At 60.6% G+C, this 57,671-nt stretch carries 48 protein-coding genes and 1 tRNA gene (2 of these 49 only partly in view); 28 read left to right on the top strand and 21 right to left on the bottom strand.

The genetic code is table 11. The features are described 5' to 3' along the window. Together H1B37_RS01135 and H1B37_RS01140 are read left to right on the top strand one after the other, a co-directional pair. Positions 1-1,444, top strand: the 3' portion of a protein-coding gene (locus H1B37_RS01135; protein ID WP_182864757.1) for a serine/threonine-protein kinase. 149 nt of this gene lie to the left of the window's left edge; 1,444 of the gene's 1,593 nt are visible here — the last part of the coding sequence; its start codon lies off the left edge, out of view; its stop codon occupies positions 1,442-1,444. A gap of 171 nt (positions 1,445-1,615) precedes the next feature. Next, positions 1,616-2,782 (top strand): OmpH/Skp family outer membrane protein, encoded by a 1,167-nt coding sequence (locus H1B37_RS01140; RefSeq protein WP_182864758.1) that lies wholly within the window; start codon positions 1,616-1,618, stop codon positions 2,780-2,782. Positions 2,783-2,888: 106 nt separating this feature from the next. Here the strand turns inward: H1B37_RS01140 and H1B37_RS01145 are convergent, their stop codons facing one another. The 6 genes from H1B37_RS01145 to H1B37_RS01170 form a co-directional block, all read right to left on the bottom strand. Continuing rightward, positions 2,889-3,704 (bottom strand): class I SAM-dependent methyltransferase, encoded by an 816-nt coding sequence (locus H1B37_RS01145; protein ID WP_182864759.1) that lies wholly within the window; start codon positions 3,702-3,704, stop codon positions 2,889-2,891. A 162-nt stretch (positions 3,705-3,866) separates the two neighbouring features. Beyond that, positions 3,867-4,967, bottom strand: coding sequence for a WavE lipopolysaccharide synthesis family protein (locus H1B37_RS01150; RefSeq protein ID WP_182864760.1), 1,101 nt, complete (start codon positions 4,965-4,967; stop codon positions 3,867-3,869). Positions 4,968-5,017: 50 nt separating this feature from the next. Next, positions 5,018-6,082 (bottom strand): WavE lipopolysaccharide synthesis family protein, encoded by a 1,065-nt coding sequence (locus tag H1B37_RS01155; RefSeq protein WP_182864761.1) that lies wholly within the window; start codon positions 6,080-6,082, stop codon positions 5,018-5,020. A 47-nt stretch (positions 6,083-6,129) separates the two neighbouring features. Then, a complete protein-coding gene (locus tag H1B37_RS01160) occupies positions 6,130-6,918 on the bottom strand; it encodes a glycosyltransferase family 2 protein (protein ID WP_182864762.1) in 789 nt (262 codons plus the stop codon). Then, positions 6,911-7,273, bottom strand: coding sequence for a hypothetical protein (locus H1B37_RS01165; RefSeq protein WP_220497975.1), 363 nt, complete (start codon positions 7,271-7,273; stop codon positions 6,911-6,913). The genes H1B37_RS01160 and H1B37_RS01165 overlap by 8 nt, the downstream gene beginning before the upstream one ends. Positions 7,274-7,428: 155 nt before the next feature. After that, the gene (locus H1B37_RS01170; RefSeq protein ID WP_182864763.1) at positions 7,429-9,384 is read right to left on the bottom strand and encodes an ABC transporter ATP-binding protein; all 1,956 of its coding nucleotides are present in this window, start codon (positions 9,382-9,384) and stop codon (positions 7,429-7,431) included. Positions 9,385-9,520: 136 nt separating this feature from the next. On the opposite strand from H1B37_RS01170, the gene H1B37_RS01175 reads away from it, so the two are divergent. Both H1B37_RS01175 and H1B37_RS01180 read left to right on the top strand, forming a co-directional pair. Beyond that, positions 9,521-10,177 (top strand): PI-PLC domain-containing protein, encoded by a 657-nt coding sequence (locus H1B37_RS01175; protein ID WP_182864764.1) that lies wholly within the window; start codon positions 9,521-9,523, stop codon positions 10,175-10,177. A 25-nt stretch (positions 10,178-10,202) separates the two neighbouring features. After that, positions 10,203-10,850 (top strand): HAD family hydrolase, encoded by a 648-nt coding sequence (locus H1B37_RS01180; protein ID WP_182864765.1) that lies wholly within the window; start codon positions 10,203-10,205, stop codon positions 10,848-10,850. On the opposite strand, the gene H1B37_RS01185 is transcribed toward H1B37_RS01180, so the two are convergent. The 3 genes from H1B37_RS01185 to H1B37_RS01195 all read right to left on the bottom strand — a co-directional run bounded on the left by H1B37_RS01185 (position 10,781) and on the right by H1B37_RS01195 (position 16,029). Next, the gene (locus H1B37_RS01185) at positions 10,781-11,764 is read right to left on the bottom strand and encodes a S1 family peptidase (RefSeq protein ID WP_182864766.1); all 984 of its coding nucleotides are present in this window, start codon (positions 11,762-11,764) and stop codon (positions 10,781-10,783) included. The two genes, H1B37_RS01180 and H1B37_RS01185, sit on opposite strands and share 70 nt — an antisense overlap. Positions 11,765-12,037: 273 nt before the next feature. After that, on the bottom strand, positions 12,038-12,688 hold the full coding sequence (locus tag H1B37_RS01190; protein ID WP_182864767.1) for an exosortase-associated EpsI family protein: 651 nt from the start codon (positions 12,686-12,688) through the stop codon (positions 12,038-12,040). An 11-nt stretch (positions 12,689-12,699) separates the two neighbouring features. Further along, positions 12,700-16,029: an archaeosortase/exosortase family protein gene (locus H1B37_RS01195; protein WP_182864768.1), complete on the bottom strand. Its 3,330-nt coding sequence runs from the start codon at positions 16,027-16,029 to the stop codon at positions 12,700-12,702. Positions 16,030-16,582: 553 nt separating this feature from the next. On the opposite strand from H1B37_RS01195, the gene H1B37_RS01200 reads away from it, so the two are divergent. The 18 genes from H1B37_RS01200 to H1B37_RS01285 all read left to right on the top strand — a co-directional run bounded on the left by H1B37_RS01200 (position 16,583) and on the right by H1B37_RS01285 (position 36,307). Next, positions 16,583-16,993, top strand: coding sequence for a hypothetical protein (locus H1B37_RS01200; protein ID WP_182864769.1), 411 nt, complete (start codon positions 16,583-16,585; stop codon positions 16,991-16,993). Between the two features lie 169 nt (positions 16,994-17,162). Next, positions 17,163-18,176 (top strand): polysaccharide biosynthesis/export family protein, encoded by a 1,014-nt coding sequence (locus H1B37_RS01205; RefSeq protein WP_182864770.1) that lies wholly within the window; start codon positions 17,163-17,165, stop codon positions 18,174-18,176. Positions 18,177-18,190: 14 nt separating this feature from the next. Next, on the top strand, positions 18,191-18,664 hold the full coding sequence (locus tag H1B37_RS01210; RefSeq protein ID WP_182864771.1) for a hypothetical protein: 474 nt from the start codon (positions 18,191-18,193) through the stop codon (positions 18,662-18,664). A 74-nt stretch (positions 18,665-18,738) separates the two neighbouring features. After that, the gene (locus tag H1B37_RS01215) at positions 18,739-20,274 is read left to right on the top strand and encodes an O-antigen ligase family protein (RefSeq protein WP_182864772.1); all 1,536 of its coding nucleotides are present in this window, start codon (positions 18,739-18,741) and stop codon (positions 20,272-20,274) included. A 52-nt stretch (positions 20,275-20,326) separates the two neighbouring features. Further along, the gene (locus tag H1B37_RS01220) at positions 20,327-21,886 is read left to right on the top strand and encodes a lipopolysaccharide biosynthesis protein (protein WP_182864773.1); all 1,560 of its coding nucleotides are present in this window, start codon (positions 20,327-20,329) and stop codon (positions 21,884-21,886) included. 55 nt (positions 21,887-21,941) lie between these two features. Next, entirely contained in the window at positions 21,942-22,988 is a 1,047-nt protein-coding gene (locus H1B37_RS01225) for a class I SAM-dependent methyltransferase (RefSeq protein WP_182864774.1), read from the top strand. After that, positions 22,981-24,018 (top strand): glycosyltransferase family 2 protein, encoded by a 1,038-nt coding sequence (locus H1B37_RS01230; RefSeq protein WP_182864775.1) that lies wholly within the window; start codon positions 22,981-22,983, stop codon positions 24,016-24,018. The genes H1B37_RS01225 and H1B37_RS01230 overlap by 8 nt, the downstream gene beginning before the upstream one ends. Continuing rightward, positions 24,015-25,142: an acyltransferase family protein gene (locus tag H1B37_RS01235; protein WP_182864776.1), complete on the top strand. Its 1,128-nt coding sequence runs from the start codon at positions 24,015-24,017 to the stop codon at positions 25,140-25,142. The genes H1B37_RS01230 and H1B37_RS01235 overlap by 4 nt, the downstream gene beginning before the upstream one ends. Further along, complete coding sequence (locus H1B37_RS01240) at positions 25,135-26,298, top strand: glycosyltransferase family 4 protein (RefSeq protein ID WP_182864777.1); 1,164 nt, start codon at positions 25,135-25,137, stop codon at positions 26,296-26,298. The genes H1B37_RS01235 and H1B37_RS01240 overlap by 8 nt, the downstream gene beginning before the upstream one ends. Next, positions 26,295-27,224 carry a glycosyltransferase family 2 protein gene (locus H1B37_RS01245; RefSeq protein WP_182864778.1) on the top strand — a complete coding sequence of 310 codons (930 nt, stop codon included), beginning with the start codon at positions 26,295-26,297 and terminating at the stop codon, positions 27,222-27,224. The genes H1B37_RS01240 and H1B37_RS01245 overlap by 4 nt, the downstream gene beginning before the upstream one ends. Continuing rightward, the gene (locus H1B37_RS01250) at positions 27,221-27,922 is read left to right on the top strand and encodes an acyltransferase (RefSeq protein ID WP_286177282.1); all 702 of its coding nucleotides are present in this window, start codon (positions 27,221-27,223) and stop codon (positions 27,920-27,922) included. The genes H1B37_RS01245 and H1B37_RS01250 overlap by 4 nt, the downstream gene beginning before the upstream one ends. Next, positions 27,919-28,992, top strand: coding sequence for a glycosyltransferase (locus H1B37_RS01255; protein ID WP_182864779.1), 1,074 nt, complete (start codon positions 27,919-27,921; stop codon positions 28,990-28,992). Before H1B37_RS01250 ends, H1B37_RS01255 begins: the two co-directional genes overlap by 4 nt. Next, positions 28,992-30,377, top strand: a complete 1,386-nt coding sequence (locus H1B37_RS01260; RefSeq protein ID WP_182864780.1) for a phenylacetate--CoA ligase family protein — start codon at positions 28,992-28,994, stop codon at positions 30,375-30,377. The genes H1B37_RS01255 and H1B37_RS01260 overlap by 1 nt, the downstream gene beginning before the upstream one ends. Next, on the top strand, positions 30,374-31,363 hold the full coding sequence (locus H1B37_RS01265; protein ID WP_182864781.1) for an endonuclease/exonuclease/phosphatase family protein: 990 nt from the start codon (positions 30,374-30,376) through the stop codon (positions 31,361-31,363). The genes H1B37_RS01260 and H1B37_RS01265 overlap by 4 nt, the downstream gene beginning before the upstream one ends. Next, positions 31,360-32,541, top strand: a complete 1,182-nt coding sequence (locus H1B37_RS01270) for a glycosyltransferase (RefSeq protein ID WP_182864782.1) — start codon at positions 31,360-31,362, stop codon at positions 32,539-32,541. The genes H1B37_RS01265 and H1B37_RS01270 overlap by 4 nt, the downstream gene beginning before the upstream one ends. After that, entirely contained in the window at positions 32,511-33,869 is a 1,359-nt protein-coding gene (locus H1B37_RS01275) for a glycosyltransferase (RefSeq protein WP_182864783.1), read from the top strand. The genes H1B37_RS01270 and H1B37_RS01275 overlap by 31 nt, the downstream gene beginning before the upstream one ends. Positions 33,870-33,967: 98 nt before the next feature. Beyond that, entirely contained in the window at positions 33,968-35,188 is a 1,221-nt protein-coding gene (locus H1B37_RS01280) for a glycosyltransferase family 2 protein (protein WP_182864784.1), read from the top strand. A 48-nt stretch (positions 35,189-35,236) separates the two neighbouring features. Continuing rightward, positions 35,237-36,307, top strand: a complete 1,071-nt coding sequence (locus H1B37_RS01285; protein WP_182864785.1) for a hypothetical protein — start codon at positions 35,237-35,239, stop codon at positions 36,305-36,307. Positions 36,308-36,386: 79 nt separating this feature from the next. Here H1B37_RS01285 and H1B37_RS01290 read toward each other — a convergent pair whose 3' ends face one another. From H1B37_RS01290 to H1B37_RS01315, 6 genes are all read right to left on the bottom strand, one after another. Continuing rightward, positions 36,387-37,244 carry a sugar transferase gene (locus tag H1B37_RS01290; protein WP_182864786.1) on the bottom strand — a complete coding sequence of 286 codons (858 nt, stop codon included), beginning with the start codon at positions 37,242-37,244 and terminating at the stop codon, positions 36,387-36,389. Further along, positions 37,241-39,595, bottom strand: a complete 2,355-nt coding sequence (locus tag H1B37_RS01295; RefSeq protein ID WP_182864787.1) for a GumC family protein — start codon at positions 39,593-39,595, stop codon at positions 37,241-37,243. Before H1B37_RS01295 ends, H1B37_RS01290 begins: the two co-directional genes overlap by 4 nt. 298 nt (positions 39,596-39,893) lie before the next feature. Then, the gene (locus H1B37_RS01300; RefSeq protein ID WP_182864788.1) at positions 39,894-40,316 is read right to left on the bottom strand and encodes a hypothetical protein; all 423 of its coding nucleotides are present in this window, start codon (positions 40,314-40,316) and stop codon (positions 39,894-39,896) included. A gap of 34 nt (positions 40,317-40,350) precedes the next feature. Further along, a complete protein-coding gene (locus H1B37_RS01305; protein ID WP_182864789.1) occupies positions 40,351-40,812 on the bottom strand; it encodes a hypothetical protein in 462 nt (153 codons plus the stop codon). After that, positions 40,809-41,903 (bottom strand): SGNH/GDSL hydrolase family protein, encoded by a 1,095-nt coding sequence (locus H1B37_RS01310; protein WP_182864790.1) that lies wholly within the window; start codon positions 41,901-41,903, stop codon positions 40,809-40,811. Before H1B37_RS01310 ends, H1B37_RS01305 begins: the two co-directional genes overlap by 4 nt. A 123-nt stretch (positions 41,904-42,026) precedes the next feature. Beyond that, entirely contained in the window at positions 42,027-44,369 is a 2,343-nt protein-coding gene (locus H1B37_RS01315; RefSeq protein WP_182864791.1) for a hypothetical protein, read from the bottom strand. Positions 44,370-44,751: 382 nt separating this feature from the next. Between H1B37_RS01315 and H1B37_RS01320 the strand changes: the two genes are divergently transcribed. From H1B37_RS01320 to H1B37_RS01330, 3 genes are all read left to right on the top strand, one after another. Beyond that, positions 44,752-45,438, top strand: coding sequence for a tetratricopeptide repeat protein (locus tag H1B37_RS01320; protein WP_182864792.1), 687 nt, complete (start codon positions 44,752-44,754; stop codon positions 45,436-45,438). 67 nt (positions 45,439-45,505) lie between these two features. Then, the gene (locus H1B37_RS01325; RefSeq protein WP_182864793.1) at positions 45,506-46,552 is read left to right on the top strand and encodes a hypothetical protein; all 1,047 of its coding nucleotides are present in this window, start codon (positions 45,506-45,508) and stop codon (positions 46,550-46,552) included. A 560-nt stretch (positions 46,553-47,112) separates the two neighbouring features. Then, the gene (locus tag H1B37_RS01330) at positions 47,113-48,567 is read left to right on the top strand and encodes a catalase (RefSeq protein WP_182864794.1); all 1,455 of its coding nucleotides are present in this window, start codon (positions 47,113-47,115) and stop codon (positions 48,565-48,567) included. 193 nt (positions 48,568-48,760) lie between these two features. On the opposite strand, the gene H1B37_RS01335 is transcribed toward H1B37_RS01330, so the two are convergent. The 3 genes from H1B37_RS01335 to rho form a co-directional block, all read right to left on the bottom strand. Continuing rightward, the gene (locus H1B37_RS01335; protein WP_182864795.1) at positions 48,761-49,390 is read right to left on the bottom strand and encodes a hypothetical protein; all 630 of its coding nucleotides are present in this window, start codon (positions 49,388-49,390) and stop codon (positions 48,761-48,763) included. A 605-nt stretch (positions 49,391-49,995) separates the two neighbouring features. Then, a tRNA-Ser gene (locus H1B37_RS01340) sits at positions 49,996-50,078 on the bottom strand. 86 nt (positions 50,079-50,164) lie between these two features. Further along, positions 50,165-51,478: a transcription termination factor Rho gene (gene rho, locus H1B37_RS01345; protein ID WP_182864796.1), complete on the bottom strand. Its 1,314-nt coding sequence runs from the start codon at positions 51,476-51,478 to the stop codon at positions 50,165-50,167. A 1,041-nt stretch (positions 51,479-52,519) separates the two neighbouring features. Here rho and H1B37_RS01350 point away from each other — a divergent pair. After that, positions 52,520-53,764, top strand: coding sequence for a thioredoxin fold domain-containing protein (locus H1B37_RS01350; protein ID WP_182864797.1), 1,245 nt, complete (start codon positions 52,520-52,522; stop codon positions 53,762-53,764). Between the two features lie 170 nt (positions 53,765-53,934). On the opposite strand, the gene H1B37_RS01355 is transcribed toward H1B37_RS01350, so the two are convergent. After that, positions 53,935-54,198, bottom strand: a complete 264-nt coding sequence (locus H1B37_RS01355) for a hypothetical protein (protein ID WP_182864798.1) — start codon at positions 54,196-54,198, stop codon at positions 53,935-53,937. A 69-nt stretch (positions 54,199-54,267) separates the two neighbouring features. Further along, positions 54,268-54,936, bottom strand: coding sequence for a HEAT repeat domain-containing protein (locus H1B37_RS01360; RefSeq protein ID WP_353620752.1), 669 nt, complete (start codon positions 54,934-54,936; stop codon positions 54,268-54,270). A 276-nt stretch (positions 54,937-55,212) separates the two neighbouring features. Here H1B37_RS01360 and H1B37_RS01365 point away from each other — a divergent pair, with 276 nt between their 5' ends. Next, a complete protein-coding gene (locus H1B37_RS01365; protein ID WP_182864799.1) occupies positions 55,213-56,397 on the top strand; it encodes a hypothetical protein in 1,185 nt (394 codons plus the stop codon). Positions 56,398-56,476: 79 nt separating this feature from the next. Next, a complete protein-coding gene (locus tag H1B37_RS01370) occupies positions 56,477-57,316 on the top strand; it encodes an MBL fold metallo-hydrolase (RefSeq protein ID WP_182864800.1) in 840 nt (279 codons plus the stop codon). A gap of 107 nt (positions 57,317-57,423) precedes the next feature. Here H1B37_RS01370 and H1B37_RS01375 read toward each other — a convergent pair whose 3' ends face one another. Then, positions 57,424-57,671, bottom strand: the 3' portion of a protein-coding gene (locus H1B37_RS01375) for a magnetosome magnetite crystal formation protein family (RefSeq protein ID WP_182864801.1). Its footprint extends 247 nt past the window's final position; the window shows 248 of its 495 coding nt (coding positions 248-495); its start codon lies off the right edge, out of view — the gene reads right to left on this strand; the stop codon is at positions 57,424-57,426.

Here is a 57,671-nt window from a genome sequence, read left to right on the forward strand (position 1 = left end):
TCGGCTGGAGACACTCGCCGCCGCCCCGGCGCTGTGGACGGAAACGCGGAGCATTTTTGAGGCGGACGAATCCACCCGACACGCGACGGCCACCCTGTACGCGGTGCGACCGGAACAGATTCCGTCGGACGACACGACCACTTCCTGGCTGCGAGCGATCGTACAACGATCGCCTGAAGACGATTCCAGATCGCTTGGCCACATCGATCGCTATCGAATCGATTCGGTGATCGGATCGGGCGGGATGGGCGTGGTCGCGGCCGGTTTTGATGAACAACTTGCCCGTCCGGTTGCGATCAAGTTTCTGGCACCTCATTTGGCCGGGTTGGCGCCGGCGCGTCGGCGGTTTGCCAGGGAAGCCCGCGCGGCGGCGGCGATCGTGCATCCGGCGATCATGCCGATCTATAGCGTCAGCGAGAATTCACATCCGCCCTATTTGGTCATGCCGCTAGTCGGATCAGTCACCGCCGGGCGCAGTCTGCAACAGCGGATCGACCGCGAAGGTCCGCTGGATCTGGAAGCGGCGCTCGGGATCGCGGCTCAAGTCGCCGAGGGACTTGCCGCGGCGCACGAGCGCGGCGTGGTCCACCGGGACATCAAACCCGGCAACATCCTGATGGAGGAGAACAGCCCGCGCGTTTTGATCGGCGACTTCGGCTTGGCCCGCGCGATCGACGACGCCACGGTCACCGTCAGCGGGATGGTGGCCGGGACGCCGCAGTACATGAGTCCCGAACAGGCGGCCGGCGAAGCGGTTAGGGCGGCCAGCGATCTGTTCAGCCTGGGCAGCGTGTTGTACGCCATGCTGACCGGTCGTCCGCCGTTCGTCGCCGATTCGCCCATCGCCGTGCTGCGGAAAGTCATCGACACACCGGTTCAACCCGTGGTCGATCGCGTCGAATCCTTGCCACCCTGGGTCGATCGTCTGGTTCGGTTGTTGATGGTCAAAGACCCAAACGCGCGTATCGTATCAGCCGCCGAAGCCGCACAACTGCTCCGCGAAACGGAAGCCCATGTCCGAAACCCTTCGCGCTATCCGCTGCCGGATCGGCTCGGCCCGCCCCACCGGCTCAAGACCAAGTCGACGATCACAGCGATGATCGCCGCGATCGCATTGTTGATGGTGGGCGGATCGCTGCCGTTGCTGCGGCAGCAAACACCGCAAGGCTCCGATGATAGAAGCACGCCGGGAGTCGATTCCCCCGAGACTCTATCGACGGGGCAGACCTCCTCGGGCTCGTCCGTCACAGCGATTGAGCGATCGGCGGCTCCGATCGAAACCGATGTGTCGTGGCATTGGGACGCGTTGCCTGTCGAACTGCAACAGATCCGCGACTCATTGCACGAACTGGAACGCGACCTGAATCTCGACACCGTTGGCTTCGAATCAATCGATGATCGTCGACATCGGGGCCAACCGGCTAGCGGGACAGCGGCACAGTGACGCCTTCGCGTTCGTCAGAGCGCGGAACTTGCCGGAGATCCACCTTCCGGCGAAGGTTGCAACGTTTGGACGGCGATTCGGCCAGGAGGATCGAAACTCTTGGCGAGTTCCGCTACCGGAGACTTCAGCACGACTTGTTTTCTGTTACTCGCATCACAAAGGACGCATCACATGTTGGAACCGAAACTCAGACGCTATTCCATTCTCGTCGCCGCGGGGACGACCTGCGCTTTGGCGATCGGCATCGTCTCGCTGACGCCGCCGATCACCGCACAAGACGCTTTGATGCTCGATGCGCCCGAGCAGATCATCATCCGGCCGCGAGTCGAAACCAGCTATCGCGAGGTGGTCGAGGATGGTGTGACGCGCCGAATCCCAGAAACTCATGTCCGTTACGAGAGATCGATTCGACGGTATGCGGACGTCAGCGGCATGCCCGCTGGCCAGATCCGACCGCTGCCGCACACACGCGAAATCGGTCCCTTGGTACAGCGGATCGCTGCTGCGAAACCGGACGACGAGACCGAAGAGCTGAAGGAAGAGCTTCGCGGCATGCTTGACGACCAATTCGAAGCGATGAGCGCCGAACAACATGAGCAGATCGAACAGCTCAGCAAACGACTTGAGCAGTTGAAATCGCAACACCAGGCCCGCGCCGATGCCCGCGAAGAGATCATCCAGCGACGGATGAACGAATTGTTGCGTCAACCCGATCCGCTGGCCTGGGACATGAACGCGAATCGCCGCCGTGGTGGTGACGTTCACACGGATGTCACCGTGAGAACGATGCCGTCTCCATCGCTGCCCGCGGCGCCGGTCCGTCCCCAACCGCCTGCCAATCACGACGATGATTGGCGACCGGACCCCAATCGGGATCATGGGGAGCGTCGGCAACTGAATCGCCCAGGCCGTCCTGCAGATCTGGGCCGCCCTGCAGATCTGGATCGCGCGACAACGTTCGGCATCGGCCCGGCGGGCCCCGCGTCGGATCGGCGGGCCGATCACTACCTGGACACCCGCCTCGCTGAGGTGGCGCGCAGCCTGTACTCGGCCATCGGGCGTCACGCGGTGGACCGTACGGAGGAGTCGGAGCGAAACTTGCGCGAGGCGATCAAAAACGCGGAGCGGATGATCGCGACGGTGGCACGCCGCGACGAATCAAACGTTCGAAACACTCCGTTGATCCGCGCGATCGAATCCGCGGCGTCTCAATTGACGGGCTCCGACGCCGATTTGGAGGAGGACGAGGAGATCGTGGTACGGCGAGATCGAGAACAAGATCGCTCGGGCGGGGACGCTGAGGAGCGGGATGAAAATCGGCGGCCGACCGATCGCTAAGAAATTGCCGCGTTTGGGCCCGTTGGGTCCCCGCACGCAGGTGCACGTCGACTGGTCGCTTTCCGATCGGATTGCGTTGGCCAGTCGACGGGATGCTGACGACGTACTATGTCGGGGCCTGCATGTTGTCTCTGAGCTCTGCACCCTTGCTGGCCATCACGAACAATTCGTTGTAACCGAGCTGATAGATCTCATCCGCTTTGTACTCGTATAGATCTTGCTTCAGGTCGAACTCTTGCACGCCAATGTCATCGAAGAAGAGTCGAAAATCTTCGACCAACTCTCCGAGGCTGTCGCGGGTGACCCAAACATCGGCAGCGCTATTGGTGTCACGTGCCGGTCGGTTTTCGGTCCAATGCGCGTGGTTCACCGGGATCCTGCTCGCAGTCGCCCCCGGAAAGACCCTCAGTTCGGCAAAGATCATTCCTCCCGGCTTGAGCGACTTGCAGAGCGCCTCCAGGATTGCGATCCGCGTTTGTCGCATCGGAATGTGATGCAAGCAGAGGAATGAATACGCGATGTCGTAATGATTCTCAGGTGCGGCTCCGGCGTCAAATCCGGACGAAAGAAAGAATTGCGACCCCTGCAGATAATCCGAGGCCTTGGCATGTTCAATCATCTCTCGGCTGATGTCACATCCGTCGACGTGTTTGACACCAATTTCGCGACACGCTTCCATCACCCGACCGACTCCACAACCGAAATCGAGCAGACGCAGGTTGCTGACAAACCGATCGTCACGCTGTGCGAATTGGCGTTTGCGAATTCGGTACTGCGAAATCATGTACTCCGCATAGTTGACCGCCTCGCGTCGAAGCGAATCATAACGCGGTCCCACAGCACCTTTGGCGTCATCGACGCTCTCAGTGATCCTTGAGTAAAGCGTTCGCTGGTTATCGGCGTACTGAAGGAGTTTTGACACGGTTTGTCCTTTTGAATCTAAGAAAATCGACCGACAGGGTCATCGTTGCGCGAGAGTACAGAAATGTCTTGTGCAAGGTCAACGTTGGCTTCGATCCGTTACGCTGACCGCGGATTGTTCACTCCCATTCGGCTCAGCTCTTCCGCAGGCGATAGCGGATGCCTAGGCTGCGTGTGGCTTGTCATTCTCGCCGAGCAGGGGGGCGTACAGCGATTGCGAGGCGAGGGTGGCCAAACCTGCCATCGGTTCTGCGCGTCCACAATGCATCTGCATCCATTGCGTGAAATGACACACCGCCATGTTGGAACGATCGCGAACTCGTTCCGGGGGCTCTTCGGAATTGGTGAATTCTTTCAGCCAGCGGTGGTCGATCATCGGTCGGTCAACGACGATAAAACGTTCCGCGAGGGTGTTCCACCAGTCCGCAATGGTGCCTTTGGGTTCGACGCCCTGGGACCGCAGGAACTTTTCGCACATCATCGTCTCCGGTAGCGGCTGGCCGGCTAAATGCCCGAAGTTGTCGTCATACGTGTACTGCCATTCGGGACCGAAAAGGTCAGGCGTCCAGTAGCGAAGCAGATCTTCCGTCCGTCCGAACATCATGATGTCCGACGGATGGTAGGGGATGTACAAGCGTGTCGCAAAATCAAGCGTCACGATGCGTGCGGTTTGTCGGTTGTCGCCCGCCCCGTGAGGGACCGTAAGCGGGAACCGATCGATCAGGTTTCGGCAGAATTGATCCGCATCACACTGATTGATCCAGGTGTCGGTGCGCGTCTTCAAGACATACCGGCACTCCATCGCGTGGGCTTCTTGGATTCCCCGCGACGTCGATGCAATCTGCAGATTGACGTTTTGCGGCCCGCGATGATTTGGGAGGACGCTTTCGACGACACGCACGCCCAATTGTTCGATACGTTTCCGGTTTTCCACCGGCAGGTCGTTCCAGGTCGACAGGATCAGCACCGCGTGCGGCATCGATTGGCGGTACAGTTGAAGCGTTTTGAAGGTCAGGTCATCACGGCTGATCACCGGTCCTTGCATGACCACGGCCGTGCGGTGTCGATCGTCAGTGCCTGGCAAATCTGCCGACACCGACACGGTGCTCAACCCTGGTCGCTGCGGGATCTTGCGATTCGACGCAATCTGATCCTCCGTCTCGCTCGCGATCAAATTTGACAGTTTGCGCAGTCGGCGAGCGCGATGCTCCGCGGACCGCGAAGTCCGCTCGATGGCCCACAGCAGCAGCTTTGTTTTATTCATCGTGCATTCCCTGTTGTTGCGTTGACGTGAAACGAGTGTCGGCGTCCCCTTCACGCGGCCGGGTTTCGAACATGCCTTTGGGTTTGGTCGGCGGAGACCGATGGCGCCAGAGATCGCGAACGTAGTTGCAACCACTGGGCGAAATGGCACAGGGCGTTGCGGTTGTTCTCACCGCACATTTCGAGCCTTTGATTCACGTTGTAGTTGTACTTCGGCCAGAACAGGTCGATCATGGCACGATCGACCACGAGAAAGCGTTCGGCCAACAATTCCCACCAGTGGTCGAGCTGTTCGGTCACTTCGATTCCCGACCGCTGCAAATAGCTGCGGCATAAGATGATTTCGGGGATCCGGTGCAGCGGCACCCCGTTGAGTTGTTTGGTCTGGTCGGTGGCAAGGCCGGGGCACCGGCCGTCGGCGGACCAATACACAAGCAGGTCCTCGGTTCGGCCGAACATCATGATGTCCGACAGATGATGAGGGACATGGAGATGCGTGGCGAAATCCAAGACGATCATGCGTTGCGTCTGATCGCCGGTCCCTTGGAAGGGAAATTCTCTCAGCAAATCATGGCACAATGTATCGGCGTCGGCCATGTGGATACGGGTGTCGGCGCGGGTTTTCATCGCGTGTCGACACCCCAGTTTTTCGGCCTCCTGCAATCCTCGTCGCGTGGTCGTGATTTGCAGGTTCAGGTTGTGTGGTCCACAGTCGCTCGGCATCTCACTGGTGACCACGCTCACCCCTAGCGATTCGATCCGATCGATCACCTCGGTCGGCGTGCCTTCCCAAGTCGAAAGGATCAGCCGCGAGTGAGGCATCGTCTTGCGATACAGTGCCAGAGTTTCGATCGTCAAATCATCACGCTCGATCACCGGTCCTTGGACGACAATCGCGGTCGATCCGTCTGGGTGGTCACTGCTGTTGGGGTGTGACAGCGAGGCCGTGCTGGGGACCGCCTTCTTGGGATAGTCGTGAAACACACGCCACCACCCGCCATCCAAATCCGCCTCCCGTGAGAGGCGTTCGATCAAGCGACGATAGCGGCGGACCCGCTCCTCCGGATCGCGGGAGACCAAGTTGACGAACCAACAGATCCATTCCCATTTCCACATGATGATACTCGTGACCGGTGAAGGGGGAAGCGAGTCGGCGGCGACGGCTAGGCCGCTTCGCGACGACTGCCGATATCCTGATCCGCGGCAGCACGGATCCGCGATTCAAACCCGCGACGGACAAACCTTTCAAGATCCTCGGGTGTTCCCAAACCGTGCATGACTCGGCCGGCATCGCCGATCGACGCGGTTTCGATCCGCTTGCCGGCACGGATCAGTCGGCTGTACACCGGGGCGACGTAGAATTCGTTCTTCGAACGGTCGTTCTGGCGAATCATGTCTTTCGCCGCGTCGACGAAATCCGCACCGTGGGCAAAGTTGTAAATCCCCACGGTGGCTTCGTCCGACACCACTTCCTTTTCGATCACGCCGACGATCTCGCCCTGGTCATCCCGCTGGACGTAGGACCACTTCGGTGAGTCATCCTTCATCGTCATCAAGAATCCGTCGACGCCGCTGCGCATTCCCGCTTTTAAGTAATCGTCGATTGAGGCATCGATCCATTGGTCACAGTTGGCGATCATCAGCGGCGATTGATTGTCAATCCCATCGCTGGCCAACAGCACGGTGCAGGCGGCACCCGCGGTGACACGATCAAGCGTCCGGATCTCACACCCCGGGGCCGCCTCTCGCAAGATCGACTCCAACGGATAATCCTCGATGTGCGACGACTGGCACAGGAAGAAGAATTTGTGGTCACAGGACGGCCGCAGATTGTCGATCACGGTACGAATCATTGGCACACCGTGGACGGGGATCAACGGCTTGGGGTCTTGATAGCCGGCCTGCTGGAATCGGGAGCCATGGCCCGCCATCGGGATCACAATGTTAAGCATCGGGAGACCTCCTTGAATCGTCCGCATCGATGAATTTGTCGTCAGGTACGCTGGGGGTTTTGATCACCACGGTCGTGGTCGCCTCGAGGGCTTCGAAATCGGTCGACTGCCCGGGATCGATTTGAATGATGTCGCCGGAAACGTATTCCCGGTCGTTCATTCGAACACGCCCCGAGGCGATCACGGTGAATTCCGTCGCGACGGCGTGGTAGTGACTCTTTTCGTGGTCTCCCGCCCGATAGAGCTTGACCGCGACTTCGACGTCGTTGTTCGCGATCAGTGCGGGTTGAAAGTGTCCGACCAACCAGCCGCCGACGAAATCGCGGAGCCGGTGCTTGGTCACATTCGTGGACATCTCGCAGCTTGCCGAGTCTGCCATGGTTGCCTCGTTGTTCGGGGGCTTCGGGCATGGAGTCAATCGCCCGATCCTGGTCTTCAAAAGGATCGAGGCACGGGGGGTCTGCGGTATATCCGATCCGGTCGACAGGCGACAAGGTTGATCACAGCGAGTTAGGCCGCCGCTTTCGCCGAATTCTCGTCCCCGCCGACCTTGGGGCCACGCTGCACCAGAATTTTCTGGTTCTCAAAACGCAGCACGATGTCGGCGATGTCCAGCATGCCCGGGCGGTGCGTGACGAAAAACACCGTGCGATGCTGGCATTGCTCGCGAATGGTGTCAAAAATCAACCGCTCGCTCTCGACATCAATTTGGCTGGTCGCTTCGTCAAGAATCAGAATGTCGGGATCGCGGATCAACGCCCGGGCCAGCGCAATGCGTTGCCGCTGGCCACCGCTCAATCGGTGCCCGTCCTGGCCGATCACCGTTTCATACCGCTCGGGAAGCTCGTTTTCGATGAACGACTCGGCATGGGCCGCCCGCGCCGCGGCGACAATTTCGTCCCGCGTCGCCCCTTCGGATCCGTACCCGATGTTGTAATACAGATCCTCGTTGAACAATTCGGTGTTCTGGGTCACCAACGCGATCCGGCCACGCAGGTCTTTGAGCTTCATCTGCCGAATGTCTGCATCATCAAGGCAGATCCGACCGCCCTGCGGATCGTAAAACCGGCACAGCAGGTTGATCATCGACGATTTGCCCGATCCATTGGCGCCGACCACCGCCACGGTGCTGCCGTGGGGAATCTCCAGCGACGCGTCACTCAGGATCGGATTGCCTTGCTCGTATGCAAAATGCACGCCTTCAAGCGTCAAACTGCGATGGGGACGGGCAGTCGTGACCGCGTCCTCCGCTTCGACAATTTGGCTGGTTTGGTCCAACATCGGGTACAGCAAGTTCGCCGCGACCGCCCCCGTGTTGATCCCGTCAATCACCGAGGCGAGTTTCCGCACCGGGTCACTGGCCCCGACCAACATCCCGAAAAACACGATCATCGATGCCGGCCCCAGCGGCTGGCTGGTGATCTGAATCCCGAAAATGTCTGTCGCCCGGTTCATCACCAAATACGACCCGGCGACGATCGCCGTGCTCATCATTCCCAATGCCAGCAATTCAGTGAGGGGACGATTCAACGCGTTGAAACTGACGATCCGCATCGTGAATCGTTGCATGTCCAAGGTCGCTTTGTCGAAGCGTTCCTGTTCGTGGTCTTCGCGACAGTAGGCCTGGACGGTCTTAATGTTATTGAGTGATTCCAGCATCACGTGATGGAGCCCCATCGCGCGTTCCAGCAGGCTTTGGCAAACGCGTTTCAGCGATCGGCTGACCAGGTATAGCAGGCCGAAGACGACCGGGACGACCAGCATGGTCAATAACAGCAATCGGGGGCAGATGATTGCCGCACCGATCAAACAGGATGCCAACTTCAGCGGCTCTCGCACGGCACCGCCGTAAACGCTGGTAATGCCATTTGAAAGCATATTGGTCGTGTAGGTGATGTGGGCGACGAAACCGCTGCTGGTGTGGCCGGCGAAGCTGGTTTGATCCAGCGTGAGCGCCTTGGAGAAGATCCTGGTTTGAATCCGCCGCGTGATCCGGGCGGCGATCAGCGCCACGATCGCGGTGTTGGCGAACTGGAAGATGTGTTTCAGTGCCGTGCAGAACAAGACGCCCAGCATCACATAAAGAACCGTTTGGAACGGATCTTGGGGCATGTAGCGGTCGATATAGGGTTGGATTTTCAGCGACGAATCCAGTCCGGCTTGCTCGGCATTCTTGCGCGACTGCAGCAATTCCAGTTCGATTTCCCGCTCGCTGCCCGGTTTGACGTTGGCGCGAAGATCGGCGATCTCGTGGTCGATTTCCGCGATCCGGGCGTGGCTGTCGGCGATTTCACCCTCGACCCAGTCCTGCAACGACTCACCGACCATGGTGACTTTGATGACCGGGAAAAGCGCGCCGATATTCAATCCCCAGATCGCACCGTTGCCGACGGCACACAGGGTCGCGACAAGCAGCAGCGGCCAAAAACCTAGCGCATCGGCAAGTGCTCGACCAAAATTCTTCATCAGTGCTTCTTCTTGTTGTGCAATTGCAGCGAAGGACGTGTCGACACAGAATGTCGTCCCCATCGAGGAGAATCTGCCGCACTTCTAGCGAAGATCACTACACGACTTCAATCGGAATGTCAGAACAATGATTGAAATGGAGCGTCTTGCTCATCGCGGACTCTGGACCGAACCGCGTGAAAAGAACCGTCGCGTCGCATTCGAGCGGGCTTTTGCCGCAGGATTCGGCGTGGAAACGGATCTTCGTGATCACAACGGGACGGTCGTGATCAGCCATGACCCGCCAGGTGGAGCGACGCAACCGGAACTGACGTTTGAAGAGTTCCTGGCTCTGTACCAAAACTGTCAGGCGACGGGAACGCTGGCGTTGAACGTCAAAGCCGATGGGTTATCCGCCATCGTCGACCAATTGCTAAAAAAATATAATTTGGACAGGTATTTCGTCTTTGACATGGCGATCCCAGACATGTTGGCCTATTCGAAACTCAAAATGCGCTGCTTTTCGCGGCAAAGTGAGTTCGAATCGCCGACGCTGTTGAAAAATACTTCCTCAACTTCGCCAATCAAGGGGATCTGGCTGGATTCGTTTTCGACGATTTGGTATTCCACCGCTCTCGTCCGCGAGCACTTGGCGTCGGGACTGGACGTTTGTCTGGTTTCGCCCGAGTTGCACGGTCGAGACCCACAGCCCTGGTGGGACGAACTACGTACGTTTTTGCAAACGACTCCACCGGATCATGACCCGCAACCAGGCAGGTTGATGTTGTGTACAGACTTTCCCCACGAATTTTGATCGGCTGCCAGGGAGGGCAACGTAAGTGATCAAGGCAATCATCTTTGACATGGACGGCGTCTTGGTCGATGCCAAGCAGTGGCACTTCGAAGCGCTCAATACCGCTTTGGGACTGTTTGGTTATCGAATCAGCCAATTCGAACACCACCAACGTTTCGATGGCTTACCGACTCGCGAAAAGCTGCGCATCCTGGCAAAAGAGAACGGCTTTCCACACACCTTGAGCGACTTCGTCAACGAGATGAAGCAGCACTGTTTGTTGGAAACCGCCGAAAGGCTTTGTCAACCCAATCCCGTCCACCTGCAAACGCTCCGGCAACTTCGCGACGAAGGCTATGACCTGGCGTTGGCCTCCAATTCGATCCGTCGCTCCGTCGATCGGTTGATGCAGTTGACCACGCTCGAGTCCTTGCTGTCCTTCACGCTCAGCAATGAAGACGTCTCGCAGCCCAAACCCAGCCCGGAGATTTACTCCTTGGCGATCCGACGGCTGGGGTGTTTACCGGGTGAGTGCCTGGTGGTCGAAGACGGTGAATATGGCTTGGCCGCCGCCAAAGCCGCCGGTGCCAACGTGCTGCGAGTCGAAACGGTTAGCGACGTCAATTACGAGAACGTTCGAGGCCGCATCGACGAACTCAAACGCGAATCGGGCCCGCAAGTTTCCGTCGCCTGATGCCTCCGCGCCGCCGACCGCGAGCCCATCAACAGCCCGACGCCCAGCACCATCCACATCATCCAGGATGACAATTCGGGCGCCACGGGATCGTTGCCGGCGGAAATGGTCGATGTGATCCAGGAGGCGTACGAGGAAACCTTGATCGAACCGGCCAGGTCTCCATAGTCGGCGTCGGTGTTGCCGTCCACGCTGGCGATGAAGGAGTGCACGCCGGCCAGGACGTCGCCGCTGCCGAAGTCCATGAAGACCGCGCCGCCGCTGTCGCCCCCGGCGATCAGGTACTCCAGGTCCAGCTGGGTCGCCGTCCCGAAAAAGTTGTCGCCCGCTGACCCGCTGTCAAAGTCTTCGAACAAAATGTCGTCGCTGTAGCCCCCGACGACGCTGCCGTCGACATCGACGACGTTTCGCCCGGCCCGCTTGGTGCCGGCCGGTGCGGTGATGCCTGTCACGCCGGTGCCGGTGACCCCATAGCCGACATGCGTCGCGGTTTGCCCGACTTCCGAGGTGTTGGTGTTGATCGTCGCCGGCGTCACGCTCAATTCACTCGTCGCCAGTCGCAGCAGCGCGATATCGGTCCCGGTGGTCAGGTCGCCGGTCCAGCCCGAATAGACAAATCGTTCGGCACCCACGTGGACTCCGCCCCCGCTGTCGGTCAAGTCGAACGTCCAGTCGCTGGCCGAAAAACCGTCGGCGTCCAAACAGTGCCCGGCGGTCAAGATCCAATCCTGGTCGATCAACGTGGCCGAGCAGATCATATTGCTCCACGTCAACGCACCCACCGCGGGATAGCTGGCGGCCAAGCTGGTGTAACTGGAATCGGCGCGGTCGTGTCGGATCGTACCGGCCGTCGCCGATGGCAACGACACCGCCCCCAGTATCAGCAGCAGCAGCACCCCGGGCCCCCGACGCATCCACCGAAGATTCAACCCTCCCCGGCAGGGGGCGTGCGGTTTTTGACAATTTACCCTCCCAGAGGGAGGGTGGCTTACATGATTGACGACTCCATCTTTTAACCTGGTGCGTATGGCCCACCGCGACCAGGCTGCCATTGGTAGACAGGCTGCCATTCGTAGACAGGCTGCCATTGGTAGACAGGCCAGCGCACGACAGCCCCCAGGCCACCGATCGTGGATTCGTCTTGTCATCGTCTTTGTCGAACGGTTCACCGTTGGCATCGATTCGGGCTATTTCAGGGTGGGAGGCGGGATCGCAACGCCGGCCAATTGGGGTTGCGACGGTGGATGTGGTTCATTGACGCTCCATTGCAGGACTTGTTGCAGCGTCTGGCGGGCTGCGGCCGTCAGCCCGCCCGGGTGGCGTGTCGTGACCAACATTCGCTGCAACGTCGGCCGGCCGGCAAATTGAAACCGGGGTGAGCGAGGCGAACTCCAGCGCGTCCCATCATGCCATCCATAGGCGATCGTCAGCGCGGGCTGGTCCACGTTGCGGGGATGAAGGGTTTGGAAACGAAAGTTGTCCGATGTTTCGGGAAGCTTCCAGACCACCGCATCGCTGAGCGAGCGATATTCCTGGCGGGCATAGCAGGTCTCCGGCGAGTGGCTTGCCAGCGGACCTGCCGCACCTGCGATCAAGGTCACCACCACCACTTGCCCGGTTTGCGGATGCCGATACGCCGCCCGCCAATGGTCGCTCGCCTGCAGAATCTCCAATTCTCTCGGCTCCAGCTCGTCGCGTTCAAGCAACTGCCACGGGCCAAGCGTTGCTGCGGGCTCAAACGCACAGCGCGGAGGCGGTGCGGTGCGCCAGCCGGAGGTCACCAGACAACTGGTCAACGACAGCAGGCAGCCCAGCACGGCGATTTTCGATCGGGTCAAAATCAACTCCATCAGCTTGCGCTCCGATCGCCGGGGGCCTGTGCCGTCATTTCCGTCGGCTGCATCAATGTATTTTGCAACTGCGTCCACGCCTGTCGTTCGCTGTGATTGAGCTGGTTCTGGCGGATCGCGCCCGATCGAGCGACGTTGAAGGAGTCGTTTGCCCGATCACGATTCCCGACGGCCAAGTAGGCGGTGGCCAAATGCAAGTGCGTGATGGGATCGGTCGGGTCGGACGCGTCGGCTGCTTGTTTCAACAGCGGCAACGCCTCGTCGGCACGATCCATCTGCACCAGGATCCAGCCTTTCGTGTCCAAGAAAGCCGGCTGGGGGCCGGTCTGTTCCAAAACATGATCGATCAGTTTCAGTGCCCGCGACCGAGGTTGCGTTCGCGGACCATCACCGGCTTGATCGGCCAACAGCATGGCGAGATTGTTTGCCGCGATCACGTTTTGTGGGTCCGCCGTGACGGCTCGGTCGAGCAACTCCATTGCGGCGGCAGGCCGTTGCCGCCGCGTGTACCAATCCACGATCGCCGTCAGCAGCGTCGTGTCGCCGATCGCCCGCGATTGTCCGCCGCGGATGATCGGTTCCAATCGTGCAGCAAGTGACGGGGAAAGCTCGACGGCGCTGACGCCGACGACGGCTGCCGTGTGGGCTCGCAGCGACGCGTCGACCGCCCAACCCGGGGCGGCAACCAGGGTGACCGCTTCCTCGGCTCGGCCGTGCCGCGCCAGTGCGATCGCCAACGCCGCGACATCTTGGACGTCTTGCTCGGCGGCACTGCGATAGTGACCGATCGCTTGATCCGATCGGCCCACCATCTCCCAGGCTTGGGCGAGCAATTGGTCGGCCGGCGGGGCAGTCTGGCCGTGGCGCTGCTGCCGCCAACGAATCTCCTCGATCGCCCCGCCGGGGCCGTATCGGTCGTGCAACAGACTGACAAATTCCAACCACAACTGTCCGTCGCGCCCAGCCGCGGCGACAGCGCTGCGGTAGCAATCCTCCGCCGCCGGCCGATTGCCGTCGCTGCGCCAGGCTCGCGCGGCTGCCGTCCATTGATCGGCCGCACGGTCGCTTTCGGCCATGTGGGCACTTTCCGCGGCGCGGGACTCGAACACTCGGGCCGCGTCACCATATCGGCCCAATCGAACCAGACATTGGAGCTGCAGTGATTGCAGGGTCTGCCTGCGGCGGGCTGACTTTGCAGACGAGGAAGCGTGCATCGCGACCAGCGTTTGGCATCGCTGGATCGTTGCCAATGCGTCATCGTGCCGACCGGCGTGCAGATCCAAGCGGGCCTGGACCAACATCAGCCGGATTCGCAGCGGACGGCTGGCGGCGTGAAACGCATGGTTGTCGTCCGCCACCAACTGCGCTACCAAATGAGCGGATTCCTGGTGTCGGTCGGACTGCAGCAGCGCCTCGGCCAGTTTCACGCCCAGGTCCAACGGGCGATTCCCAGCCAGTCGCCACGCCCGCAGGTAAGCCGCCGTGGCTTGCGGCCACTGTCTTTGGGAACGCTGCGCGCCGCTGGCATAAACATCCCCCAGGATCACGTAGGCCGCGTGATCCTCGGGCCTCTGCTCGATCGCTTTCCAAAGCAAACGTTTTACGTCGTCGCCTCGGTTTTCCAATCCCGCATCTCGCGCCGACGCCAAGTAGATTCGATAGGCCACGTGCGGGGGGCAATCACCGTCGATGCGCGACCGAGCCAGTTCAATCGACGGTGCGTCGGTTCCGAACAGATGCGCGAACCGCCAAGCCTGGAAATACGCCGGCGCCGTATCGATTTGACCGGCCGCTCGGGTGATGGCCGGTGCGAATTCACTCGCCCTGCGGCGGTCGATCGAATCCGGATGGTCACAACAGTACTGGGCGATTGCCATGGCCAACCGGTCACGCCAATCGGTCGCCGGTCCCAAATGCTCCATCGAGCGATTGAATCGTTGGAGGGACCATTCCGAATCGGCGACGGCGGAAAAACGCAATTCGGCTTCCATGCACAGACGTTGTGCAGCGACGTCGGTGGGGGCGGCCGCGGAAAGACGTGCCGCGCTGCGAAGCGCCGGATCGGCCAGATCAAAATCCAACGCCAATTCCAAATGGGATCGCAACGCCGGCAGATGGCCGGGGGACTGATTCAAAACCGCGGCCAACTGGTCAAAGGCCCGCATCCGCTCGTCCGCGGTTTCCGCATCCTGAAGCAATACCCACGCGTAGCGATAGCGCGGCTCGACCCGCCATGGTTGCAGCGTCAGCAGTCGGCCGTAGCAGGACGCCGCTTGATCCCAGTCGGCATTGGATTCATGATCCCGCGCTGCCGACAGGGTTTGATTGGCCAGCCGATCTCGCAGAGCCGCATGGTGCCCGATCGTCAAAAGAGCCATCCCGGCAAGCACCGCGGGGACGCCCGCCAATCGAAATCCAACCTTGCCCCATTGTCGCCAAGCGGTACTCGGCGACCCCAGGGTTCGCAACATTTCAGCGGCGCTCGCGATCCAGGCCCGCAGCGCGAAGAACAACATTGCGCAAAACGGCAAGACCAACCAATCGACGATCTCGTGGGTCCAGCCGGTCGTTGCGTCATCTTGATAGCGGTCCGCGACCCATGCGACGATGGCGATGCGAGCCGCGTTGGCAACGATTGCCACGGGAACCACCGCCAGCATCACGGTGCCGAATTCCACCGCGGCGTGTCCGACCGACTGCCATCGGCCTCGCGCTCGCCCCGGCGCCCGTTCTCGCCCCCGCACCCGTTGACTCAACACGGTGATGACGTAGCCCAAGGCCGCGACCGCCACCGTCATCCGCAACCCGCTGCAATCCTTCGTGATCCCCACGCCACCGCTGGCCGTCGTGACGGTGTAGCCGTCGGTGATCGCAAACGTCTGCGTCAGCCCCAGCAGGTAACAGCCGCCCCAGGCCGACGCCGATTGCAAGCATTGCGTTGCCAACATTTCCAGCTGAAACGGCAGTGGGATCATGAACGCCAAAAAGCAGACCCCCGGCAGGCTCCAGCGCAGCATCGGCCGACCGGCCAGCAACCCGATCATCGCACTCAAGGCCAGCGGAAGGCTCCAACGCTCCAGGGCGGGCAGATAGAAGTATCCGCCTAGCCACAGCAGGCAATGAGCGGCTACAAGCAACGCGAGTGCGCCGAGCCAGGGTTTCTGGACGCTGGGCATGGACGATCGTCGCATCCACAACAGCCAGATCGCGATCGGCAGGACGATCGGACCGTGGGAATAGCTTGCGTTCAATCGCCATTGCCCGACCAAATCACCCACCACATGACGGTAGCTGCACCATGCCAACGCCCCCCAGACCAGAACCAGCACCCAGCGGGCGTGATCGCCGGGCGATGTTGTTCGCCAGACGCGACGGAAGCGCGCTCCGATAGCCTGCAACTGCGAGTGCACGAGTGAATTCTGTGAGTCGATGGAATGGACGCAACGGTTCCTTGTCGATCGGTGCGACTGACCCCGCCGGACCATCCAATTGTCGCGCGCCCCGCCCAGGAGGAGATTTCATTAGGACTGGTTCGTTGGGACGAACCCGCAGAAACCCGCAGGTCCGAAGGGGGCGCTCAGGAGTGAGCGCTCGGAGCGGGGAGGGGGCGCTGTGGCTCGAAAGCACTCTAATACCACCAATCGCCCCTCCCCTCGCTACGCTCGACCCTCCCTGCCAGGGAGGGTTAATTCTTAGCTTGATGCCTACGGGCTCTGTGCTGCGACGGGACTCTGTGCCGTGCGTTTGGACAGGGTGTTTTACAGGGCCGGGCTTGAGGGGATCTCAGGACAATTCGGCGTTTTTTTCAGAACGGAGGAAAGATATGCCGGTTAAGCAGACGATACGGTGGGTAAGCCTGGAACAACCTGTGGACAATCCGCAATGATCAAACAACTTCGCAAGACTGCCGCCCGATCGATCACCCTGGCGTGGATCGGTTTGACCGTGCTGTTGCCGGCATCGCAGAGCCACGCTCAGGCGCCGGCCGGTCGGCTGGGCGGAGGTTCGACGCGTGCGGGCCATTCTCCCTACCAACAGCGACTGTCGCCCTACCTGGACTTGCTCCGCAGCGACAACAGCATCCTCAGTCCGTATCACTCGTTCGTGCAGCCGCGGCAGCAGCTACGCCAGAACCAGACGCGGCAGTTCCAACAGCTGCAAAAGCTCCAGCGTGCCTTCGATCGATCCGCGACCGGAACGTCCGCCTCATCCGAGCGGACACAGACGGGGCGTGGCGGGACCTTCAACAACTACCTGCACTACTATCAATTCAATTCCGCCTACCGTCGTTGAACGATCGCACGTTCCGGCAACGCCCGGCGTTAGTGCCGATCGGCAGGCTCCCCTCAATCTTCCCCTCTCCATAGCAATCAACAACGTGAATTCCGTCGTCCGACCTCTGCAACGCTTCGCCCTCGGGCTGCTATCGGTATGCGCGCTGGCAAGTACCGGGTGTCAGCTGATGCAAGTTGCTGACGCGCCGAACGGATTGACGTCGATGATGGAACCGGGGTGCGATTCGGAAGCCGCGGTCGCCTTTGTGCCGCGCGAGTTGGACAAGGTGACCGTGCCGATGTATCGCATCGAGCCGCCGGACATTCTGACGATCGATGTCCAGCAAAACGTGTCTCAAGAACAACATGCGCTGCAACCCGGTGATCTGGTCACGATCAGTGTCAGCGGGACATTTCCCGGCGAACCGATCGATGGTGACTACCAGGTCGACTTGGGTGGCGTGATCCAATTGGGATTCAGTTATGGAGCGGTGGAGGTCGCCGGGCTGGGGGTCGACCAGGCGACGCGTCAGATCGAAGCCCACTTGAAGACTCAGCTGCAACAACCCGGCGTTTCGATGTCGTTGATCGGCGTGGCGGGAATCCAACCGATCGCCGGCGAACATCTGGTCGGTCCCGACGGCACGGTGACACTCGGCCAATACGGTTCGGTCCGACTGGCCGGATTGACGTTGGACGAGGCCCGTCATGCGATCGCCGCTCAGATGGCCAGCGAGTTCAGCGATCCGAAAGTCTCGGTGTCCGTCTATGCCTACAACAGCAAGGCCGTCTATGTGGTCACGCAAGGCGGCGGCATGGGGGACGAATTGGTTCGTCTGCCGTACACCGGCAGTGAAACGGTGATCGACGCGCTCAGCCAGATCAACGGCACCAGCTATGTCTCGTCCAGTCGGATGTGGGTCGCCCGGCCCAATCGCGAACAAGGCACCAGCGTGATGTTGCCGATCGATTGGGAAGGGATCACACAAATGGCCGATGTCACCACAAATTACCAGCTGTTGCCCGGCGACCGCATCTTCATCGCGCACAACAAACTCGTCGCCATCGATTCGGCGATCGCCAAGTTCACGTCGCCATTGGAGCGGATCCTGGGATTCACGCTGCTGGGCACCGGGACCGCCTCGCGGTTGTCCGGCAAAGTGCTTGACAAGACCAGCGGAGGCGTTGGGTTCGGCCAATAGCCCGGCATAAACAGATGCAGCATCGTCTCACCTCAATCACACACAAACGATCGACACCGCTCGCGATCGGCCGACTGGCCCTGGCCGGCCTGGTGTTGACGCTGGCCGGTTGCCAGTCCTGGCAGCTTCGCGGCAAACCCGGCGTGGTCACGCCCGCGGCCTACGATTCGATCGTCAACAACGCCGGATACCGCGAAACCAACTGGACCGCCCTGGATCCCTGTGACCCGTGGCAATCGCCGACCCATTACGAGCAGGTCGAAGAGGAATGGTATCTGAACGAAAGCGGCCAGGGGTTGCCCGCTCCGATCGAACAGACCGGTCACGAGGTCCCCGTGGAAATGGCGAACATTGACCTGCAGGCCGTCGCCCCGGAGATCGAAACCGAATCGACCGAAGCGACCGAAGCGGACAAGTGGTACGAGATCGGATCCGAGCCTGGAGACGACGACCGTCTCGAACAAGTCGAAATCGAGTACCTGCGTTAGCGATGTGGGAGAGGCATCCGGCCTGTCCACTGATCATTCGACAATCCACGCGCGGCAAGGAAGCAACAAGCGAGATGGCAACGGCGGTTTTCAACACCACCGATCACAACACAATCCCTCGCATCGACGGCGACGTCGATGACCGTCACGGCTGGGGATTTGCGTTGTTGTTGGCCACAACGGCGACGTTGTTTGTCCGCCCGGCCGACTTGGTTCCTGCGTTGGACAACTGGCCGATCTATCAGTTCTTGATCGTGGCCTGCATGATCGTTTCGGCGCGGGCGTGTCTGAACCAGATCAGCAACGCCAAGTTGATCGAACGCCCGGTCACCGCATCGCTGCTGGTGTTGCTGGTCGCCGTCGCCGTGTCGCATCTTTCGCACGGCTTTCTGTGGGCAGCCCGGATGTCGACCTACGAAGTCGGGAAATTGATCGCGCTTTATGCATTGATCACCGGCCTGGTCAACACGCCGGCGCGACTGGAGTTTTTTGTCCGCTGGTTGACGATCACCATCACGACGATGGCGACGCTGGTGTTGCTGGACCATTTCGGAATCCTCTCCATCGCTGCACTCGAATCGATCCAGGACCGCGGCGTGGTTCAAGACGGAACGGCCGAACAGGTCGAGCGGATTCGTGGAACTGGGATCTTTCAAGATCCCAATGACCTGGGGTTGATCCTGGTCACCGGACTCGTGTTCTGTGCCTCGTTTTTGACCAAACCCCGGACCGGCTTGGTCCGCTATGGCTGGCTGATCCCCGCCGCCGTGCTGATGTCCGCCTTGGCATTGACCCATTCACGCGGTGCACTGCTGTCATTGATCTGTGCCATCAGTACCGGATTGTGCTACTTTCGTGGCGGCAAACTGAGCGTGCTGGCACTCCCCGCCCTCTCGTTGATGGCGTTGGCCTTTTCCAGCCGGATGTCGGACGTCAACGCGATTCATGAAGGCACGGGGCAGGATCGAATTCAGATCTGGTCGGACAGCATGGGAGTCTGGCGGCAATACCCGCTGTTCGGTTTGGGCGAAGGGTTGATCGTCGATGAAATCGGCGTCGTCACGCACAACTCGTTCTTGCACTGCTTCGCGGAATTGGGGTTCTTCGGCGGCACCGCATTCGTCGCCTGTTTTTTGGCCGCCGGGATCGGTCTGTGGTCTTGGCGTCGCCGGCGTGAGAATCGACCCGCCGACCCGATGCCGATCAACGAGCCCACCGATGCAATCCGCCATCGGACGCAAACTCACGGGCAACAGAGCCCCTTGACGTTCGGACCCGGACGATCGCGCCAGACGGGTGATCTCACGTGCGACCGGATGGATACCGTTGACGATTCAGTCATTGAACACGCCAGAGTTTGCGGGTTCCTGTTTGCGGCCTTGATGGGGTGCATCGCCGCCATGCTGACGATCTCGCGGCAGTTCGTCGCGCCGACGTATTTGATCCTCGGGCTCGTGGCCGCTGCGGTCAACATCCCGCTGGACGCAACGCCCCAGGGCAAACCGGTCGACTTGCGGATCGGCAACCGGTTCTTGATCGTTTCGCTGTTGGCCGGTGCGGCATCCTTGTTGGTGTTCTACGTGACCATTCGCCTCTTGGTCCGCTGGTAAGAGACGTCCGCTGGTGATTTCAAACAGGGTGAATCAGTAAATACAAAATTCCATGGTTAGTTTCCGCGTCCTTTCCCGCAACATACTGAGCAACTGGGTGGCGTACGTCATTCAAGTGGCGATCACATTTTTCTTGACGCCCTTCGTGCTGCACCAGATCGGTGACTCGCGGTACGGCGTTTGGACGATCGTGATCAGCATCACCGGCTACTATGGGTTGCTGGACTTGGGATTGCGTGCCGGGATGACGCAGTACATCACGCGGTATTTTTCCAAACGCGATTTTGCACGTATGAATCGCGCCGCCAGCAGCGGGTTTGCGTTGCACTTGGGCTGCGCCGCCTGTGCGTTGCTGGTCACGCTGGCAACGGCGGTGTTGGCGCCGCTGTGTTTTTCGTTTCCGCCCGAGATCGAAACGGAGGCGGTGTGGTGCGTTCTGATCCTGGGGTGTTCGACCGCGATCCAGTTGCTGTTGTTTCCCTTTTCGGTCGCCTTGACCGCGCGGCAGCGTTTTGACCTGATCACTGCCGCCGGCCTATTCAGCCGGATCGTGTCGGCGACCGCGACGGTGTTGCTATTGCTGGCCGGATACGGGCTGATCGGGGTCTGTGCGGCCGGTGCGGCGGGAAACCTGCTCGATTATGCACTTCGCTGGGCGATCGGACGAAAGATCCTTCCCGAACTGACGATCTCGTTGCGTTTGGCCAATTGGGCCAGTTGCCGCGAATGCATGACGTTCGGCTTTTGGAGTGCCCTGTTGGCGGTCAGCCATCTGGTCATCCGCCTTTCCGACGCCCTGGTGATCGGGCTGTTCATGCCGGTCTCGGCTATCGCCTACTTTGCCCTGGCCAATAACTTGATGAAGTACTTTGCGAATCTCTTTGTTCCCGTCAGCCAGGTCTTCTACCCGGCGGCGACGGACTTGGACGCCCACGATGATTTGCGCGGTCTGCAAACGCTGTATCTGAAGGGCACGCGGATGCTGTCGCTGGTCGCAATCAGCGCGGCGATGATCACCGGTCTGTGGGCCAGCGACTTTTACCGATTGTGGGTCGGCGATCGATACGTCCATACCGATTCCTACCACTCCGTCGCACTGTTGTTCCAGATTCTGCTGGTTGGGGCGTTGTTCACCGCCGGCACCGGGATCGGATCCAAAATCCTGTTGGGCCGGCGCAAGTTCAAAGGGCTGACGTGGTTGATGCTGGTCGAAGGCAGCTTGAATCTGCTGATCAGCATCGCCTTGATCCGGCCGCTGGGGCTGTTGGGGGTGGCGATCGGAACGACGCTGCCGGCCGTCCTGTGCCGCGGCATCGTGCACCCGGTCATCGTCTGCGGCAACCTGCAACTCGGCTTCAAAGACTTTAACCGGCAAATCCTCTGGCCGGCCGTTGTCGTCGTCACCCTACTGACGCCGATGGTGATGGCAGTCCACCACGTCACCTCACCGAGCAATTGGACCGAAATGGTGTTCGGGGGAAGCCTGGCCACGGTGATCGCCGCGGCCATGATCGGTGGATTCGGCCTCAATACCTCCGATCGACAGCGTTACCTTTTCCCGACCCTCCGGCGGATGACCCGAATCCGCGGCGTCCTGGAGGCCAAACCATGAATCCGTTTTCCCGCGATCGTCACTCGCTGTACCGCAGCGAAAGGAACCCCCAGCGATGAGTCGTTTTACAGCAACCTGCCGACGCATCTCGCGGGCGCCACGAACACTGGTGTCCCGAGTGATTTCGCGCCGTCACTCCGTCGCGACAAAACGTGACCAGTGGTTCGTCGATTATCACTCCGACCCCTCGCGGCAAGTGGTCGGGTTGCGCGACAAGACCGACCAGCGGCTGAAATTGTTTCGTACCGAAGACATCGCGGGCAAACGCGTGCTGGACGCCGGGTGCAACATGGGGGCGATCGTCAATCACTGCGTGAAACTGGGGGCCCGCCGAGTCACCGGATTGGACTTTGACAGCGCCGCGGTCGACCGTGCGCGAACGCTGTACAGCGGGCCGACGACCGCGTTTCGATGCGACGACTTGGACAATCCCCTGGCTGCACTCGAGCCACATGACACCGTCATGTTCCTGTCCGTCTACGGAACCAAGGAACTGGAGGACCGCAATTCCATCCTCAGCCGATTGGCGGGCTTGTCGCAGGTCATGTACTTCGAGGGCCATCATGGCGATGATCCACGTCAATGCGCCTGGGTGCTGCTCAAATACGGCGGGTTTCAAACGATCGAGTTCCTCGGTCATACCAACGATGAACTTCGCCAAGATTCCATCGGGCGGCCCTTCTTCCGGTGTGACCGCGTCGCGCGTGACGTGACGATCGTTCCCGAGCTGGTCGAAAAACACATTCACAAGGATTCGGCATTCAAGATGGCGGTGGTCGGCCGCTCCGGCGCGGGCAAATCCTACCTGGCCAAACAATGGGCCGCCGACCGTCGCTTTGACGGCGTCACGATCTTGGACGACGTCAACGATCGGGATCAAATCCGCTCGACCGGGCGTCTGGTGCTGTTGGACTATCGCGCCGGAACCTACATCGACGAAATCGACACGTTCGTTTTCTTGGATGTCGACGAGAACACACGGCTGAAACGATTTGACGGCGATCCGCTGCGACAAGACGACTACAACGCCCTGCTGCGGACGCCGCCGGTGCAGGGAAACTTTTTAAGCTTCTATCGAATCGAGGCGAGGCGTGATGGCTGACCACCCTGCCGCACTCGCCGGGCGGAAGGCGTCTGTGTTCATCCCGTCCCGCCCCAGACGGGCAGACCCGGCGCGCGTGTCGGTGATCATTCCGACCTACAACTGCGCCCGATACATCGGCGATGCGCTGCGGTCGGTTGCAACCCAGGCCTATGCCGATCTGGAAATCGTTGTCGTGGACGACGGGTCCAGCGATGACACGTCCGATGCGGTCGACCGATCCGGTGTGCCATGCACGTATTTGACGAACCGGCAGTCCAAGGGGCCGGCGGGGGCGCGAAATCAAGGGATCCGGCACAGCGACGGTGATTACGTCGCCTTCTTGGATGCCGACGATGCCTGGCTGCCGAACAAATTGAATCTTCAACTTGCCGCCTTGAAGGCCGATCGACACTTGGTCGCCGTCGGTGGCGTGATGATCCCTTGGACAGACAGCTCGCCGTCGGTCGCCATCCCCGCAGCGGTTCGGTGCTACAGCTTTGACGAAATGATCCTGCGCAATCGTCTGGGCACGCCGACGGTCGTCTGCCGTCGCGACGCGCTCGCGGCGGTCGGCCTGTTTGACGAACAGATGCACATCTCCGAGGACTACGACTTGTGGCTGCGGCTGAGCCGATTCGGGGCGGTCGGCCGAATCGAAACGCCGCTGGCCCGATACCGCCAGCGGCCCGACGGGATCAGCGCGGGAAACCGTGACCGCACCTTTGCCCTGGACATGCAGTTTGCCCGCTCGTTGCCCCGGCGATATGCCGATGTGCCGGGGATCGGGGCTCTGGTCCAACGCGGACTCGCCGCTCGAGAGTTGGAACGGGCGATCGAATTGTGCGATGTGGAAGGGCGTCACTGGAAGGCGTTCTGCGCGACCGTTCGCTCGATCCGTCATTGGCCGTGGGCCAATCCGCTCGGCCAGCAACGCCCCCTGACCCGTCTGCGACGCGTCCGCCGCATCATGCTGGACGCCGTGCAGACGTGGCGATTGCCAGCAGCAAACCGGTCCCCTGCTCACGCCGCACAGGAGATCGATCGATGAAAGAATCACACCCCGGCGGCATGCCGACCTACATCACCGAACTGGACGCGTTGCGAGGGATCGCCGCGATCGCCGTTTTGTGCTGCCATCTTCCCCGCGGGTTCTGGTTCGGCGCAACCGGCGTGGATCTGTTCTTTGTCCTGTCGGGGTTCTTGATCACCGGTATCATCCAACGAAACCTCGATCAACCGCGATTTTTGCGGGCATTTTATTGGCGCCGAAGCCTGCGGATTTTGCCACTGTATTACCTGGTGATCCTGATCGCCTATGTCGCCAACCTGATCCGCGCCACGCCGGCGGACACATCGGGAATCGCCTATTACCTGGTTTATCTTCAAAACATCCATCAGTATTGGGGCGCCGAAACACCTCCGGTGGACCTCGGTTTAGGGCACACGTGGACCTTGGCGATCGAGGAACAGTTCTACCTGTTGTGGCCGGCGGCGTTGCTACTGATACGCGGGCGTGCAAAGTATTGGCTTGCCGGCGTGCTGGTCGTGTTGCCGATCGCGTTGCGCGTCCAAGGGTTGCCCAAAACGGTGCTGCTGGGCCATACCGACAGCCTTGCCATGGGAGCCTTGTTGGCTTGGACCATGCTCCGCACCCGGTCCAGCGGACGCCAGCGCCAAGCGGTCTGCTATGCGACGATCGCAGGGACGTGCTTTGTCAGCTATTGGGCGCTGTATTGGATTCTCTGTACCAAAAATCCGACGTTGACCGGCGGAGAGTATCTGCAGATGTCATTGCCGGTCGCCATCATCAGCCTTGCCTATCTTGGCGTGATCGGTCTGTTCGTCTCGATGTCCGGTAGCCGTTTGCTGTCGCCGTTTCGCAACAAGGTTTTGGTCGGTTTGGGGACGATCAGTTACGGACTTTACCTGTACCACCTGGTGCTGTACGAGAACTTGGACACGCTGGTGAAGTTCCGCTGGAAGATGGGCGACCCATGGTGGCTGGACGTGAGCAAGCTGATCGTTTCACTGGTGGTTGCCGCGCTGTCATGGCGGTTCTTTGAACAACCGATTCTGCGGCTGAAAGATCGCTTCCGCTACGACGTTAAGTCCGGCGTGGCCGGTCAACTGGCGCCGTCACTGGCAACCGCGGGAGCACCGGCCCATGAATAAAATCTGCATCGCATCATCGGGGTTGGGACACGTCGCGCGGGGGATCGAAGCCTGGGCCGACGACTTGGCTGGCGCGCTGGCCGATCGCGGTGAAGACGTCATCCTGTGCAAGGGAGCCGGCGAACCCCAACGTGACATCGATCGCGTCGTTCCCTGTTGGACCCGCGATGCCGCCAAGACGCGCTTGCTGGTGCAGTCCCTACCCGCGGCACTCGGTTGGCGGATCGGCATGGGCAGCGGCTACGCGGTCGAACAAACCACGTTTGCCCGCAATCTGATCAAAGTGCTGCAGACGGAAGACGTCGATGTGCTGCATGTCCAAGACCCCTTTGTTGCGTTGCAGGTCCAAAAGGCCCTCCGCCGCGGTCGCGTCAAGACGCGAACCATCTTGGCCCACGGCACCGAAGAACCGCTCGAATTTCAACGGCGGATCACCTACCTGCAACACCTTGCCCCCTGGCACCACCGGCAAGCCCGCCAGGCCGGACTGGATCGAGACTCCTGGACGACGATCCCCAACTTTATCGATACCGATCACTTTCGCCCCGGCAGCCATCCCGCACTGCGCGAGGAACTTGGCATCCCGCCAGACGCACGCGTCGTGTTGGTCGCCGCGGCAATCAAGCGAAAACATAAGCGCATTGATTATGTGGTCAACGAATTCCGCACGTTGCTTGATCGACATCCCGACTTGCCGGCTTGGCTGGTCGTCGCCGGTGGTCACGAACCGGAAACCGATGCCCTGATCGCGACGGCAAAGGCATTGCTAGGAGACCGCATTCGGTTTCTGGTGCGATTCCCCCGCGTGCGGATGGCCGACCTGTATCGCACCGCCGACGTGTTTTCGCTCGGCAGTTTGAAGGAGATGATGCCGATCGCGCTGTTGGAAGCCACCGCCAGCGGGCTGCCCTGTGTGGTGCATCGGCACCCGGTGATGCAGTGGATGGTCGGTGCCGGCGGCCGAGCGATCGATCTTTCCACGCCGGGAAATCTGGCCGCCGCCTGGGCGGAATGGCTGGCCGATCCCTATCAGTCACGACCGATCGGTCGGGCCGCGCGACGACACTGTTGTGATCACTTCAGCACCGAGGTGGTGGTCGACCAAATCCTGCGTTATTACCGTCAGGTCTGCGATGACAGGAGGCTGGCCGCATGAGCGTTCCTACCGTCAGCGTCGTGATCCCGGCCTACAACGCCGCGGCAACCATCGCCCGCGCGATCGACAGTTGTCTTGCGCAAACCGTCCCGGTCTCGCAAGTCATCGTGATCGATGACGGCAGCCGCGATGGGCTTGCCGAGATCGTCCGACAGTACCGCCCGCCGGTCATGCTGATCCGACAAACCAATTCACGAACCGCCGCCGCCCGGAACCGAGGCCTGGACGCGGCGACCGGCGACTTCATCGGTTTCCTTGACGCCGACGATCATTGGGAACCGAACAAGATTGAGCGTCAACTGGCGATCTTCGCGGCCCATCGACAGGTCAGCGTCGTCGCCGGCAGATTCTACTGCCAAACGCCCGGTCAATCGCGAACCTTAAACCCGTCCAAAGCCGATTCGTGGTACGACCGACCGATCCGAGCCGCCGGCCCCGATGCCTTCATGATCGGGACGCTGCACTGGACCGGGACGGTGTTGGTCCGACGCCAGGCGATTGAGAAACTGCGTTTCGTCTCGGGGTTGGAACCTGCCGAAGATCGCGACATGTGGATTCGCCTGGCGGCCGGCAACACGGTGTACTTGGATTCGCAACCCTTGGCGACCGCCGTTTTAGAACCGTGCAGCCTGTCACGCGGCAGCATCGAAGTCGACTGCACCAAGATGTTGGAGGTCATCGACCGACACGCCGAGTTGCTCGGTCTTGCGTCGCGGTTGTTCTGGACCAGCTATGTCCGCTATCGCTGGGCAGCGATGGATCCGTCACCGTCAACCGCCCTGCCCATGTTAATGCGTTCGGTGCTCAGCTGGCCGTTGCCGTTTGCGGGGATGCCCGCCATGAAACGACTGGGCCGATTGAAGCGGCTGGCCGTTTTGTTGCGGCAATCGATGCTGCATCGCAACCAACCCGAAGGAGCGGCATGATGCGTGAACAGCTCAAGACAGTGGTGCGATGGTTATTGCAACGTCATTTGCCGGTGACGAAAGTCAACCGCCCGGTCGTTGCGGGATTGTACCGGTCGCACGTTGCGGCGCGAGAGTTGATCGCTTGGACGGCGCGATTCTTCTGGTACGAACCGCTGTTTCGCAGCCAATGCGATCGGGTCGGACAACGATTTTTGATGGAGCAGTTGCCCTATCTGATCGGTCGCGGAACATTGGTCATCGGCGACGACGTTCGGTTATCAGGAAAGTCGTCGTTTGCCTTCAGCTCACGACACGTCGCTTCACCGGAGCTGACGGTCGGAAGCGGGACGTTCATCGGGCACAACTGCGCGTTCGTGGTCGGACGCGAGATTCGCATCGGCAACCATTGCCTGATCGCCGGCGGTGTGCGGATCAGCGATTTTGATGGCCACCCCATCAATGCCGTCGATCGGCGGAACGGATTGACCACACCGTCAAGCGAAGTGGCGGCGGTTTCGATCGGTGATGATGTCTGGGTCGGGCACGGCGCGATGGTGTTGAAGGGTGTCCGAATCGGCGATCGCGCCATCGTGGGGGCGCGGTCGGTTGTGACCAAAGACGTCCCCGATGACACGATCGTGGCCGGCAATCCGGCGCGCGTGGTCAAGTCGCTTGCCCCGGCCGCGGTTTCCTTGTTCAGCGAGGAGGCCGCATGAACGCGCGACATGTCGTTCACATCTCGCTGGGGACTCAGGTCGGCGGGATGGAAAAACTGCTCGTCGAATTCGCCCGCTTCACCGACCGGTCCCGGTACCGGTTGAGCTTCGTCTCGCTGCAACGGCGAGGCGAACTGGCGGCGGAAATCGAATCGCATCGCTGGCCGGTGATTGCGATGAACAAGGCCGAAGGGCTGAAACCCGCTTTGGCCCTAAGGCTCGCCAAAACGCTGCGCCGAATCAAGCCGGACGTCGTTCATACCCACAACACCGCGGCCTATGTTTACGGCGTTGCCGCGGCACGGCTTGCCGGTGTGCCGCGTGTCATCCATACACGACACGGCCAACGCTTCGAATCCTCACGCCGACAAACCTCGCTGTTCCGTGGCCTGTCGCGATGGGTCGACCGGGTGGTCAGCGTGTCCAGCGACGGCGCCCGATTGTCGGTCGACGAAGGCATCGCGGCCGACAAAACGGTCACCATCTTCAACGGTGTCGACTTGCAGCGGTTTGCGATGGTCCCTGACCGACCCCGCGGACGGGCCGTCGTCGTGGCCCGGCTGAGCCCCGAAAAAGACGTCGCCTCACTGATCCATGCGATCCGTGTCGCCAAACAACACGGATGCCGGTTGAACTTGGACATCATCGGTGACGGCAGCGAGCGGCAGCCTTTGGAATCGCTGACACGATCGTTTCAGCTGTGTGATCAAATTCGATTCCACGGCATTCGCGACGACATCCCCGCGGTACTGGCCCAGGCGTCGATGTTCGTGTTGCCTTCGGTCACCGAAGGCATCTCGCTGACGCTGTTGGAAGCGATGGCCACCGGACTGCCGGTCGTGGCCTGTGATGTCGGCGGCAACCCCGAGGTCGTCGCCGACGGCCGGACCGGAATCCTGGTACCGCCACGCGATCCCGCGGCCCTTGCCGGCGCGATCCGACGACTGGACGAAGACCGGCATTTGGCACGGCGGTTTGGCAGCGAAGGGCGTGCCCGCGTCGAGTCCAAATTCTGTGTCCGCAAAATGGTGCACGCCTACCAGCAACTCTACTCCGGCGAGGCAGCGTGATGATCGATTGGGCCTATCAGAACGTCATCATTCGCGGATTCGAATCGGGGCTGAAGCGTCGCAAGACGTTTCGGTACTGGCGCGAACTGGAATCCAGCCAGTGGCGGTCGCGACGGGAGATCGAATCCTTGCAAGTCCGCCGGCTACGCGCGTTGCTGGACCACTGCAACACGTACAGCCCTTGGTATCGCGATCGCTGGGCCGAGTACGGGATCGACGTCCGGGGCATCGCATCGCTAGCGGATTTACGGTCGTTTCCGATCACGACCCGCGCCATGATGCGCGACAATGCGGCCGACATCCGCTCGTCCCAAAACGGCATCGGCTTCGTGTCCAAGGCGACCGGTGGGTCCAGCGGAGCCCCGCTGCGGTTCTTGATCGAACGCGACGCCAACGATCGCCGGGTGGCGGCGGCGTTTCGCGGTTATGGCTGGGCCGGAGCTTCACCGGGGACTCGCCAGTCTCACCTATGGGGAATCAATTTGAGCCCATTGTCGATGCGACAGAAGGTGAAAGAACATTGTTACGCACGTCTACTGTATCGCCGCGACGTTTTGAACAGCTTTCAGATGTCGGATTCTAACGCCGGCCGCTACGTCAAACGATTGAACCAGTTTCGCCCCAAGGTCCTGGTGGCGTACGCCAATCCCTTGTTCGCCTTAGCCAGGGCCATTGATGAACGCGGCATTTCGGTTCACCGCCCGGAATCGATCATCGTCGGCTCGGAAAAACTGTACGACCACCAGCGGGAATTGATCGAGCGTGTGTTTGGGGCACCCGTCTATGAAACCTATGGCTCGCGGGAGTTCACGCTGATCGCGGCCGAGTGCGACCACCACCAGGGGTTGCATGTGACGAGCGAGAATCTGATCGTCGAAGTGGTCGACGACGATGGCAACCCGGTCGGGACCGGCGAAGAAGGTCAAATCGTCGTCACCGACTTGTTCAACACGGCGATGCCGTTTGTCCGTTACGCGATCGGTGATCGTGCGGTGGCAGCGGCCGGCAGCTGTCCCTGTGGTCGAGGGTTGCCGTTGTTGGAAAAGATCGTCGGTCGACAAATGGACGTGTTGCGATTGCCCGACGGCCGCAACCTGCCCGGAGCATTCTTTCCACATCTGATCAAAGACATCCCGGCGGTCCGCCAATTCCAAGCCGTCCAAACGCAGCCGGACAAGATTCAGTTGCACTTGGTCGTCGATGAAACCTGGAACGCCGAGCACGGTGACGCGCTTCGCCGGCGGATCATCCACACGATCGGCGAATCTTCCCAGTTAGAAATCCGGCGGGTCGATCAAATCGACTTGACGGCCGCGGGAAAACTAAGGGTCGTCGTTGCCTACTCCGACCATCGCACCGTCCATCAACCCAGGATTGCGGGATGAGACGCGCGACGCTGATTCTGGCGATCTTGTATCTGTTGTTGCTGGTCATCGGCGCCGCGTTGATGCACACGCGTCTGAATTCGCATTGGTTGATCACCGTGTTTCTGTTTTCGCCTCGCTGGGTCGTCGCGTTGCCGCTGTTGTTGCTTGTCCCGTTGACGCTGCTCGTTCGATGGCGATTGACGCCCGTTTACTTGATTCACACCGGTTTGATCCTGTTTCCGATCCTCGATTTCCAACTGCCGCGTTCCCCGGCAACGTCAACGGAGGCGACGCCAACGATTCGAGTGCTGACGTGCAACGTCGGCGGCGGCACCCTGGATGATCGGCGGCTGATCGAACTGCTCCGCGAACACCAAGTCGACGTGATGCTGCTGCAGGAATGCACTCAAGCGGTTGCCGATCCATTGATGGGACAACTCGGTTGGAACCACCGACAAATGCACCACGTCCTGATCGCCAGCCCGCTGCCGTTAAGCCAGCCGCGAATTTTGGGCCGGCAGCCGCGAGCCAATTTCAATGCGGTGGCGGCCATCGGTTGCCAACTGACGCTGCCGCAAGGCGATCGAATTCAATTGGCGTCGATCCATCTGCCCACCTTTCGACCGGCATTGGAAAAGATTCAAAACTTTGATTTCCAACACGGCCCCGACGCCATCGACCGACTGGGACAGACCCGCCGCGGCATCTCAATGCGCGTGGCCGAAGCGGTCGGCGACGTCAATTTTCCGACGATCCTGGCGGGGGATTTCAACGTCCCGGTCGAAAGCGTCTTTTACCGTGATTATTGGAGCCCCTATCAAAACGCGTTCTCGATCGCCGGATCTGGATTGGGTTACACCAAGTACACCCGTTTTCATGGGATCCGAATCGATCACATCTTGGCCGATAAAAACTGGGACGTCCTTTCCGCCCAGGTCGGCCCCGATTTGGGTGGCGATCACCGCCCGGTGATCGCGGAGCTAGCCAGCAGGTCCCGCCCATGAACATTCTGTACATCGCGACGACCTACCCGACCCCGACCAGCCCTCGCCAAGGGATGTTCAATCGTCATCTGGTGGACGCCCTGCGGGCCGGCAACGAGGTGCGGGTGATCGCACCGGTTCCGTGGCTGGAACGTTTACGGCCGCTCCGTCCTGGTTCCACGCAAGCGGAATCACCCCACGATTACCATCCCACCTACGTCTACCCGCCGAAATTGATGCGGAGTCGCTACGACGAATTCTATTGGCAATCGATCTTGCCCGCACTCAAACAGATCGAAAAATCCTTCGCACCGGATCTGGTGATGGGCTATTGGTTACATCCCGATGGCAGCGCCGCCCAGCGCGCCGCATGGCACTTCGACTGCCCGTGCGTTGTGTTTTCCGGCGGAAGCGACCTGCGACTCCTGCCCCGCAACTCTGTCCGGCGCCGCGTGATCCGAAAGGTCTTGGCCGACGCGGATCGATTGGTCGTCGTCAGCGGGGACTTGGCCGCCAGGGCGATCGATCTTGGCATGCCGGCCGACAAGATCGATGTCGTCTATCGCGGCGTCGACCAAGAGTGTTTTCATCCGCGTCCTCGTTGTCAGGCCCGTGTCGCGTGCGGTTTGCCCGACGACGCGATCGCTTTGTTGTGGTCCGGCCGATTGGAACCGGTCAAAAACCCGACGCTGCTGTTGCGTGCCGCCCAGCACTGGCGGCAGCATTGGGGCGATCGGTTGCAAATCATGATCGCCGGTGATGGTTCGATGCGGAAAGACCTGATCAAGCTTCGCTCACAACTGAACTTGGATTCGTGCGTGCGATTCGAAGGGAATCTCAGCCAGCAAGAACTGGCCGTTCGCTACAACGCGGCCGATGTGATGGTTTTGACTAGCCACAGCGAAGGGGTTCCGAACGTGTTGTTGGAGTCCATTGCGTGCGGCGTGCCGTTTGTCGCGACCGACGTCGGCGGGGTGTCCGAAATTGCGACTCTGGGCGTCGACCGACTGATTGCCGACAACGACCGGGACCAGTTGATCGATGCAGTCGTGCGGCAGGTGGAGCAACAGGCTGTCATTCCGTCGGAAGTCCCGCGGGCGTTTGTGCCCGACGGGTTGCCCGAAATGGCGGCGCGTTTCGAAGCGGTCTTTCGGCGAACGCTGGCGAATTGGAATTCAAAATTCGGCAAGGCGGGATGATGACTCGCGATCAACGACGCCTGCTCTTGATTAGCTACGCCTACCCTCCCGTGGGTGGCGGCGGTGTTCAACGCAGCGTGAAATTTGCTAAGTACCTGCCCCAGTATGATTGGCGACCGACGGTGCTGACCGCGGCCGATCCCTCCGTGCCGGTCCGCGACAGCGATTTGTCGATGGAACTGGATCCGGAAACGACCGTGCTGCGGGCCCGCACATTCGAACCGTCGTATCGAACGAAGCAAAAACTGATCGCGACACAAACCGAGTCTTCGTTCTCGCCGAAGCAATGGATCAGGCGGTCTGCCCGCAAGGCGGCGATGGCGTTGCTGCAACCCGACCCGCAAGTCCTGTGGAACCCGTCCGCATCGCGACTGGCGACACGGACGCTTCGCGACATTCCCCACGAAGCGGTCTACGTGACCGGTCCACCGTTTTCGTCCTTCTTGCTGGGCCGGACGCTTAAGCGTCGCTTCGGATTGCCGTTGGTCTTGGATTTTCGCGATGAATGGTTGTTGGCCAGTCGTCACTTTGAAAACCACCAGCGATCGGCGATCGAGATCCGTCGGCAGCGGAAACTCTTGGACAAGGTACTGCGGGCGGCCGATGCGGTGGTGGCAACGACGCAAGCGAGTGCGAACGAACTTTCGCGCCAGATCGACGCTGCCGGCGGGCGGGCTTCGGTGCACTGCATCTACAACGGCTACGACGAAGACGACGTTGCGCAGCGGTCGACCGAGACGTCGGCCTCGGATCGATTGCGGATCGTCTACACCGGCACGCTCTGGAAACTGACGGACATTTCGCCGCTCGTCGACGCGCTGCTGCAATTGGCCACGACGGATCCCGATTCGGCGGCCCGCATCGACTTGGTCCTCGCGGGCAGACGCACGCCGCATCAGGACGCGATCGTCCGAAAGCTGGATCCGACGTGCGTCAACGTCCAAGGCCACGATTACCTGCCGCACGGCCAGTCGCTGGAATTGGCCGCGTCGGCCGACGTGTTGCTGTTGCTGTTGGCTGACCAGCCGGGCGCCGAGCGTGTCGTGCCGGCCAAACTGTTCGAATACCTGGCGCTCAGGCGACCGATCTTGGCCGTTTGTGGCGACGGGGAAACGGCCTCGTTGGTTGGTCGGCACGGACACACGTTGCGGTTTTCTCCCAGCCACGCCGACGGCATCGCCCGGTGCCTGGTCAAACTGCTCGACCAGCGGCCGGTGGTCGCCGATGCTGACGCGCCCTCCCTGGACCAATTCTCGCGCCGTGTTCAGACCGGCCAGCTGGCCGCGATCATGAATGCCGTCAGTCGATGTCGTTCATCCCTCACGTGATCCCCGCAGATAGGACGGCGAAAACGGCCCCCAAATGTCGACCCTAAAGGGGTTTCGACGATTGCCGTCGCGTCGTGGCCTCGCTCCGGATCCGTGTAGTGCACGCTGTTCTTGTTACCATCCTGTCGGGCTCCCTCGTGGGGCTGTTCTATGCCTACCTGGGATACCCGCTTCTGATCGCCGTGCTGGCCCGTGTTTTCGGACGTGATGCAACCCCGGTCGCAGCGGTGCTGCGCCAGGAGTTGCCCGAAATCACGGTGCTGATCGCGGCCCACAACGCCGCGGACTACCTGACCGAACGCATCGAAAACATCCTCGCGTGCGATTATCCGCCCGAGCGATTGAACATTCTGGTCGCCTCGGACGGCAGCACCGATCGAACCGGCCGGGTGGTGTCGGAATTCAACGACAGCCGGATCAAGGTGGTCTCGTTCAAAACCCGCCGCGGCAAGGCGGCCACGTTGATCGACGCCGTCGGATCGGTCACCAGTCCCGTGGTCCTGTTTACCGATGCGACCACGCGCTTCGATGAGCATTCGGTGCAGCGTCTGGCACGCCATTTCACGGACCGGCGCGTCGGCCTGGTCGCCGGAAAGGTCACGATGATCGACGAGCACGGTTCGGCCAGCGAATCGTTGTACTGGAAATTGGAAAACAAGATTCGTGCCTGCGAAGCACGCTTGGGAATCACGTTGGGGGCCAGCGGTGCGATCTATGCCGTCTCGCGGTCGATGTTCGTCGCCCCGTCGCGTCCGACCATCAACGACGACATGGTGCTGCCGATGTTGGTGCGGATGACGCATCCATGCCGGTTGGTGTTTGACACGACGGCACGAGCGTATTCGTCCAGCACCGGTGGGATCCGGGCGGAATTTTCGCGTCGCCAACGCATCGGTCTTGGTGCGATGCAGTGCCTGGGGGTGCTGGGTGGGTTGCTGCGGTGGAAAAACTGTGGCCAAGCGGCCGCCTTTGTCTCCCACAAGCTGATCCGCTGGACCGGACCGTTCTTGTTGATCGCGGCCTTCGTCAGTAACCTCTGCCTGGCCACCACGCCGATCTATCAGACGCTGGTGGTGCTGCAAGTGCTGGCCTATGCCGCGGCCGGCTACGGCGTGGTCGCTTCGGGACGCAGCATTCCGGCGCGATTGGCGCGTGCCGCGACGTCGTTCGTCGTCATGAATGCCGCGATCGGTGTGGGGATCTGCCGTTGGTTTGGCGGTCATGATACAGTGATCTGGAATCCGACCCGGCGTCCGAGTTGGAGCCACATCCCAGCGACATCCGAAATGGTTCCTACCACTGAAAAACGTGCTGCGTAACGTTCACTTGATCGCTCTCTCTCCCTCGACCGTCAAGGTTCCCTTGTGATGCTGATCCGGGGCATGGGGCCGACGACGTTTGCCCGCGCCTATCGAGCCGGACAGCGCCCGACACCGCGTCCGAGGCACGTTTTTATCGCCGTTGCCGATCACTTTGAACCCGAGCGTGACGGGGCGTCGCTGGAGAGACAACGGCTGCGTGTCGATCGCTGGTTGACGGACTATCCCGCGTCGGTCGATGGTTGCTGCGACTCGCGCGGCCGCCCGCCGCAACACACGTTCTTCTATCCCATCGAATGTTACACCGCCGAGCATTTGGACAAGCTCGCGAAACTGAAACGTGCAGGCTATGGCGACGTCGAAGTGCACTTGCATCACGACGATGACAACGCCGACTCGTTACGTGAATTGTTGCTGCGATCCACCAGAACACTGCACACGCGGCACGGATTGCTGCACCAAGACGCCTCCGGCCAAATCCGCTATGGCTTCATTCACGGCAATTGGGCCCTCGACAATTCACACCCCGACGGGTGCCACTGTGGCGTCAACAACGAGCTGACCGTGTTACGCGAAACGGGATGCTACGCCGATTTTACGATGCCGGCCGCTCCCCACGCCGCACAAACTCGCACGATCAACAGCATCTACGACGCCATCGACGATCCGCAGCGATCCAAGTCGCACGATCTGGGCACACCGGTCACCGTCGATTCCGAACGTCCGGCCGAGGGGTTGCTGATGATCCAAGGCCCGTTGTTGGTCAATCACCGCCGCCCGTGGCAAAAACCGCGACTGGAAAACGGCAACGTCGCCGGGTCGCAACCGCTGTCGTCGCACCGAATCGACGATTGGTTGAAAGCCCGCGTCGGCGTCGCCGGCCACCCCGCATGGCAATTCATCAAATTGCACACGCATGGTGCTTGGGAAGCCAACACCGACCAGTGGCTCGGGCCGTCGGCAGCAGCGTTCCACCACGGCTTGCGTGAAACGTCCCGGCGGTACGGATTCCGTTACTACTACGTGACCGCACGCGAAATGGCGGCGCTGGTCGAACAGGCCCGGCAGGGACGCACCGACCCCGATTTTGACGATCTGAGCATCACCAACCAACCGTAGCGGAACTCGCGGAGAGTTTCGTTGCCGCTTGGATGCTTGCCGAAAGCCTTGGCGGCTTCCGCGACGGTTCTGGAAATGATCACGCCACATGCTGCGTCAGCTCGCCCACGGACCCGTCCGCCGGCTCGGTGTCGACCGAGACAACGACATTCACCGCCGTGACGTGACGCCCCGACTCGGGCGTGCCTTTCGCCTTCAACTTGAAACACAACTGTCCGGCGATGTACGGCAGCGTTGACAACAGCAACTTCAGATCCTGGACCAGACTCGCCGTGCGAATGTAGTGCAGGTCGCAGGCAACTTTGTCGGGAATGCCGACGATCGATTCGTCGTACCCCAGTTTCAACTGTGCAAGCCCGGTGATCCCCGGACGCACCCGAGTCCGCTGCAGGTAGCCCGGCACTTCCTCGGCCAGGGTGCTGACAAATTCGGGGCGTTCCGGACGCGGCCCGACCAGACTCATGTCGCCCGCCAGCACGTTGATAAACTGCGGCAATTCATCCAGATGGCAACACCTTAACCAACGCCCCAACCGCGTCACTCGCGAATCGTGGGGGCTGCTCCAGACGGGGCCTGTCTGCTTTTCCGCACCGGTTCTCATGGTGCGAAACTTCCAGATGCGAAAGTTTTTTCCGTTCTTTCCCACCCGCACCTGACGATAAAATATCGGGCGTCCGTCACACACCAAGATGGCGAACGCAACGAGCGCCATGATGGGAATCGCGAGCGACATTAACAACGTCGTCGTCACGAATTCGAGAATCGTTTTGACACGAAAGTAGTGCGTCGGAACTGCAGGCGATTCCAGCGCAGCGTCGAGGGACGTTGCATTGGGTGCGTTTGGGACGGCAGGATGCGGCGGATGAAGGATCCTCTCCGAATCGGTCGCGAATGCCACCACGGATGCTGCGGGAGTGGTCAAGGGTGCTTGCTTCATGAATGGGTCGCTTTGCCTGGGTGGGTCGTCACGTCCTGGGAGGGATCCTGTTGATTCGATTCGTCTCCGTCGGCTTGAACGCGACGGATCTCTTCTTGCAGCTCGCCGATTTCCTGTTGCAGTGCGGTTTCACGGTCGGTGTCCTCGGCGATGAGCGACTTTTTCGGCAACGCTCGCTTTTGGTCGGGGCTCAGACGCAGCCCCGGCTTGCCGCTGCCCGGGTGCAGAATCGAACCGGACAGCGGGATTCCGGATTCGCAAGCCGATTGCTCGCACAGCACCAGTTGGTTCCAGCGACTTTGGTCGACGAAAACAGCGATCACGCTCGAATCGACCTCTTCGGCCAGCAATGCACCTTCGGCGGACCCCATGATCGACGGGCCGTTGATAATGATGGCGTCGTAATGTTGACGCATGGCGGCGATCACCGCGCGGAGTGTTCGCGGATCGATCCAGGCTTGATCATCGACGATGGTTCCGACCGGGATGAAATCCACCGCGTCCTGGTTGGTCGCGATCAACAATTCCGCGATCGCCTGGGCCGATGGCGGTTGCGCCGCGACGGCCAATTGACGGATGCCGGGCGACTGGGCCGCCCCCAGAGCGTGGCTCAGCTCGGACCGGTCGGTGTCGCAGTCGACCAACAGGACGCGCCGCCCGAAATTGCCCAACAACACCACCATCTCCTGCGAAACCACGTGCCGTGGTTCACCGGCGATGCAACTGGTGACCATCAACGTCACCGGGCTCGTGCCTTCTTGGTTTCGCAAGATGATCCTGGCGGCCGCCTCACGCACGCCACCGCTGACTTGTTTTTGACGCAACCCGAACCACGCTTTCGGCTGCGATGCGGCGTAGGAATTGGTGCCGAAGACCGGGAACGCGGATCGTGAAATCAGATCCCGTGGGGACCGCACGCGGCAGTCACGCCATTCCAGGTAGCCGATCATGAACATGACCAGCATCCATCCGCCCATCCCGCTGACCGCCGCCGCTCTCAATTGACGCGAATGATTGGCCTGTTCGGGCAGCGTCGCCAGCGATTGCAACGCGACGCGGGGTTGCGATTGGGATTCGATCCGGAACTCCTGCAGCGTCTTCCACAATCCGTCGGCCAGCCGGCTTTGGCGATCGACGGCGTGACGCGACATGTCCAACGGCACGGCGGTCTTGGGCGTCGTGCGCGACACGACCGAATTGAGTTCGGTCAAACGCTCACGCAAAAACTCTTTCTCGCTACGGTTCAGCTCGATCTGCTGTTTCAGCTTGGCCAGCAATTGCTGACGCTCCGATTGGGCCTGAATTTGCAACGTCTCGCTGATCTCGGCACGCGTGCGTTTGACCAGCTCTTCGAGTTCACCGGCAAACAGGTCTCGCTGGTCGGTCAAACGCCGCATCTGGGGCGATTCGGCACTGGCGGCAATCTTTTCCATCTGCTGGCACTGTAGCTCCAGCCCCAACAACTGCTTTCGCGCCGCGATGATCTCGGCGTTCTGCCGCAACAGTTTCTCGACGACTTCCTCGCTGACCGCAGACGATTCGCTGTGGCTGGCTTGAAACTCGTCCAGCTGACTTTGCAATTGGTTGCCCCTCAGCTGTGCCGCCTGCAGTTGCTGGGCGTAGTCGCGATAGGATCGAAACTGCATTTCGTCGCGAATCGTCAGCGATTCCGAACTGTCCGAACCCACCGACCGTGCGACGCTGTTCAGTTCGTCCCACAGGGCGTCCAGTTGCGAATCCGCGGCCGCGACGGCATGTTCCAACTGAGTTTCACGGAGCTGGCGGTCCGAGGCGATCCGGTGCGTGATCTCGTCCAGGTACGCCCGCGTGATCGCATTGCAATACGCCTGGGCCGCCTGCGGGGATTCGTGATGAACGGTGATGCTGATCACCTCCGATCCCGACTGGGTCTCGACCCGCAACAAACCGTCCAACCATTCGACGCGATCCCCCTCGGGAATCGCATCGGGCAGCTGACGGACGTCTTCATCATCAAACGCAGCGGACAGGACCTGGTGGGATCGTACCAGAGCAGCCTGGGAACGGAAGAACGCGATGTCCTCGGACCGGGATGTCTGTGGCGCAAAGACCACGTTCGATTTTTCGCGGACTCGCACCAACGCTTCGGCATGGTAATTCGGCCGAATCATCGTCCAGGCGGCCAGCGCCAAGGCCGCCGCAAAAACGCTTGCCACGACGAAGGTCAACACGGCATGGTGGCGACACGCCAGCATCAGGTCGCTGAATTCGGGGATCCCGCGATGGAACGATGCCCCGATCGCGTTGTGCATCGTCGGCGGCTGGACAGCAGAGGTCACCGAGCGGCAACCGGTGTCGGAATGGATTGACATAGAGTTAGGTTGCTCGCTCGTGCCGAAAATCTGTGCCCCTCCAGCCGCCGCGTATTGAAGACAAACAAAACGCTCGGCGACGACTGACTGGTTGGTGGCTCGGACCCCCGACGGATTTTCGTCATCCCTGGGCGGACTTTTGAGATAAATGGGCATGCCCCGCACAGGGACAGCAATCGGGCGAATCTAAGCCAACGCGATCGCCGACGCGTTCGACAAACTGATCGGCAACCTGCCCAACACCCGCACCGGCGTGAGGTTCAACCGACAAACCCGCGATCCCGCTGAACTGGCACGATCAAGCGAGCGCCCGCATCAGCTTGAACATCGGCAGCCCGAACCCGATCGCCATGATCAGAATCACGACGAGCGCCAGAACCAACGCCCGCCATCCGATTTGGCGCCGCGACTCCACGGACGCCACGGTCAACCACCCCAGCACCATCCCCGCCGCGACCATCACAAACAGGACGCTGACGACCGGATGAAGCAACACACGGGTCAGCCGAGGCATTTCCAACTCGAATTCCTCAAACAACGACAACAGGATCGGCCGCAGCACCATCATCTTGATCGCCATGCCGCACCACAGCAGACAAGCCAACAGGTACACGATGGACGTGCGCTGCGGACGAGTCTCCGTCGCGCCGGCCTCCGAACCACCGGGCGGGCGAAACGGATTGCTCGGTCGGTTCGATTCGTCCGGTGGCCTGTGTGTCATGATTCGATCCCAGGACGCGTTGGTGTGCCGACACTCACTCGCCTACCGACGGGTCCGGCGGCGTGTCGGAATTCGAAGATGATGGGAAGCTGAACAATTTGTCAATCCAAGTCCCTGGAAAACACTCCGACGACTTGCACGCGGAACACCAGTAGCGGAATTCGTGCTCCACCATTTGACCGTCTCGTAACTTGGGAACGACAAAACTTGCTTTCTTGATCGCCAGGATTCCGTCGCAATGTCGACACTGGGGGGGAAACGCAACGTGAACGATTGCCAATGGTACCTTGGCGGTCAGAATCGCTGCGACGATCCAAGTCACTTCGCTCCATCCCAAGTCACCCAAGGTGCCGCTGAAAAGCACGGGCATCAACAACCCGACACCGGCCGCCGCCGCAATCGTGCGGACGATTCTCGTCAGACGCAGGTGTGCTTTGGCTGTCAAACGGTGCTCAAAGGGTAGAAAGTATTTCGACGCGGCAACGCCGACACTCAAGATAACAGAATTGCTTTGCGACGACGTCCCGTAACAAGCAGGCAAACGAACATCACCGGAATCCAGATCGCCAGGCTTGATGGTTCCGGCACGGGACGGACGAGCATCGCGGCCCGTTGTCCAATGAGTTCGTGTGTCGCCGCTGTCGGATGAACACCGTCCCACCACAGGTATTCGTCCGGCGTTGCGACCACCTCGTATGGGAAGATCGGGACGCTCGAAGAGAGTTCGACACGCAGGGCGGGGTCGACAACGTTGCTGAATCCGAAGGCCGCAGGATCTGAACGGACCTCGTCAAAGATCCCCGCCACGTCGAGTTCATGAATGGTCACGCCAAGACTGGAACGAAGACGGTCGATTTCGGCGGCCAGTCCTGCATTAAACGCAAAGGAGAACGCCGCCGCGGAGGATGCCGCCGGAGTGCCCGCAAGTGACGGCGTCAGGCTGAGGGGAATCAGGTTTGCGACCAGAAACTCACGTGCCCCCGCTCCGGCAAGCAACTGGATCTGATCGGATAGGTTCGATACGGCAAGTCCAGGATCGAATTGACCGAAGAAAAAATCGTTCGCACCACCCCACAGCGCATAAAGGTCATTCGGTGCGGCCACACCGCCGTTGGACAAGAGGTGCAGCCCCACTTGCTCAGACATGCTGGGAACACCGAACGGCGAGGGCACCTGCGTCCCGGTCATCGCCCCGATGAACGCATAATTCGTTCCGCCAAGGAGGGCTGGTCCGGGTGAAGTTTCGCCAAGACCGCTCGCCAACACGTCGACCCACAGCGCCCCGTTGCTTGCCGCCCCGCTGGCAAACGGCGGCGACGGAAACCGGCTGCCTGGTACAGGAGCGAACGCCGCACCACCACTCGCGGCGAATAAATTTCCGGTGTCCGACAAGCTGTCCCCGAAGACAACGACGCCCGCCGCGCTGTGCTGCAGTCCGCCTCCACCAATCCAGACCCAGAGAAAGAGCAACGTCGTGAGCGGGACGGTCGCAAACTTTGGGAAAGCTGCGAGGAAAACGGATGGTCGCATCGCGATGGCCTCTGGCGTCGGGAAGGCAAGAAATGGAGATCGGTCTTCTTCCAACAAGAGAGAAAGGACACCGATAAGACAATCGAAAGACTCCTTCCCCGGAAAAAAAGACAACAGGGCCGGGCTGACCGACCGCGGCTTTGGAAAAACAAATGTGTTTTTCTCCGGTCTGTCGCATCGCTAGTGCATCACTGGTTGGCCGGCCTCACGCAAAAACCAGCGTGCATGCCCGAGACGTCGGAGCGGTTCCCAGCCGCCGTCGGTCCAAAGGTCGCGTTCCTTTTTGAAGTACCAGGGCATCGCCGGCCCCTCGGTCGCATGACGCCGAAGCATCTCATACGCTTGAAACGGCTCGCCCTGCCGCCGTAAATACCGCACCAACGTCAGCACAAAACGGTGGTCGGTGATGTCGACCATTCCGCACAGCTGGGCAAAGGCGGATCGGAACTCGCGATTCTGCGCGACGGGGTCTTCGATCGGGGCGTCGACCACGACATCGGGAAGTTCACGGTAGCCGATCGCGCGGACCTTGCGATACGCGGCATCCACCGCCCAGGCATACATCTGACTCTCCTCGGGCGTCGCCGACACGTTGATCGCCGCGTCCTTTCCCATCGAGTTCTGCGCAACCATTTGGTCGGGATCAATCGGTGCCGGCAGTCCCCCAAGCCCTTTCTCGCACCGCCGCAACACCTGATCCGTCGCCGCAATCACGCGATCGAGATGCCGCTTGCGAAGCGACGGGTGGTCGAGTGCCAATAAATAGGATCGCCACGCATTGATGTCGGCCGATCCGTCCTCGGGCTCTCCGTGTCGCTGCAAAACTTCCGCCGGCGTGGCCCCCGAAACGACACTCTTCCGTAACGCTTCTTCGGTCGCATCATGGTCGTAATACCACAACCAATCGTGTCGGCTCGGCTGCGAACTTCGGCGATCACTCCCGTCACCAACCGATTGAACTAACCGCGGCGCAGCAACTTCCACGGACGGATCGACGACGGCTTGCAACAGAATCCAAGGGGGCTGACGAGTTGCCAGCCCCAGTTCTCCCATCCGCCTGCTGTGTCGATCCAACCATCCGGATTCCAAAAACGTCCACGACTGTAGACGACGATCATCCCAGCGCGGCACCGCATCGTCGGATGCCTGAAACAATCGCCCAGCGTCACCGGATCCGTCCCCGGCCACACCGCGATACCACCATGATCGGACGAAGGGGCCGCGTTTCAACAACTGACTCGCGTTGCGCCGCACCGCCTCCGGGACCTCTGCCGGTGGCACTGGCGCTAGCGAAACAGGCCGCGCCGTCGCCGCTGGCACCATGGCGTTCGGCCCCGCAAGCCGATCAGCCGCCAGGTCTTCTCGCCTGACGTCCGGCACGGACTGCGGATGCTGCAGCATCGTTTTGACCCGATCGCCAAACGAGATTCCCGACGCGTCGTCTGACCGAGAATCGGCGGAATCAGAATCGGCGGTCCGCGAGGGGCGAATCCAATGGTCCGGCGAAACGGTCGTCCGCTGGTTCACCATCACCGGAACGCTACATCGATGCGACAGTTCGGCAAGCAACCGAGCCGTGTCCGTCGAGTGTCGGTCCGCCGTGATCAGATCGACCAAGACCACGTCGCAGCCGAGTTCTTTTGCCGCGTTCATCGACGCTGCCAAGTCCGCGGGCATCAGGCCGCCGACGTCCAACCACACCAGTTCAAACTCGACCGAACGGCTCGCGGCAGTCAGCAAGGCAGCCAGCGGCGATTCGTCCCATTGTCCCCGGCGGTCTCGTGCCGTGCCCGTGATCGTCCAAAGACGCAACCGAAGGTGATCGCCTGATTCACCATTCACCGAGTCGCCGGCCGATTGAGTGAGCTGCATCATCAGAATCGAATCGCCACGACGAAACAGCTTCGCCTGATTTAATTCTTCTGTCGTGATGACGAACACTTCGCCGCCGCCCATTTGCAAGTCGGCGTCCCAATCACAGGCCACGTGCAGCGCCCCCCGCGAATCGATCATCGCGATCACGTCGCTCGGATAGTTCGATTCAACGATCGGCCGCAGTGAATCCCATGGCGGCGGCGCTGGCCCGATCCGCTCGGCGCGCTGTTCAAATTCAGGCCGGTCCGGTCCGCAAGCGACCCCGCGATAGAGATCACTTTCCGCTCCCAGCGTCCACGCGTCGGGAAGCCGCACGCTGCGGCCACAGACACCCTGGACCGTCCGATCGGAAATCGAAATTTGCTGCGGTTGGCAAGCCGACAGAAAAACTGCATTGCCCAGCGCACCGGAAACATCCAGCGCACCGGAAACATCCAGCGCACCGGAAACATCCAGCGCACCGGAAACATCCACCGCACCGAGACATTGCCGCAGCGATTCGAACCGCTCGACAGGAACCCCGCTGCCATCGACCGGACCGATCACGCCGACACGCAACCGCTGGGCGCCGGCAGGTTTCGCTGCGACTCCCGCAGTCAAAACCAACGCAAACAAGAACAAATGTGGCAAGGGGAAGCGTCGAACCATGAACCATTCCGCATCAGTGACTTCGAATCAGATTGTCTCGTTCATTCTATTGAAACACGAAGGCCCTGAAGTTGTCGATGTCGAGTTCCCGTCGTCATCGTCACGATTGAAATTCGTTCGCCACCGCGCTGCGGACTCCAAGGCCGCGTTCTGTCGCGGCGTCAGCAGTGCGTGGGGAATGAATCCTTCGCCGCACACGTCGAAAGACAGCGGGATCTCCGTGTTTCGGGGCGTTTCGCGGGGATCGCTCAAGAATCGCGAAAAAGTTTTAGGGGGACGGCGGAGAAACTCGCAGGGATGTGTGAACCAAGACATCTCCTGGCGAGATTCGCTCCACAGCCCTTCTCTGAATCATCCTCAAGCATTGCCGGAAACAAGACCCATGAAACGCGTTTGCCTTGCTCTGATCGCTGCCATTTGCACGCTGAACTCAATGAACTGCTTCGCCGGTGAGCGCTGCAACAACCGGGGGCCGGTCACGACCTACCGTCCGATCGTCTTTCAAACGACAAATCCCACGATGACGTATCGGGCCAAGACCACTCCTAAGAGCCCCGTGACGCGACGCCCCGCCAGCCCGCCGGTGTTGACAACCGCCGATCGCCTGAAAGCCGCCAAGGCCGCGTTTCGCGTCGGACACAACAACAACGCACTCGCCCACGCGAGCATGTTGATCCAGCAGATGCCGAACAACTCCAATCTGCTGCAATTCCGATCAATGATCTACTTTCGAAAGGGCGACTTTCGCCGAGCGGCACTGGACGCCTATGAAGCGGTCCAACACGGCCCCGTCTGGGATGCATCGGTCGTGCAGAGTCTTTACGCGTTCCCGGTCCTTTACCACCGAGAACTCCGATCGATGCGGGAAGACTCGATCACGGATCTGCAAACACTCTTTCTTTCGGCCTATCACCACCTTGTTGCCGGCCAACTCGAAGAAGGACGCCAAACACTGCAACGAGTCCTGGCGATCAAACCTGACGACAACATCGCCGCGGCACTGATTCAAGTGATCGATGCACGTCAAGGCTCAAACGACTCGACTCGGCTCGTCAACACCGGTCGCTAATCTGCTGCGATCCCCCATCCCCCATCCCCCATCGTCCAACATCACCTCGCTCACGAGAAACGGAAACATGTCACGCTTTGCAATTCCAACACTTTGCCTCGCCTTCGCACTCACCCTCGTCAGTCACGTCCAGTCGGTCCAGGCGCAATTCGGCGGCGTCAATTTTTCTGGATCACGCGGCCGCGGCAACATCTCGATCAACCGACGTGGCGGCATCGGCGTCGGCCTGCAATCTCGCAGCGGACGAAACGTCGCCGTGGGAGTCAACGGCGGGACCGGTCGAACCAACAATGGACGCGCCCGTGCCACGGGAACGGGCGGAGGCATCGGGGTTGCCATTGCCGATCGAAACAGCAACGCCCGTGCCTACGGAAACGGTGGCTTCGCCATGTCCCGGGCCAGTGGCGGAAGCAGCGCGACCGCATTCGCCGGTCGAGGGTCCACGGCAGTCGCCAAAGCGTCTGGCGGCAGCGTCGCCCGCGCCGAGGCCTACAACAACAGTCGCGCCCGAGCGGTCGCCAGAAATGGTAGTGTGTCACAGGCTTATGCCTCCGACGGCAGCGTCGCCAAGTCGTATGCCGTCAATGGCAGTCGTTCCTCGGCGAGGGCCCAACGCGGCAGCACGGCGTACTCGCGAGCGTCGCACGGCAGCGAATCCACCGCTTACGCCGACAACGGATCCCGAGCACGTTCCCATGCCTCGTGGGGCAGCCAGTCTGCCGCCGTCGCACTCGATGGAAGTGTCGCCGAAGCGAGCGCACAATACAACAGCTCGGCGATCGCCATGGCCAGCAACCAGAGTTCCGCTTCGGCGTTCGCCCGGTCGGGCAGCCAGGCGGTTGCCGTCGCGGAAAATGGATCACAAGCGGTCGCCGACGCGTTCTGCGGCAGTCTGTCGGTCGCCGAAGCCTATGACGGCAGCCTCTCGTTGGCATCGGCCCGTTCGGGCAGCACGGCGATCAGCTTTGCGGAAAACGGCAGCTATGCCAACGCAGTGGCCAGAAATCGGTCCGCTGCCGAAGCCGTCGCGGCCGAAGGAAGCATCGCCGAAGCCTTTTCCGGAAACAACTTCGCTGCAAACCAAACCAGCCCTCTCCGCATTGATTCATTCTGAACCAAGACGCTGGATGTAAAGCCGGAGTCGCTACCTTTCTGCCCCCTTTTCCGCTCGACAATCGCAACCCGAATGCCAAGGCGAGACAGAATACCAGGTCTTCTGTCGCCTGAATGGACTGCCGGCGGCGGAATGCCGGGCTGTTCCCTGATCGTGCAGCCTGGTCGGCTTTCAACCACCCTGGCCCCGTCTCGCCTCCACTGAAACGGCTCGGTTGATCTGCACCCGGTGATTCATGCCGACAACTCGACAGCCGACGGTCGCACTCCCATCGCCCGTCACTCCCGCAACCTGATCCCGGTCCTCGTCGCGGATCGGTTTCCGTGGCGATCAAGCAACGTGGACACCTGAAAGACGGCACACCGTTTGCGACGGCGGCCGACCGGACCAATGGATCGAACGGCCCTCTGTCGGCTGAACAGTTCAACCACACGCCCAAACGACTCCGCACGAATTCATCGTCACGGACACAGAACGCACCGCAAGCGTTGCTCCTGCCGTCGGTTTTTGTGCTGGCACCGCGATCCTTTCTCTCGCCACCCACAACGGACCCTGCTCCCATGACAGACCACGAACGCAAGCCCACGACGACCGATGCGGGCATTCCCGTTCCCAGCGATGAACACTCGTTGACCGTCGGCCCCGACGGACCGATCCTGCTGCACGATCACTACCTGATCGAGCAAATGGCGAACTTCAATCGAGAACGCATCGCCGAACGCCAACCGCACGCCAAAGGATTCGGCGCCTTTGGACAGTTCGAAGTGACTCACGACGTCAGCCCTTACACCAAAGCGGCGGTCTTTCAGCCGGGCACCACGACGGAAACGTTGATTCGTTTTTCCACGGTCGCCGGCGAGCGTGGCAGCCCAGACACCTGGCGCGACCCGCGAGGCTTCGCGCTAAAGTTCTATACCTCGGAAGGAAACTATGACATGGTCGGCAACAACACGCCGGTCTTCTTCATTCGCGACCCGCTGAAGTTCCAGCACTTCATTCGCTCGCAAAAACGACGCGCCGACAATGGCCTGCGCGATCATGACATGCAGTGGGACTTCTGGACACTGTCCCCCGAGTCCGCTCATCAGGTGACATGGTTGATGGGCGATCGTGGCATCCCCAAAAACTGGCGACACATGAACGGCTACTCCAGCCATACCTACATGTGGGTCAACAAGGACGGCGAACGGTTCTGGGTCAAATACCACTTCAAAACTGACCAGGGCAATGATTACCTGACCCAAGATGAAGCAGACCAATTGGCCGGACAAGATGCGGACTACCATCGACGCGACTTGTTCGAAACGATCAAAAGCGGAGACTTTCCGAGCTGGACGCTCAAGATGCAGGTCATGCCGTTCGAAGAAGCGAAAACCTACCGCTTCAACCCCTTTGACTTGACCAAGGTTTGGCCGCACAGCGATTATCCGTTGCATGAAGTTGGCAAGTTGACGCTCAATCGCAACCCGACCGACCATCATACGGAGATCGAACAAGCCGCCTTTGAACCCAATAATCTGGTCCCGGGAATCGGCGTCAGCCCCGACAAGATGCTACTCGGTCGAATGTTCGCCTACGCCGACGCACATCGGCATCGACTGGGAGTCAATTACAAACAGATCCCCGTCAACCGGCCGCAATGCCCCGTCCATAGCTACAGCAAAGATGGCGCGATGCGAATCGACAGCGTTTGTGACCCCGTGTACGCTCCCAATTCTTACAGCGGACCAAGTGCCGATGGGCAACGGTTCCCGGAAGATGCCACCTGGGCGACCGATGGCGAATTCGTCCGCGCGGCCTACACCTTGCGAGAAGACGACGATGATTTCGGGCAAGCCGGAACCCTCGTCCGCCAGGTCATGGACGATGCCGCACGCGACCGACTCGTGTCCAACGTCGTCGAGCACTTGAAACAAGGCGTCTCGGACAAGGTGCTGCAGCGGGCATTCGAGTATTGGCGAAACATCGACCAAGAGACGGGCGACCGGATTGCCGCCCAATTCCAGACAGCGTAGTCGCCGATTCGGAACACGCCGCCACGCGGGAGACATGGCACGCGGGGGACATGGCAATCAAGAAACGGCAACGGCGCTTTTGGCCGCCGTTCATCGACACCGCGGGCGGCGTGATGCTGTAAACCGCTTCACGCAAAGATGCCGATCGCGGAATCTATTTTTTTACCGCCCTCGGCGGGGTAACCGTTCAACTTCACGGGTAAGAACCGGCAACCCGTTGCCATGTGTCGCGCGCCGTTTTGTCTTCACCATCAACGACCTGACTTCGCGTCCATTGATGCTTGGTGCCTTCCGCGGAGATCGAGATCCGGTGCTTGAAGGTGCTTTTTTTGCCGTCGCCACTGCTGCCCACGCCCTCGTTTATCCAGTCGTCCCCGTCCTTGTAAAGGATCGCCTGAGTGGCTTCGCCATCGGATTGACCCCATTGTGATCGAATGCGTTTCGCATGACGATCGAAAACAATGAACCAAATGCCCGATGCCTCTCCGTTGTAAACGTTGACGATCATCGTTTTGCCGTCTCCGGCGACGCGACAATCGGCGTGCCCCACAAAATCCTTGCCGTCATAGCCGGTGCCCTTGCCTACCCATCTCCCTTCCCAGGCATCAAGAAACTCCTGAAACTCCGCCGGCGAAGACTCCTGGGCGAATAAAGGAGAGGAGAAAAACAACGCCGCCAAGACCACCAATACGCTGCAATTTTTCATGCGACTGCACCTTACCATGGGCTCCGAGAGAAAAGGATTTGATTCAGCCCCCCTGGATTTTACTCCCAGAGCCAGGCTCGGACTATCTGAACACCCCTCCAGTTGCCCGGTTTGCACGACGGCGTCGCATTGATGCTAGCGGGAAGCGTGACGGCCTGTTGATCTAATCAGCCGCACGGCGCTGGCCGCGGTTCTCGCCGCCGCAAAACCGGGGCTAGTGCCCATCGGCTAATCGTTAGCTGTTTCGTTTCGACTAAATCAACAGGCCGGTGAGCGAGCGGTATGTGGTGGGAGTTTGACATGGCATCAGGCTCGGGCCACTGGCTCGGGCCACTGGCTCGCGCCACGTGCTGGCGTTGGCGCGGCTTCAACGCGACACGTTCTCTCGGCCTCATGCCCTTCTAAGAGACCGTCCAGCTTAGGGCGATCGTTTTTCTGATGTACGAGTTTCTGATGTACGATTTTCTGATGTGCGATTTTCTGATGTACGATTTTCTGATGTACGATGGTCCTTCCGGGCCGCCGACCAACTCGTAACCGATCGGTCAGATCAATCGGATTTGTCGCGATTTGCCTCAGCGCCAAGCTGGGCGGCCCCCTGAACCAAGACACCTGTAGGGAAAAGCTCTCGTTCCCCGACTGCCCGCAAGTTCAATCGAGCGGCGGAGCGACAAAAAAACACCCTCAGGAACACAGGTTCATGAGGGTGTTGTTGATCACAGCGGAGGACACGGGACTCGAACCCGCAGCCCCTTACGGGGTACCTCAGTTCCAGTGAGGCCGCTCACCAATTCGCTTATCCTCCGACTGGATTCCAGTTTAGCGTTTCAAGTTCCATGCTCCAAGCTGGGTTAATCCGAACTTGGAATATGAACTTGAAACCCGGAACTTCTACAGCGACGTTTTGGCGCCGCTGATCAGTTTGATGAACTCGTCGTTGCTTTCGAATCGGCCGAGTTGCTTGGTCAGCTGTTCCATCGCGTCGCAGGGGTGCATGCTCGAGAGCGTTCGCCGCAACATTGTCACTGCTTCGTAGGTTTCTTCATCGTGAAGCAACTCTTCGCGACGCGTCCCGGATTGGCTGATGTCGATCGAGGGCCAGACGCGTCGGTCGGCCAGTCGGCGATCGAGCACGAGTTCCATGTTCCCGGTTCCCTTGAACTCTTGGAAAATCGCTTCGTCCATGCGGCTGTTGGTGTCCACCAAGCAGGTGCCGACGATCGTCAGCGAGCCGCCTTCTTGGAACGCCCGGGCGGTTGCGAACAGCTTTTTGGGGATGTCCATCGCTTTGATGTCCAAACCGCCGCTCATCGTCGCCCCGCCTCGGCCGCTGCGTCCGACCCATTTGTTGAACGCGCGGGCCAGTCGCGTGATCGAATCGAGCATCAAGAACACATCCTGGCCCATTTCGGCCAAGCGGCGGGCGCGATCGATCACCAATTGGCTCAGCCGAACATGACTTTCGACGTCCATGTCCAAGCTGCTCGCGACGACCTCTCCGCCGACCACATTGCGACGCATGTCGGTCACTTCTTCGGGGCGCTCGTCGATCAGCAACACGATCAGTTTCAGGTCCGGGTGATTTTCCGCAATCCCGCTGGCGATGTCTTGCAGCATGACCGTTTTCCCGCTCCGCGGCGGCGCGACGATCAACGCACGCTGACCTTTTCCAAGCGGCGCCAGCAAATCGATCACCCGGTTGGTGACCGGCCGTTGGCCACGCTCGAGCACCAGCCACTCCTCGGGGTTGATCGGGGTCAGCGTGTCAAAGCTTTTGACGTCCGGATATTCTTCGGGGGGAATCCCGTCGACATCCAGGATTTCGCGAATCCGCGGCCCCTGCTGGCGCTTGGCCTGCTGCATCATCGCTTTGATGTAGACGCCTTGCCGCAAACCGAAACGCTCGATCATGGTTCCCGGAACGAAGGGATCGCTGCGTTCGCGGGAATAGTTGTTGTCGCGGCTGCGGAGGAACCCGTAGCCGTTGGGGTGCAGTTCCAGGATCCCTTCGCACTCTTCCAGTGGGGCGTCGCTGGGGATATCCGCGGGTTCGCGATCCAGGTTCTGATCTCTCGAGTTTGCACCATTTCCGCCACCGCCACCGCCGCGTCGCCGTCGGCGCGAGCGTGATTTACCACCACCTCCGCCTCCGGATTGTCCGTTGGAGCTCGGGCCGCGACGAGGAGACCGTTTCTTTTTCGCCATGTGTAATCCAGAGAGCGCCGACGCGCTAACAAGCGTCTTCCGGACCCGAAGAGGGGACGGAAGGCCGGCCGGCATTCATGTAAAGAATCCGCAGGATGGAACGATAAAGGACCCGAACGCGAAGCTGCGGAAATCATCCCGCGCAGGGTCAAACCAAGTAGTTTTCGTTCGCCAACGTGTTCTCGTGTTGGCGACTTTGTTTTCGCCGGTCGGCACATTCGCCGCACTGACGGTTCAACAACCACTCGCCACTGCCGGATCAATCCGGAGAGCGAGAAGTCGCGATTGATCTTCTCACCTGAACGATCGCCACCGGATCACAGGCAGACTGCGCCGATGGAGGCACGGGCCGAGGCAACACGAACCGTGGGCAATCGGAGTCACAGGCTGGACCGAAGTAGCGGGCGACGCGGGCCGCCAAGCAAAATGCCGTTTCCTCTGGCGTGTGTCGATCTTAGGGGTGTTCGGTATCCCGGGAGCATTCGGCCCCGTGGACACTACCAATTCCTTTCCGTTTCCGTCGCCCGACACCTGGACAGGCCGATGCTGGGGGAACCCCGACTCTGCTCCCATCCTTGAACCGACCGGTGGCCAACCAACGGGATGAGAGGCTCATCAACCTTTTCGGCTCTCAACAGCCGAATCGCAGAATCGTCGTGGAGCGACGCAGTGAATCGTGGAGCGGTGGGCCTTCAAACCAGTAACACCGCCGACTAAAGCTATCCGAAATATAGCCGAGCAACAGCAGGTGTCAAGCGAAGCCTAAAACCGACCCCTCTGGCGGGCGGGCCGCCAGTCCGTGCGAATTCGCGCTCTCCGCACGGTTTCCTGGCGGTCTCGGAGACGACGATCTCCGGAGCACGAAAGATGACTTCGAAACCTCCGCCGGATGAGCTGGCGTTAAAGTCGCCCCATTTTGTACTTTCGGATTAAGTGACAGCCTTCCGCCGGCCGATTCAGTCACCAGGCGCATGCTCCGGATCGCCGATTCGGACGCGCAACACTTCAGTTTTTCCTCAAGGATCGACACAGGAACGCAGGATGCGAAACGCCGCGATCTATCTCGTTGTTTTCACGCTCACCGCTCTCGGCGCGCACTCATCGTCTGCTCAAATCGCTTGGGAGGGCAAGCTTCGCGACGCCCACACCAAGGCCAAGCAGCAGGGCAAGCTGATGCTGCTGCACTTCTACACCGACAATTGCGTTTATTGCGATCGCTTGGAAGCCGGTGCCTTTCGCAGCGCCTCGGTCTCCCACTCGATCAACCAGCATTTTGTGCCGGTGAAAGTCCACGGGACGAAAAATCCCAAGCTCGCCGAGATGTTCAAGGTCACCAAGTACCCGACCGACGTGATCGTGACCACCGACGGCAAAGCCCTGTCCCACTCGGTCAGCCCCCAGCAACCCGATCGCTACATCGCGATGTTGACCGATGCCCAAGTCAGCTACGCCAAGACGCGTACCCTGGCCAGCACACAACCGACCGCCCCCGCTGCCACGCAACCCGCCGCCACGCAACCCGCTGCCACGCAACCCGCTGCAACCACCGCGGCGACAGGCGTTGCGGTGAATCATTCGCTGGCAAACCACACCCTGCCCAAGTCGACCGCGGCTGGCCCCAAAGTCGACATGGCACCGGGCGAATTGCCGGTGCAAATCCCGGCCCCCGGCGCGGCGATGGAATCCGCGGCCCCGGCCACCGCGACCGACAACTCGCGAAAAAACCAGTTCATGCTGCCCGGCGGCACCAAGGGGAACGTGCGTTCGGCCAGCGTGACCAAGTCCGGATCGGTCCAAGCCTCACTGGCCAGCGCCCGAGCCGGCGGCATCACGCTGCCCACCGACCCGACCACAGACATTGCAACCGGCGACACCGCCGAAACGACCAGCCCCGCCGAAAGCAAACCCGATCTCGCGATCCAAGGCTTCTGCGCCGTCTCGGTCGTCAATCGTGGCCAGTGGGTCGAAGGCAAACCGGAACTCGGCGTCATCCACCTGGGCAAACTCTATCTGTTCGCCGACAAGGAAGCGATGGAACTGTTCCTTTCCGATCCGATTCCCTTCACGCCGATGCTGAACGAAATCGATGTCGTTCGCTTCTTTGAAGAAAAGAAGATCGTTCCCGGCAAACGTGAATGGGGCGTGATCGATCCGATCCACAACCGCATGTTCTTCTTCGCCGACGAAGCCGCCATGCTGCACTTCGAAAAGACGTTCGACCGATACCTGGACGCCTCCATCGAAGTCATGGACCAAGCGATCGAAGAATCCAACCCCGGCGTGTAAGTGGGATAGGCTTCCAGCCTGTCGACAGCGGGCTCGGCGTCCGTAAGCCCTCCGCATCTCAATAGGCATATCTGGCGATGTTTCCGGAAAGTCGCCGTGTTGTCCGAACTCGGCGCACGAAAAAGGAAGCCTTGTTCCGAAGCCGGCCTCGGAGAGAACGACGGCTAACGTCACCGCGTCAGATCACGCAGCCCCGGATCGGGCTTGGCATATCCGGGACGCACACCGCTGGCGATCGCCATGCCGGCGATCAACGAGACGATCGCGACGGCGATCCAAACAAACCGCGCCGCCGACATGCCGTAGCGGTCCACCACGCTGGCGATCGATCGCAGATGGTACGGTTGCTGCCAAGGGCCGACCGCAACCGCAAACGCCAACGTGCTGCCGACGAACGCGACGGTTGCGACGAAGAGGTCGTTGTAGCTGGTCATGGTGTCACACCCTGGGCTCGCTCGGTACCGTGATTCAGATCCGTCGCTCAATCATCCTGCGTCGCTCACTCAGACATCGCTGCGCCGCATCCGACGTCGCAGCGCCCGCAGTTGAACACGGGCGCTTTCCAAGTCCGGCACGATCTCGATGCATCGCTCCAGTGACTTTGATGCGGCCAAGTATTCACCGGACATGATCTGGCATCGCGCCAAACCCTGCCAAGCGGTGTAGTGAAACCGGCAACGCCACAAGCATGCAATGTAAGACTGAGATGCCTTGCGATAGTCGTCCAAGCCGTGCCAACAACTGGCCAGTTGAAAATGAGCCTCGGCGTACATCGGCGCCTGTTCCACCAAGATCATTGCCGGGGCGAGTGCCGCGGCAAACTCACCGCCATCGGTCAGGTGCATGACCTTGAGCAATTGTTGATGATGGGTCGGCGCCGCATCACGCAACAACAAACCGCGAAAAGAATCATCGGCGACCAAACGCACACCACGATCGACATCACTCAGGGCGCGACCGAGCGGATCGACCGAGCGGCTGTTGCCGAGCAGGCCGAGTGCCATCGCGGCGGCGCGACGCAGTTCGACATCCCCGCGCTGAAGCAGCGTCGCCAAGGTCGTCGGCGAGTAATGCTCGTCAACCTCGGCCGCATACCGTGGCGCGTCCGCGCTGGAAAGAAGTCGGCGATAGGCTGTGGCCAGTCGGGTTGTCCGCACGAGAGGTGAAGTCACTTTGCCATCCGTCGAAGGTGGGAGAAGTCGTGGTGCAAGTCGCGTGTATACTAGGCACAAAGGTGTTACAGGCAACCGATCCCTGCCAGAATTCCAGCCCCGGTGGTCCACGAGTCTAGTTGCCCGCCTGGGCCTCCACAACTCGCCACTTCACCGGGCCGAAACGACGGGTCAACCACAACCCGCCGATCAAGCCCCTTCGCGTTCAATCTCGCCGTCCCGCCCAATCCCGACAAAAGTGTCTTGCGAATCCAGCCTTTGCCATCACCGATGACGATGCCCCCGGAACCACGCGGCAGGACTTCCGGTGCACACTTCAGGACCCTACTTGGTGCCGGCGTCTTGGCGGTGATCACCTTTCTGCATCCCGGCGAACTGTCTAATCAAAACTTCGCGGCGGAACCACTGAGCCAGAAAGATGAATTCGCGCAGCGGCTTCAAGAACCACACACCGGGCTCGTTGATGGCCGGTCATTGCGCCTCGCCCTCCAGATCGTCTCCCGGCATCAAAATCAACCCAGTCGACACATCAACACCTGGATCGATCGCAGGGTCAACCCAGACTCTCTAGTTTCACCCGGCAGCCTCGGACCAACCCGCTACGCTTCGCTCTGCAAGATCGCTGCATCGGCCGGTTGCGTTTGCTATCCGGTGGACAACTGTGTCGTGATCGGACGCCCCGCCTGGGTCGCCGAACTGTCCCGCCACATTTTCTCTCACACCGACGACGCCGCTCCGAACCGTCGCCCAAAGCGCGGCGCCGCCGGCAACCCGGTCGACCTGCACTGGCCCGATCTGACGACTCCGAACGAAGCGTTGGAGATCGTTCGGGGACACATCGACGACCGCCGCGCCGCGGTCCCGGCGGCTGGCGCGTTTCCGCATGACCTGTGGCCGGAAACGTTGCTGCGTGACATTTCACCGCAGCTGGCGGTGCAATTGATCGCCGGACAGTTCTTGGACGTGCGGGAAACCGACGAAAACCAATCGCCGTTTGCTCGGACGTATCAGTTTGCCGGTGCGCAGGACGACTTGGAATCGATTCGAAACCTCGATCCCAACCTCCGCGTTGATGTCAGCGGTGGCCGACTTCGGTTGCAAGCCACTCCGGCCGCCCACCAAGCGTTTTGCCGACGAATGTTGGCGATTCCCCAAGGAGACTCGCCTGCCGGCCAACCGGTTCCGGCCGGGGCAAACGCCCTGGAGATCTTGAAGCAAAACGAGCGTGTGTTCTCGTTGGAGGTGACGGACAAGCCGGCAGGGCCGCTGATCCAAGCACTGGTGGCACAGTTGGGGCTGCAGTGTCAATTCGATCCCGCGGCGAACCCCCAGTTGGAGAAACGGGTCTCGCTCTCAGCGGTCGACCAAACACTTTGGCAGCTTGTACGGTTGATCACTGACCAAGCATCCTTGAAGATCGATGCAGCCGGCGACAAGCTTCGCGTCTCGGCAAACAACTAACCGCATCGTCTTTTCGGCCCTCGACGCGGCCGAATGCTCGTGACGGACGAACGAGTCACCTTCGAAAGAATCCCACACCATGGTCGAAAACATCCCGCTGATCTCGCACCACCACGATGGTCTTACGATCGAGGGTTTTTCGCGCGCGGCCGTGCAGACGTGTTGGCGAGTCAACGAGTTGAAGTTGCTGTTCGACGTGGGGGCGCAGCCCTGGGACTTCATGGGCACACCGACGTTGTTCATCAGCCATGCCCACTTGGATCACATCGTGTCGCTGCCGTCCTATGTGTCGCGGCGGCGGATGATGAAAATGGATCCGCCGGTGATCTACCTGCCCGACTCCGCGGTCGACGAAGCCTGGGACATGTTGCAGACGTTCCGTCGTTTGGATCGCGGCGCGATGCCTTGCGAATTGGTCGGACTGAACGCGGGCGACGAAATCGAGCACGGCCGCGAGTACTTGGTGACGGCCGTTCCGACGCGGCACACGATCACCTCACTCGGCTTTATCGTCTACCACCGCCGCCACAAGCTGAAGCCCGAATTCGTGAACCTGTCCGGGCCTGAAATCCGCGACCTAAAACTCGCCGGCACCGAGATCACGACCGAGCAGCGCGTTCCCGTGTTTGCCTACACCGGCGACACCTCACCGCCGGGACTGGACAGCAATCCCGAGTTCTACAAAGCCAAGGTGCTGGTCAGCGAACTGACCTTCGTCGCGCCCGAGCATCGCAAAGAAAAGATCCACAAGCACGGCCACATGCACGTCGATGACTATCGCCAGCGCGCCGATCGCTTCGAGAATGAACTCGTGATCGCCGGGCACCTGAGCACGCGTTACCACGACAAGCAAGTCAAAACGATGGTCCGCCGCGTGCTGCCCGACATGCTCAAAGGGCGCCTCAAACTCTGGATCTAACCCGTGGGATAGGCTTCCAGCCTGTCAAGCAGTATCATGTACGACAGCCCTTCCGGGCCGTCGCTGGCGAGTACGATGGCCCTTCCGGGCCGTCGATGCCTGCCGACTCAGTCCTCCTCAAAGAACCGGATCGCACCGGGATACGACCACAGCTCGCCGTTGTTGGCCTTGACCGCGGCGATGATCGGGAACACGAAGTCCAGGATCACGATCAGAATCACCAACGGGATTCCGATCAGCACCATGCACAACAGCCCGGCGATGAAGGCATAGATCAGGCTGCTGATCAACCAGTTCATCATGCGGTTGCCATGGCGCCGCGCCAGATCGGATTCTTCCTTGCTGATCACCCACA

This window comes from Stieleria mannarensis (genome assembly GCF_014154935.1).
Classification (GTDB): domain Bacteria; phylum Planctomycetota; class Planctomycetia; order Pirellulales; family Pirellulaceae; genus Stieleria; species Stieleria mannarensis.

Bases quoted from the DNA above. Each gene is read 5' to 3' on its own strand.
- H1B37_RS01140 (WP_182864758.1), top strand. From the start codon at position 1,616: ATGTTGGAACCGAAACTCAGACGCTATTCCATTCTCGTCGCCGCGGGG.
- H1B37_RS01150 (WP_182864760.1), bottom strand. From the start codon at position 4,967: ATGAATAAAACAAAGCTGCTGCTGTGGGCCATCGAGCGGACTTCGCGG.
- H1B37_RS01155 (WP_182864761.1), bottom strand. From the start codon at position 6,082: ATGTGGAAATGGGAATGGATCTGTTGGTTCGTCAACTTGGTCTCCCGC.
- H1B37_RS01160 (WP_182864762.1), bottom strand. From the start codon at position 6,918: ATGCTTAACATTGTGATCCCGATGGCGGGCCATGGCTCCCGATTCCAG.
- H1B37_RS01165 (WP_220497975.1), bottom strand. From the start codon at position 7,273: ATGTCCACGAATGTGACCAAGCACCGGCTCCGCGATTTCGTCGGCGGC.
- H1B37_RS01170 (WP_182864763.1), bottom strand. From the start codon at position 9,384: ATGAAGAATTTTGGTCGAGCACTTGCCGATGCGCTAGGTTTTTGGCCG.
- H1B37_RS01175 (WP_182864764.1), top strand. From the start codon at position 9,521: ATGGAGCGTCTTGCTCATCGCGGACTCTGGACCGAACCGCGTGAAAAG.
- H1B37_RS01185 (WP_182864766.1), bottom strand. From the start codon at position 11,764: ATGCGTCGGGGGCCCGGGGTGCTGCTGCTGCTGATACTGGGGGCGGTG.
- H1B37_RS01200 (WP_182864769.1), top strand. From the start codon at position 16,583: ATGATCAAACAACTTCGCAAGACTGCCGCCCGATCGATCACCCTGGCG.
- H1B37_RS01205 (WP_182864770.1), top strand. From the start codon at position 17,163: ATGCAAGTTGCTGACGCGCCGAACGGATTGACGTCGATGATGGAACCG.
- H1B37_RS01210 (WP_182864771.1), top strand. From the start codon at position 18,191: ATGCAGCATCGTCTCACCTCAATCACACACAAACGATCGACACCGCTC.
- H1B37_RS01215 (WP_182864772.1), top strand. From the start codon at position 18,739: ATGGCAACGGCGGTTTTCAACACCACCGATCACAACACAATCCCTCGC.
- H1B37_RS01220 (WP_182864773.1), top strand. From the start codon at position 20,327: ATGGTTAGTTTCCGCGTCCTTTCCCGCAACATACTGAGCAACTGGGTG.
- H1B37_RS01225 (WP_182864774.1), top strand. From the start codon at position 21,942: ATGAGTCGTTTTACAGCAACCTGCCGACGCATCTCGCGGGCGCCACGA.
- H1B37_RS01230 (WP_182864775.1), top strand. From the start codon at position 22,981: ATGGCTGACCACCCTGCCGCACTCGCCGGGCGGAAGGCGTCTGTGTTC.
- H1B37_RS01235 (WP_182864776.1), top strand. From the start codon at position 24,015: ATGAAAGAATCACACCCCGGCGGCATGCCGACCTACATCACCGAACTG.
- H1B37_RS01240 (WP_182864777.1), top strand. From the start codon at position 25,135: ATGAATAAAATCTGCATCGCATCATCGGGGTTGGGACACGTCGCGCGG.
- H1B37_RS01245 (WP_182864778.1), top strand. From the start codon at position 26,295: ATGAGCGTTCCTACCGTCAGCGTCGTGATCCCGGCCTACAACGCCGCG.
- H1B37_RS01250 (WP_286177282.1), top strand. From the start codon at position 27,221: ATGATGCGTGAACAGCTCAAGACAGTGGTGCGATGGTTATTGCAACGT.
- H1B37_RS01255 (WP_182864779.1), top strand. From the start codon at position 27,919: ATGAACGCGCGACATGTCGTTCACATCTCGCTGGGGACTCAGGTCGGC.
- H1B37_RS01260 (WP_182864780.1), top strand. From the start codon at position 28,992: ATGATCGATTGGGCCTATCAGAACGTCATCATTCGCGGATTCGAATCG.
- H1B37_RS01265 (WP_182864781.1), top strand. From the start codon at position 30,374: ATGAGACGCGCGACGCTGATTCTGGCGATCTTGTATCTGTTGTTGCTG.
- H1B37_RS01270 (WP_182864782.1), top strand. From the start codon at position 31,360: ATGAACATTCTGTACATCGCGACGACCTACCCGACCCCGACCAGCCCT.
- H1B37_RS01285 (WP_182864785.1), top strand. From the start codon at position 35,237: ATGCTGATCCGGGGCATGGGGCCGACGACGTTTGCCCGCGCCTATCGA.
- H1B37_RS01290 (WP_182864786.1), bottom strand. From the start codon at position 37,244: ATGAAGCAAGCACCCTTGACCACTCCCGCAGCATCCGTGGTGGCATTC.
- H1B37_RS01295 (WP_182864787.1), bottom strand. From the start codon at position 39,595: ATGTCAATCCATTCCGACACCGGTTGCCGCTCGGTGACCTCTGCTGTC.
- H1B37_RS01300 (WP_182864788.1), bottom strand. From the start codon at position 40,316: ATGACACACAGGCCACCGGACGAATCGAACCGACCGAGCAATCCGTTT.
- H1B37_RS01315 (WP_182864791.1), bottom strand. From the start codon at position 44,369: ATGGTTCGACGCTTCCCCTTGCCACATTTGTTCTTGTTTGCGTTGGTT.
- H1B37_RS01320 (WP_182864792.1), top strand. From the start codon at position 44,752: ATGAAACGCGTTTGCCTTGCTCTGATCGCTGCCATTTGCACGCTGAAC.
- H1B37_RS01325 (WP_182864793.1), top strand. From the start codon at position 45,506: ATGTCACGCTTTGCAATTCCAACACTTTGCCTCGCCTTCGCACTCACC.
- H1B37_RS01330 (WP_182864794.1), top strand. From the start codon at position 47,113: ATGACAGACCACGAACGCAAGCCCACGACGACCGATGCGGGCATTCCC.
- rho (WP_182864796.1), bottom strand. From the start codon at position 51,478: ATGGCGAAAAAGAAACGGTCTCCTCGTCGCGGCCCGAGCTCCAACGGA.
- H1B37_RS01350 (WP_182864797.1), top strand. From the start codon at position 52,520: ATGCGAAACGCCGCGATCTATCTCGTTGTTTTCACGCTCACCGCTCTC.
- H1B37_RS01355 (WP_182864798.1), bottom strand. From the start codon at position 54,198: ATGACCAGCTACAACGACCTCTTCGTCGCAACCGTCGCGTTCGTCGGC.
- H1B37_RS01365 (WP_182864799.1), top strand. From the start codon at position 55,213: ATGCCCCCGGAACCACGCGGCAGGACTTCCGGTGCACACTTCAGGACC.
- H1B37_RS01370 (WP_182864800.1), top strand. From the start codon at position 56,477: ATGGTCGAAAACATCCCGCTGATCTCGCACCACCACGATGGTCTTACG.